The sequence below is a fragment of the Neisseria sp. P0008.S010 genome, assembly GCF_051962715.1.
GTDB classification, from domain to species: Bacteria; Pseudomonadota; Gammaproteobacteria; order Burkholderiales; family Neisseriaceae; genus Neisseria; species Neisseria elongata.
Genome location: NZ_JBQCVA010000016.1, coordinates 1 through 48,696 on the forward strand (window position 1 = coordinate 1; position 48,696 = coordinate 48,696).

Consider the following 48,696-nt stretch of genomic DNA (forward strand, 5'->3'; position numbering starts at 1 on the left):
GTTGCTTCTTTGGATTAGGTTTTCGTATTTCATTTGGAAATTGTAAATCTTCAGGATACTTTCGCAAGAGGTCTATTTAAACTCGCGCCAAGCCATTTTTAAGTAGTAGAACATCGACCAGATGGTTAGGACGGCGGCGAGCGTCATCAATATGTTGCCGATAAAAATAAAATTCAGGCCGTGATAGTCGTTCATGCCTGCCAGCAGCAGCATGATGGCGGCCATTTGGGCGGTGGTTTTCAATTTGCCGATTTGGGCGACGGCCACGCTGCCGCGTTTGCCCATTTGCGCCATCCATTCGCGCAGTGCGGAGATGGTGATTTCGCGGCCGATGATGATCATGGCGAAGATGGCGTGGGTCCGGTGCAGGCTGACCAGCAGGATGAGGGCGACGGCCACCATGAGTTTGTCGGCAACGGGGTCGAGAAAGGCACCGAAGTCGGAAGTCTGTTTCCAGCGGCGGGCGAGAAAGCCGTCAAACCAGTCGGTTACGGCGGCGGCGGCGAAGATGAATACGGCCGTCCAGTTGACGGTTTGGGGGTCTAGCCAGCCTTTTGGCAGGTAGAACAGCAGGGTGAAGACGGGAATCAGCAGAACGCGCATCCAGGTGAGCAAGATTGGTATGTTCCACGGCATGGGTATTTCTTTCCGGCGGGTTTGTTGTTTTTAAAGGAGTGGTTTGCTGTGTGGTTTTCAGACGGCCTTGAGGCCGTCTGAAAAAGGGGAGGGGGCATTATAGCGGATTTGACGGCCGCTTCGGTTTTCATGGGGAAGGCTTTGTTTTAGAATGTTGCGCCGTTTGGACAGGCCGTCTGAAAGGTGCGGTTTGGTTTATTAGGATACACACATGTCTGTCAATCATTATGAAAATTTTCCAGTCGGCTCGATTATGCTGCCGCGCCGCCTCCGCAAGCCGGTTCATGCGGTTTATGCGTTTGCCCGTTATGCGGACGATGTTGCTGACGAGGGCGATGCGGACAATGATGCGCGTTTGGCGGCTTTGGCGGCTTTGCGTGCGGAGCTTGACCTTATCGGAACGGGTAGGGTGCCGCAGACGGCCTTGATGCGCCGTTTGTATGAGGAGGCGGTGTTGCCGTTCGGTTTGGATTTGCAGCCGTTTTACGATTTGTTGTCGGCTTTTGCCCAGGATGTGGTGAAAACGCGTTATCAGAATTTTGCCGAGTTGGCGGATTATTGCCGCCGTTCGGCCAATCCGGTGGGGCGGATTTTGTTGCAGCTTTACGGTGAAACGGATACCCGCAGCCTGGCGCGGAGCGATGGTATTTGTACGGCATTGCAGCTGATTAATTTTTGGCAGGATGTGGCGGTGGATTGGCGCAAGGGCAGGGTCTATATCCCGCAGGACGATTTGGCCAAATTCGGCGTTACCGAAGCGCAGATTGCGGAGGGTAGGGCGGATTTTGCCTTTCAGCGGCTGATGGCGTATCAATGCGGGCGGGCGTTTAAGATGCTTAAGGCCGGTGCGTCTTTGGGCCGGACGTTGAAAGGGCGGATCGGTTTCGAGTTGCGGATGATTGTGGTCGGCGGGCAGATTATTTTGCAGAAGCTCGACGGCTGCCGTTACAACGTTTTCGAGCAGCGGCCGGTGTTGGGTAAGAAAGACTGGTGGCTGATTGTGAAACGCGCCTTCCTTAAAAAGTAGGCCGTCTGAAAACGAATCCTGTAAAAATTAAGGCGAGATTTTGAACCGAATATGGAAAATACCGGCGCGGCGTTTGCCGTCCGGATGCTTGGCGGCTGCCGCGGCGTTGCTGCTGTCGGCCTGTGCGGGTTTGCCGGATTTGGCCGACCGCAGCGTTTCCGGCTATATCGATACGGACAGCGCGCCGCGCTTGGAAGCCGCGCTGCCGTCCGAGAGGCCGTCTGAAAAACAGGCGGGGCAGAGCGGTGTTTATTTGCTGGCCGACCCGCGTGATGCTTTTGTCGCCCGCGCCATGTTGATTGAACATGCCGACCGTTCGCTCGATATTGCCTATTACATCTGGCATGACGATGTATCGGGCAAAATGCTGTTCCAAATGCTGCAACGCGCCGCCCAAAGGGGCGTCCGCGTGCGCCTGCTGCTCGACGACAATAATACGCGCGGTATGGATGACGTGCTGGCGGCATTGGATGCCGAAGACAACATCGAAATCCGCCTGTTCAATCCGTTTCCCCACCGCAAAGTCCGCGCATTGGGCTATCTGACCGATTTCCCCCGCCTCAACCGCAGGATGCACAATAAATCGCTGACGGCCGACAATCAATACACCATTGTCGGCGGCCGCAATATCGGCGACGAATATTTCAATGTAACCACCGACATCGGTTTTGCCGATTTGGACGTGCTGGCCAAAGGCGAGGTGGCGGAAGACGTTTCGCGCGATTTCGACCGTTATTGGGCCAGCGGCTCCAGCTATCCGTTTTTCAGTATCGCGCCGCGTGCCGATGCCGAAAAAGGCCGTCTGAAACTGCACCGCTCCCGCCGCGACGATGCGGAAATCCGTGCCAGCTACCTCGACGAGCTTGCCGCTTCGCCGTTGGCCGCCGCCATATCGGAAGGCAATGTGCCGTGGCAGTACGCCGATGCGCGCCTCATCAGCGACGATCCCGCCAAAGGGCTGGCGCGCGATAAGGAGCTTCCCGCGATTGCCGACAGCCTGCTCGAGGCTTTGGGCAAGCCGGAAAAAAATGTCTTTATCGTGTCGCCTTATTTTGTACCCAGCAAATGGGGGATGGCGGCCTTGCGCGATTTGACGGCCAATAATGTGAAGGTAACGGTTTTAACCAACTCCCTGCGCGCCACCGACGTGGCCGCCGTGCATTCGGGCTATGCGCGTTACCGCAAAGACCTGCTGAATGCGGGCGTCGAACTGTATGAAGTCAAACCGGATTTCGCCCCGCCCAAGATTAGGGACAAAGGCCTGACCGGCAGTTCGACCACCAGCCTGCACGCCAAAACCTTTGTGGTGGACGGCAAGCGGGTGTTTATCGGTTCGCTCAACTTCGACCCCCGCTCCGCCCGTTTGAATACTGAAATGGGCATGGTTATCGACCATGCCGAGATTGCCGGCGACATGCGGCAGGAGTTGGAAAAAATCACGCCGCAATACGCCTACAAGGTGGTGATGGACAAACAGCGCAAACGCCTACGCTGGCAAGACCCGGACCGGCCCGACGTGTTGTTGAAAAACGAGCCCGACGCTGGGATTTGGAAGCGGATTATTTCCAATATTTTTTCGATATTGCCGATTGAAAAATTGTTGTAAGGATGAGGGGAATAAAGGCCGTTTGAAAGTTTGCCGCTTTCAGACGGCCTTCAAATCACGGGGCGGATGCACGGCATCAGTCATGCCGGACGGCTATGCGTTCGATGCAAATCGGCATGAGTGGTTTTTATGTCGTTGAAAAAATAAAATAATTATGTTTCAGACGACCTCACACGCCCAAATATCCTTCCCTGCTGGCAAGCCACCTTGCCAGATGCGCTTCGACGATTTCGGGGTTTTGTTCAATCAGCAAGGGGGCGATTTCGCGCGCCTGTTCCAAGAGGTGCAGGTCTTCTTCGAGGTTGGCGAAACGCAGCATGGGGACGCCGCTTTGGCGCGCACCGAGAAATTCGCCAGGGCCGCGGATGTTGAGGTCTTGACGGGCGATTTCGAAGCCGTCGGTGTGTTCGTAGATGACTTTCAGCCGCGCTTTGGCGAGTTCGCTCAAGGGTTCGGCAAACAGGAGGACGCACACGCTTTCTGCCGCGCCGCGCCCTACCCGCCCGCGTAATTGGTGCAGCTGCGCCAAGCCCATGCGCTCGGCGTGTTCGATTACCATCAGGGCGGCATTGGGCACATCTACGCCGACTTCGATGACGGTGGTAGCGACCAAGACATTCAGACGGCCTGCGGCAAACTCCGCCATGACTTCGGCTTTTTCGGCGGCCTTCATGCGCCCGTGTACCAAGCCGATGTTGAGTTCGGGCAAAGCTGCCTGAAGCTGCTCGAGGGTTTCAGTGGCGGTTTGCAGTTGCAGGGTTTCGCTTTCTTCAATCAGCGGGCAGACCCAGTATGCCTGCTGCCCTTTGCGGCAGATGTTGAGGACGAAGCCTTCGACTTCGGCGCGGCGGATATTGTTGACGAGGCGGGTTTTAATCGGGGTGCGCCCGGGCGGCAATTCGTCGATGACGGACACGTCCAAGTCGGCGAAAAAACTCATGGCGAGCGTGCGCGGGATGGGCGTGGCGGACATCATCAGCTGGTGTACGTCGCGCCCTTTGTTTTTGAGGGCGAGGCGTTGGGCGACGCCGAAGCGGTGTTGTTCGTCCACAATCACCAAGCCGAGATTTTGGAACTCGACGTCGTCTGAAAACAGGGCGTGCGTGCCGACGGCGATTTTGACGGTGCCTTCGGCGAGTTTGGCTTTGGCTTCGTCTTTGGCTTTTTTGCGCTGGCTGCCGGAGAGCCAGACAACTTCGAGTCCTAAAGGTTCGAGCCATTGTTTGAACTTGATGAAATGCTGTTCGGCAAGGATTTCGGTCGGCGCCATCACGGCCGCCTGCGCGCCGGATTCGATGGCGGTCAGCGCGGACAAGGCGGCGACGATGGTTTTGCCGCTGCCGACATCGCCTTGAAGCAGGCGGTGCATGGGGTGGGTTTGCGCCATGTCGCGGCGGATTTCGGACACGACTCTTTCTTGCGCATCGGTCAGGGCAAACGGCAAGGCGTGGCGCAGGGCTTGGGTCAATGTGCCGTCGCCGCCCAATGCCGCCGCCGTACCGCTGACGCGCTTCTGCCGCGCCAGCCGCATGGAAAGCTGTTGCGCCAAAAGTTCGTCGAATTTGAGCCGCTGCCATGCGGGCAACGCGCCGTCGGAAAGCTGGTGGATGGTGAAACTCGGCGGCGGCGAATGCAAAAGGCGCAGGCTTTCGGCGAGGTGCGGCAGTTTCAGACGACCCAATAAAGCATCGGGCAGCGTGTCGTGCAGCGGCGTAACGTCCAACGCCGTCTGAATGATGCGGCGTAAAGTGGGCTGATTCAAACCGTTTACGGTCGGATAGACAGGCGTGAGGCTTTCCGCCAAACCGCTGCTCTCGGCATCACGGATTTTGGGATGAATCATCTCGTCGCCGTGAAACCCGTGTTTGATTTCGCCCACGGCGCGGATGCGTTTGCCGACCGCCATCTGTTTCTGATTACTGGCATAAAAGTGGATGAAACGCAAAAAAAGGACGCTGCCGGAACCGTCGGCAATTTGGACAATCAACTGCTTGCGCGGTTTGAACGTTACTTCCTGATGGATGACCTCGCCCTCGACCTGACACGGTACGCCAATCGGCGCGTCTTTAATCGGCATGATGTGCGTCTCGTCCTCGTAACGCAGCGGCAAATGCAAAACCAAATCCCATGCGGTGTTGAGGTTGAGTTTGTCGAGCTTCTTGGCGGAAACGTCGGTGATTTTGAGCTGTTTCTGGGTTTCGGGCGTCATCATGGCTTTGTCCTTTAATGGCGCGTATTTTAGCTGAAAGGCCGTCTGAAAATGTTTTTTCAGACGGCCTCAATGCACGAACCCGCAGTTTCGGGCTGCGGGTTCGTGCGTTGGTTCGGTTTTTGAGTATCGATGAAAAGGCCTATATCGTATATGAAGTCTCCATGAAACAGATTGATTGGGATAACTGAAATGCAGGTGTTTAATGACCCGACCGCTTAGTCGGTATGGGTATTATAGAGTAATGATAATAATTATCAAGACTTATTTTAAGAATATTTTTGATATATGCATAATAATATGATTTTTAAAAGAATAAAATTTAATAAAATACAACGGGAGCAGTATCCGCGTATCGGAAAAAAGCCGTTTCGCGTATAATCCGCCCCTTTTGTACCGCAAACCGTTATCAAAAAATGCACAACGATATTTCACAAACCGTCCGCCGCGACCTGCTCGCCGCCAACGGCCTGTCGCCCGAAGACCTTTCCCGCAGCCTGTCCACCATCGGCACGCACCACGTCGATTATGCCGACATCTACTGCCAGCGCACCGCCTTCGAAAGCTGGCACTTGGAAGAAGGCATGGTCAAATCGGGCAGTTTCCAAATCGACCAGGGCGTGGGCGTGCGCGCGGTGTCGGGCGAGAAAACCGCCTTTGCCTACGCCGACAGCCTGAACGCCGACAGCATCCGCCGTTCCGCCGAAACCGTGCGCGTCATCGGCGCGGCCGGACGTGAGGCGCACATCAGAACGCCGTCTGAAAAATACGGCAAAGCGGTGCATCAAACCGCCAATCCGATATACAGCCTGGATTCCGCCGCCAAAGTCGCCCTGCTTCACCGTGTGGAAGAGTTGGCCAAGGAGGCCGATCCGCGCATCGTGCAGGTGATGGCTGGGCTGACCTGCGAATACGACCTGATTTACATCGCCCGTTTGGACGGCCGCCACGCCGCCGACATCCGCCCATTGGTGCGCCTGAGCATTACCGTCATCGCCAAACAGGGGGAGCGGCGCGAAATGGGCAGCGTGGGCGGCGGAGGACGTTTCGACCTGTCTTATTTCAGCGACAAATTAGTAACGGAATATGTAAACGCCGCCGTGCAGCAGGCATTGGTCAATCTCGAAGCGCGCCCCGCGCCGGCAGGGCTGATGAAAGTCGTTTTAGGCAGCGGCTGGCCGGGCGTATTGCTGCACGAAGCCGTCGGGCACGGCTTGGAAGGCGATTTCAACCGCAAGCAAACCAGCGCGTTTTCCGGAAAAATCGGACAGCGGGTGGCCGCCAAAGGCGTTACCGTCGTTGACCAGGGCGATATAGCCGACCGTCGCGGTTCGCTCAATATCGACGACGAAGGCAACGAAACCGGCCGTACCGTACTCATCGAAGACGGCATTTTGGTCGGCTATATGCAGGACGAAACCAACGCCCGACTGATGGGCGTGCAATCCACCGGCAACGGCCGCCGCGAAAGCTACGCCTCCGCCCCCATGCCGCGCATGACCAACACCTTTATGGAAAACGGCGGCCACGACCCCGAAGAAATCATCGCCTCGCTCAATAAAGGCATTTACGCCGTCAATTTCGGCGGCGGTCAGGTGGATATTACCAGCGGCAAATTCGTGTTCAGCGCGTCGGAAGCGTGGTGGGTGGAAAACGGCAAACTGCAATATCCCGTCAAAGGCGCGACCATAGTCGGCAACGGCCCGGAAGTGTTGAAACACGTTTCCATGATAGGCAACGACAGCGCGCTGGACAAAGGCGTGGGCGTGTGTGGCAAAGACGGGCAGAGCGTGCCGGTCGGCGTCGGCCAGCCTACTTTGCGGATTGATGCCGGTCTGACTGTGGGCGGCAGCGAGGCTTAGGCTAAGGGTCGGTGAAAATCTAAAGAGGCCGTCTGAAAAACAGTTTTCAGACGGCCTCTTGTTTGTGCCGGTGCAACGGCACGGACTTTAAAACCAAGCGGAAACAGTGGCGAACAGCCAGGAAAGGCCGCTCCAAGTCCATTTGGCCAACGCTATGGTTCCCCAAGTCATCAAAACCAGCATGACGAGGCCGAAGAAATCCGGCAGGTGCAGATAAAGCCAAGTGGCGGCAGGTTTGCGCCAGAAGGCAGACTGTGCCTGTTTCTTTTCCAGCCCCGCGTGCATAAACGGGCGTTCCAAATGCAGGCTGGTGTCGATGCCGTATTCGCTGCGGACATGCTCGTTGACGATTTTCATTGTGCGGAAGGTCGGTTGCAAAAAGATATCGATCAGCGTGCCGACAACCGGAATCATGCCCAGCAGCATATCGGCCAAAGCAAGATAAACCGCCGGCCGCATTTTTTCTTCCGGTACGCCCAGTTCCCTGCCCATGCGGAAGGCTTTGAGCGTCAGCAGCAGGCCGGCGATGTCGCCGACAAATGGGATGAGCGACAAAAGCGCGTCTATGCCGATACCTTGTTTCGTAAACGGGATGCAGAACAGGCTGTCCATGGTGTTGGCGTATTTGGCCAGATGGCGTTCGCGGCGGATGATTTCCTGCCGATCAAACGGGGCGGGGGTGTTGTTCATGATGTATTCCTTATGTGATGCGGTGTTTTTTGTGCGGCAGTAAAGCTGTGCATTTTATTTCATTGTGCGGATTTTGAGGTACAGAGACGTTGGAGATGCGAAACGCCCGTTGCGTGCTTTTCCAGTGCGGCCGCAAGCGGTTTTCAAGATGCCGTCAGTTTGGTGTTGCCGATCCGAAAGGGTAGGGTTGGGTTGGAAGGGCGGATTGAGGCCGTCTGAAAGGTATTTCTATTTTTCAGACGGCCTTTTTTATTCTTTGCCGTGCAGTATGGCGGCAAATTTTTCGGGCAGTCTGCGGACGCGTTGCGCGGTATAGTCGAAAGCGGCCAGATGACATTGGACGGTGGCAATCAGTGTTTGGTCGCGCAGGCGGAGCAGGGAGGCATCGCAGCGGAAACCGCCCGCACTGATTTCGGCCGTGCCGAGGCCGATTTGCAGTTGGTCGCCGTGCATGGCCTGTGCCCGATATTGGATGGAGGCGCCGGTCATGATCAGGCCGCAGCCGCCGATGTCGAATTCGCTGTATCCATGCTCAGCCAACCAGCAGATGCGCGCTTCGTGAACCATGCGTAAGACGGCATCGTTGGACAGATGGTTGCCGTAGTTCAAATCGCCGATTTGCACGCTGAGGCCGGTTTGATAGAGGATCGATTCGGGCGGGGAGATGTTGAGGCGGGGCATGTGGTTTATTGGGAGGGTCGTGAAAGGTTGAGGGCGGTTACTTCCAGATGTCGTTCTGCCGTTTGGTTTCGGATTTTATCGCCAGGCTGTATTTTGTAGAGAGGCCGTCTGAAAGATTCCGCTTTTAAATGGAGCGGAATCTTTCAGACGGCCTTCGGATGCTTAGAACAGGTTGTCGTTGCTTCCGTTATCGTTGGCTGTGTTGCCGTCATATTGCGGCATGTTGCCGACGGAAGATGCGGGAGTGCCGTTCTGCGGGATGTCGGCATCGATTTCGATTTCGCTGCCTTCAGGCAGGATTTGTTCGGCAGGCGGAGGAGTTTGCGGTTTCGGTGCAGCCGCTTTCGGTTTGCTTAGACTGCCTGAGCCGGAAGTCCATGCCAGCGAGGTCAGATTGCCGCTGATTTTGCCTTTTCCTGCGCCGCAGGTCAGACAGTTCAGCGTGCCGGTCCGCGCTTTCAATATGGCATTTATGCGTTTGTCCGATACGGTTTTGCCGTTGGCCTGCGCCCATGCGTTGATGCTTTTGTGCAAGGCGGCCGTATTCAGGTTTTTCTTGTTATAAGGATCGCGGTAGGCGGCCAGCCAGAGGTTGCCGGCACCGTCTACATTGAGGGCGGCCATTTGATAAATGACATCGGCCGGCGAGCCCGTGGTAATGGTTTTGGCAAATTGGAGGGCGTCGGGGGACTTCATCCGCACGCAGCCGTGGCTGCGTACGCCAGGGACGCTTGCCGGGGCGTTTGTACCGTGGATGCCGAGGCCGAGTTTGGGATCGCCCAGGCGGACAAATACAGGGCCGAGCGGATTTTTCGGTCCGGGCGGGATGGAGGTTACGCCGTTGTTCAGTTCTTTTTGAATTGATTTCGGGATGTGCCAGGTGGGGTTGAAGGCTTTGGCGCCGATTTTGTGCGAACCGAGGTTGGTTTGCGTCATCGCTTTACCCACTGCGACAGGATAAATTTTCGCCAATTTGCCGTCTGTGTAGAGGAAAAGGCGTTGCTGAGGGATATTGATAACGACGTGGTGGCCTTGTGAAACAGGCGCGACATCGGGAACGGACGTGTTGGCCAAAGCCGGGACAGCCGCCAGTAGAAATAGACTGAATCCTAATTTTTTCATGATGTTGTTTGCCGACAGTGTTTGTGAGGTGCGGCATCATACCGCAACTGTCGGTAATTTGTGGGAAAATGTCGTTTTTTTGTTCGGTTTTGGTGTGCGAGCGTGGCATTATGGCAATAGTGATGAAAAAGCAGGCTGATTCACAAGGTGAAAAGAGTGAGGTGTTTGAGGCCGATGTGGTTGGTTTGGATCATGAAGGGCGCGGCATTGTCAGGCGGTCGGGGAAGGCTGTGTTCGTTCACAACGCGCTTCCGGGGGAGCGGGTTGCCTGCCGTGTTGTTCGGACAGACAAGCGTTTCGATGTGGCAGATGCTGTGGAAATTTTGCGTCCGTCGGGATATAGGCAGGATGCACCATGTCCGGATTATGGGGAGTGTGGCGGCTGCTCCATGCAGCATATTGAATTTTCGGCGCAGGTGTCGTTTAAGCAGAGGGTGGTGGAAGAGCAATGTGCGCGGCTCGGCAAGATATCACCCGATCAGATTTTGGCACCGATTTACGGTCTGCCGTGGCATTATCGCGAACGCGGCAGGTTGAGCGTTCAAGTAGACGAACAAGGCCGTCTGAAAATAGGATTCCGTTCGAAAAAGAGTAATCGTATTGTTGCTTTGAAACAGTGTGCCGTTTTACCTCAACATCTTTCGGCAGCTTTGCCCAAGCTGCATATGGGCTTGCAGCCATTTTCAGGGAATTTGGAAGGTATAGAGTTCGCGGTGGCGGAAGGGAAAACGGCCCTGTGCCTGATTGTGCTCCGCGGGCCGTCTGAAAAAGAAATGAAATGTTTGCAGGCATTGGTTGAGGCATTCGGGGATGCATGGCTGTGGAGTTGGAGAAGTAAAAACGGGATGCGCCAGGCATTGCGGCCGGAAGGGGGCGGGCTGATTTACAAGCTTCCCGATTTTAATTTGAAAATGTCGTTTGAAGTAGGCGGGTTCACTCAGGTCAATGCGAAATTGAATAATTTGATGGTGAAAAGGGCAATGGATTTGCTTCAGCCGTCGCCGGGAGAGAGGCTTGCCGATTTGTTTTGTGGTTTGGGTAACTTCACTTTGCCGATTGCCCGTAGCGGTGCCCAAGTATTGGGAGTTGAAGGGTTGCCCGATTTAGTGAATCGGGCCAAACAGAATGCCATGGCTAATCATTGTCAAGGATATGTCGATTTCAGAGTGGCGGATTTATTCAAAGTGAATCCCAGTGCATTGGATGATTGGTGTAATGTGGATAAAGTGTTATTGGATCCGCCGCGTGCCGGTGCTCATGCCGTGATTGAAATGCTTACGCAGGCACGGCGGCTGCATCGGATAGTGTATGTTTCATGCAATCCGGCTACTTTTGTAAGGGATGCTGCGCTATTGGTTGGAAAAGGTTATAGATTCAAGTTATTAGGAGTGATGAATTTGTTTTCGCAGACTGCGCATGTTGAGTCAATCGGTTGCTTTGATAGATAAACGGCGTGTTTAATTAAGTAAAACGTTGAAATAAAGGTTCGGTTTTTTGTAAGTCATGCTATTATGACAGGCTAAGGGATTAACAATCCGTAACAAAAATATGTAGTTTGTATTTTTAAGGTTGCAAGGGTTGTTTTCGAATATGCCATATGTTGGGAGATATTCTTGGATTACGCGCTTATATTGGGAGTGCTCGCAGTTGTTGTGCTAATCTTTATTATGCTGAAACAGCGTAGTAAAGAGAAAGCATCAGTCAAAAATAACCAGTCATCAACTAGGCGGGCGAATAATAACGATGATACTGAGGAACAGGCTGATTCAGATGTTTGGGTCAGTCAGGTGAATACCTCAGTTTCCGATGCAGATCAGAGTTGGGAGTGGGATACCAATAACACTGATTTGTCTACTGCTTCAGTATCTGCTCAGGAAGTGGATCCTCTTACCGAATACCAAGTCTATAAGCAGTTCGGTTATGAGGATAAGGCAGCAGCTTCTTTGGCAAGTTATTTGAACAATCTAAAATCCGATGCACCTGAAAAATTGGTTAGCGAGTTGGCTGGCCTTTGTTTAAATATCGGGGATGTTGACTTGTTGTCTTCAACCTTGGAGCGGCATGCTTCAGTTCTGCCGCAAACGGCTTTAGCTGAATATATTAAAGCTGGTTTGGGTCTTGATTCCAACCACTTGGGCTTGCGAGTATTAGCAGAATCCAAGTTGAATTGGAGTATGCAGGAAGTGGCTCGTCAGATAGGCGAGCAGACAGGTCTTGATGTTTCTGATTCGGATAGTAGTTCATACAATTCGTCACCAGCTGTGGAAGTTACAGTCAATAATAATGGCCGTGAAGTTAAACGCATGACTAAGCGGAGTCCGTTAATTATTGGTAAGGCTGAGGTTGGTGATATGACCGAGGAGGAAATGAGTGCGGTTATTGGTTTTGTGAAGCCTGAAAAATCAGCAAAATTGATAAAAGACCAAGTTAATTATGAAACTGCCTTACAGCAATATAATAAAGCAATTCAAAAAGCAGAGAAACCCGCAGGGTTAATTATTGATGCTTTAAAATTAGATTATCAACATTCTAATGTTAATGAATTTGCGGCTCATTTATGGAAACTGTATTACTCCTTGGGTTCTAACGGACGTCAAGTAAAAGAACGTATGCTAGGTTGGGGTTACAGTTTGGGACAGCATGAGGTGTTTGATAATTTAGAGAAAGCACCGACTGAACAACAAATTCGTGAAATTGGATTGAAGCGGGGATATTTACAAGCCGTATCACGTCAGGCAAAAATTAAGTATCGGGAATTGGTCCAGAGGAATGATTCTATTCTAAATGAAAGTACTTCTCCTGCTGAGCTGGCATTGAAAGAAGTTGAATCTTTGTTAATGTATGGCCAGCTTGAGCAAGCAATTTCTACATTGGAGCAGGCCGTTCTGCAATACCCTCAAGAGTCTCAGTTGTACATAATGTTGTTTGATCTATATGAACGATCAGAGGATTGGGTAAGGTTAGGGAAGTTCTTAAGGTTGCTGCGAGAAAGGGAGGCTAATCTGCCAGAGGAAGTTGTTTTGGCTATTAGTCAATTACAGCAGCGCATTCATCGTAATTCAAATAAATAAAAGAGTGCAGAATAATGGATAATTTAATACCGAAAGTAAAGACAGTACGGGTTAGTCTGCAGGAAATGGGTGAGCAACAACATGCTGTTTTTAGAATGGCATTTAAAATGCATAACACAACTAATTATGAAATTGTGGATGCAGGCTCTACTGTTAAACCGGACATGGTATTAGTTGACGTGGATGGTAGTAAGGGGATGCTGGCTTGGCATGAGGCAAAGAAAAATCATCTAGATATACCTGTAGTTGTGTTTTCGGTTAATGAGCCGATTGTAACTGCTCCCTATCTACCTAAACCTGTTAAATTTGACACATTATTTCCGCTCCTGAGAAGTTTGGCTCAGGGTGGTAACGTTGTTGAGCCAAAACAACAGGCAGTGATTAATTCACAGCAGCCAGAAAAAGTGTCAGGCCCCTCTAGACATAATGATAAAAAGACAACAATTCGCCGTTTTAATCCTCAGCGTGGTTTGTTAGGTGCATTAAGGGCATCTAGTGAGCGACAGCAAGATACGGCGGTATTGGTTGATGGTAAGCCAGTCCTCATTGTATTCCCTAGTATTCAACGTGTACTCTTAACTGTTAGCGCAGAAGAGTTGGAAAAAATGTGCCGTGATGATCATCTTGCAGTTATTTGTAAGACAGTTCCTGATAATCCTCAATGGAAAGAAAAGGCTAAAGTTACCATTATGTCTTGTTTATGGCAGATGGCGATATGGACTGCTCAAGGCAGGTTAGTATTTCCGATGACTCCACAAACAGTATTTACTTTAAAACGTTGGCCTAATTTAACTAGGTTAGCTCCAGTTCCTGAGTCTATGCGATTATCTGCATTTTTGACTAAAACATCAGTTAACTTAAATATTTTATATAAAGTAATGCCGTTAGATATGGTAGATATTTTGAATTATTTGGCAGCTACATATGTTACAGGATATTTAGCAACAGATAATGAATTTTCTGTTCAAGGAAATAGAGAATTAACGACTGATACTGTAAATGTTAATACCCATGTTCCTGATAATAAAATGTCTAAAGACGCACTAACTGCTGTAACACCGTCTCAAAATCAGCCTCGTGGATTACTCCAGAGGTTGATGCGGAAATTATCAGGTGGCAAATAAGGATTAAATATAATGAAGGAAAATAAAATCATATTTACTGGGCCTGTGGGCGTTGGTAAGACTACAGCAATCGCTGCTTTGTCTGATGATCCTCCTGTAAAAACAGATGCACGTGCATCCGATATGACTTTGGTTCGTAAGGGACATACGACAGTTGCAATGGATTATGGCGTTATCCGGTTAGATGGAGATACTAAAGTTCATTTATATGGCACTCCCGGACAAGAACGATTTAATTTTATGTGGGAGATTTTAAGTAAAGGAAGCATGGGGTTAATTCTGTTATTGGATAATACTCGGGCTAACCCTTTAAAAGATTTAAATTTTTTTCTAGATGCATTTAAAGATTTATTAAAAATAGCACCATTGGTAGTAGGCGTAACCAAGATGGACGTCCGGTCATTGCCAGGTATTGATGTTTATCAAAAATATTTGGCCCAACATAATTTTAATGTTCCTGTTTTTGAAGTGGATGCGCGCCAAGAAGAAGATGTAAAACAATTGGTTAGTGCGATGTTATTCTCAATTGATCCTGGGTTAGAGGCATAAGATGGATTCAACACTTTCTTTACAATCAAATTTATACCCACATGTGACTCCTGCTGGTGCTTACTATGCTGTGTCTAGCAATATTCCAAGTGCCAGTAGAACGTTGTTACATGGAATATTACGGGCTTCATATAATGAAACAGCCAGTACTGAAAATTTACTTACTTGGGCTCAAACGAACGATGCGGATTCAGCATTAAATTTGTTGTATCGGTTACAAAGATTGGAATTTTTATATGGTGATGAATCTCCATCTGTTAAAGAGTCTAGTATGACAGATGAGCAATTGCCTGAATTACTAGCACAATTGTCAAGTACAGGAAGGGCATTATTGGCTGATGGTAATGGACTGTATTTTGCGAATGCGGGTTTTCACCACGAAACAGCAGAAGAAGTAGGTTTAATGTCTAGTGAAGTTGCTGCGTTAGGTGAAAAACATCAGCTATTAGTGAAGAATAACTTAAATATCCATCACAATGCGTGGGGGATCTGTGATCCTTCAGGTCAAACGGAACTTACTTTCTTTCCATTATACGCAGGAAAAGTTAAGTTAGTATTAGTAGTAGCCGGTGTGCCTGATTTGAATAAAGAGGCTTTTGTTTCATTGATTAAAGTACTTTGTAATCGGTATGCCTAATTTTATAAAACTTGGGATGTATCAAAAATATCAAGCTGGGTAATACGGCGTGAAGAGATGACTGATTGTAACAAGTTTAAATAGCGAATATTTAATAATATATTGATTTTATTGGGTTTAAGATATGCGTGAACAACTTTTAATTTCTGTGTTGAGCGATTTAAATGCGACATCGGCAGATATTATTGCTTCAGCTGTAATATCCAGTGATGGATTACCAATTGCAACTTTAATTCCTCAAGGATTGGATGCTGACCGTGTAGGGGCAATGTCTGCAACTTTATTGGCATTAGGTAGCCATGCTGCACATGAGCTTAATTGTGGCGATTTGGATCAAGTGATGGTTAAGGGTAAAAGTGGTTATATTTTATTGAACCAAGCTGGTGCGGATGCGGTTTTGGCTCTGATTGCTAATGAAAGTGGTAAGTTAGGCTTGATTCTGTTAGATGCTAAACGTGCTGCAAAACATATTGCTGATATCATCTAAAAGATTTTTAAAAGTGGCGAGTTGTACGTTACGTTACTTTAAATGAGGTATTAAGGGTTTGAAAAATATTCTTTTCGAAAGAAGGTTTATTTTCTTGTTGTAGTGCTGGGTAGTAAACTTGAATTAGATGGTTTAGTGATTTAGAATCGCCCACGTATCTCAAATTTTGTATGGCTTTATTAGACGAGCACGCAATATGCTACAACAGTGGCATATGCGTGTTTTTTTGCGGATAAAATGACAGATAGGATGTTTTATGGAAATTCCAGCTCTTCTTGTGCTTGCGGATGGTAGCTTATTTCGAGGGAAATCAATCGGTTATAAGGGTGTTACGTCTGGGGAGGTTGTATTTAATACATCAATGACTGGATATCAGGAGATATTGACGGATCCGTCATATTGCCGACAGATTGTAACTTTAACTTATCCCCACATTGGAAATACAGGAGTTAATCCTGAAGATGTCGAGGGTAAACAAGTGTATGCGGCGGGATTGATTATTCGTGATTTGCCTCTTTTGGAAAGCAGTTTTCGTTCAAAAGAGAGTTTGCAAGAGTATTTAACTCGGAATAAGACGGTTGCGATTGCAGATATTGATACCCGCCGTTTAACTCAAATATTAAGGATCAAAGGTGCGCAAGCTGGTGCGATTTTGACAGGTGAAGATGCTACGGAAGAGAAAGCAAGAGAGTTAATCAATGCTTTCGGTAGCATGGTAGGTAAAGATTTGGCTAAAGAAGTAAGCTGTACGCAACCTTATGAGTGGACGGAAGGTGAGTGGGTGCTTGGTCAGGGTTTTGTAACTCCTGAGTATCAGCCCTATCATGTTGTGGCTTATGATTATGGTGTAAAAACCAATATTTTGCGTATGCTTGCAGCTAGGGGGTGTCGATTGACGGTCGTGCCGGCGCAGACTCCGGCAGAAGAAGTCTTGGCGATGAATCCTGATGGTATTTTCTTATCAAATGGTCCCGGGGATCCGCAAAGCTGCGATTATGCGATTACAGCTGTCCAGAAGCTTTTGGATAGTAAAAAACCGTTATTTGGTATCTGCCTGGGGCATCAGTTACTTGGTTTGGCGTTAGGAGGGAAAACCCGCAAGATGCCGTTCGGGCATCATGGAGCCAATCATCCTGTACAGGATTTATTGACCGGAAAAGTAATGATTACCAGCCAAAATCATGGTTTTGAGGTGGATGCAGAGACTCTTCCTGATACAGTAACAATTACCCACCGTTCCTTATTTGATGGTTCTTTGCAGGGGATTGAGTTGAAGGGGCAGCCGGTATTTAGTTTTCAAGGACACCCTGAAGCAAGTCCCGGACCGCATGATGCCGCCTATCTATTTGATAAGTTTATAAATAGCATGCAGAAGACTGCTTAAAAAGATTTTCAGACGGCCAAGATTGATTTTATTTTTGGCCGTCTGAAAGAATCATGAATAGATGTAATTGTTGTTAAGACGCAGTGCTTCTTCGTTTTCAGCTTATGCTGTCGGCTATTTGGTATTGAAATTAGCCGAATTTTATTACAGTGATGCATCCATCATCCCAAATAGAAAAAAGCAGCTTTTAAAGCTGCTTTTTTCTATTTAGTTTGGTCGGAATGAGAGGATTCGAACCTCCGACCCCTTCGTCCCGAACGAAGTGCGCTACCGGGCTGCGCTACATTCCGAAATGATTAAGACGCAGATTATAGTCTGATATTTTTAGACTGACAAGCGCGTTTAAGCATGTAAAACAAAAATTGTCGGACGTTTTTTTAAATCGGGTAATGGAGATAAAGTGTGCCAGATATCAATGGTTTGGCTGATAATTTGTTGGGTGGGTAGTGTTAAATCACAGGCGATACATAAGCGGGTTCGTGGATGCAGGATGTTGATTGCGTCAGATAGTAATGCATTGTTTCTGTATGGTGTTTCTATGAATAAGATGGTTGAATTTTGCTGTTTCGATTGTTGTTCGAGTAGTTTAAGAGATTGGATGCGTTCGGTTTTGTCGGATGGGAGATACCCTTTGAATGTGAAATTTTGGCCGTTTGCACCAGATGCCATCAGAGCCAGCATAATACTGGATGGTCCGATTAACGGGCGTACTTCAAAACCGGATTGGTGGGCAAGTGCAACCAAGTCGGCCCCTGGGTCTGCTACGGCAGGGCAACCTGCTTCGCTGAGTAGCCCCATACTTCGGCCTTCTTGCAAAGGTCGGAGCAGCTCGGGTAATTTTGTACGGTCGGTGTGCTCATTGAGTGTATGTAGGTTCAGTTCGCGGATGGGGGTGGTGATTCCTAGATGCTTGAGGTGCGCTCGGGCAGTTTTCTCGGCTTCAACCACAAAATTGGTTAGTCCCACGATTTGCTGTTGCTCGTGGGGCAATAGGCAAGGCATGTCGGGTGTACCGAGAGGTGTGGGGATAAGGTAAAGGATTGCAGGCATATTTTGAGATGATAAAAAAATTAGGGTTTAGCTTGATGGGCAGTAATAGGGCTAAAGAATATCTACACCCTCGGCCTGTAAAAAGTCGATTAAACGGAAAATAGGCAGGCCGATCAGTGCATTTGGGTCGCAGGTTTCAACTTTTTCCAGTAAGGCGGCTCCCAAGCTCTCACTTTTGGCTGCTCCGGCACAATATATGGCGTCGGGTTCGCGTCTTAAATATGCTGCAATCTGTTCCGAAGTCAATTCCCGCATGGTAACGACGGTTTTGTCTACATGATGCTGGAGGCCGTCTGAAAATGTGTTGAGCAGACAGACGGCACTGTAAAATGTAATCTGTTTGCCACTTAATTCCTGTAGCATTTGTTGTGCATTTGCTACGCTCATCGGCTTGCCGAGTTGCCGGCCTTCACACCATGCGACTTGGTCGGCACCTATAATCAATGCGGCAGGGAAACGTGTTTTCAGTGACTGTGCTTTACCGATGGCAAGGCGTAAAGCCGTGTCCCCGCCTGTTTCACCGGAATGGGGCGTTTCGTCGAAATCAGGTGAGGCCGTCTGAAAATGCAAACCGAGCCGTGCCAGTTGCTGTTGCCGGAATATCGAACCTGATCCCAAGATAAGGGGGAGTGTGGTTTTCATTTTGTGTAAAAACATTGACGTTCTATTGTTGGAATTATATCATGCACAGTTTATGTTAGAGCCTGATTTGATTACCCCCGGTGAGTTTGCCGGCGAAAAGCAGAGCCTGCGAGGCGAAGTGTTTTTGCATGAGCTGGACGAACGGGTATGGTCGCACGAATATTTTGCGGATAAAGACAGCCCGCTGTATGTAGTTTTGCAGGGCGGGATTGATCGCTTCCAGCGTCCGTTTTTGGATTTGAAAGTGCAGGGATGTTTGCATTTACTTTGTCAACGGTGCATGCAGCCCATGAGTTTTGATTTGGATGAGGGTGCGCGTATTGTTCTGTTTGCCGATGAATCCAAGTTGGATGAAGCCATGCTTTCCGATGAGGGATTGGAAGGTATGCCGATGGATAGCGAATTGTCGGTTCGGACGTTGGTGGAAGATCAAATTTTGATGGCGATGCCATACTCGCCGCGGCATGAGCACTGTGCCGGGGAAAATATGGCGGCAGTCAATCGAGATAAACCCAATCCGTTTGCGGTATTGGCAGGGCTGAAAAGCAGCAAATAACTTTTTGTAAATATTTTATAGGAGTTTGAAATGGCCGTTCAACAAAACAAAAAATCCCCTTCTAAACGCGGTATGCACCGTTCGCACGATGCTTTGACTGCACCTGCCCTGTCTGTGGACAGCGCAACCGGTGAAGTTCATCGTCCGCATCACATTTCGCCCAACGGTATGTACCGTGGCCGCAAAGTGATGAAAGCCAAAGGCGAATAAGCCCGAGGCGGATGTAAAACGGAAATCCGTCTGCGGGTTTCCGTTTTTGTTTCTGTTAAAACAGCGGATGTACGATTATGGTTAAAAAAATTTGGTATACCTATGATGATATACATCGGGTATTAAAAGAATTGGCAGGTAAAATTCAATCGGGCGGTGTGAAATATGATGCAATGATTGCCATTGGCGGCGGGGGATTTATTCCCGCGCGTATTCTGCGCTGCTTTTTGAATATTCCGATTTATGCGGTTACTACAGCCTACTATGCCAATGATTTCGGTTACCAGACCAATGACGAAATCAAGAAAATCCAGTGGCTGGATCCTATTCCGGAAAGCCTGGTTGGCAAAAATATCTTGGTGGTGGACGAGGTAGATGATTCCCGAGTAACCTTGGAATTCGTGCTGAATGAGTTGCAAAAGGAAAAATTTGTCGAAATCGGCGTAGCCGTGCTGCACGAAAAAATCAAAGAGAAAAAAGGCATCCTACCTCAAGGCATTCATTATTACAGCGGTATTACCGTCAAAGATTGGTGGATTAACTATCCGTGGGACGCCGACGATATTACTGCGCATAATATGCTGGCTGCGGAAAGCAGTGCGGAACGATAAGGCCGTCTGAAAAATACGGATCGGCTTTTGCAGGTTGATTCGATTGATGCTTTATCGATTTCAGAATCATAATCTGCCGGATGGCCAACCGATATTTTAGCGAATGGAGCAATTATGATTACCTTGGCTGTAGATGCAATGGGCGGCGATGCCGGTTTGGCGGTTACCATCCCCGGAGCATTGTTGTTTTTACGCCAGCAGGCCGATGTCCGCTTACTGATGGTGGGCGACGAGGTGCAGGTTCGGCAGGCATTGGAAGCTGCCAATGCACCGATGGACCGCATTCAAATCGTCCATGCCGAACAAGTGGTCGAGATGGATGAGCAGCCCCAGTCTGCCCTGAAAAACAAAAAAGATTCCTCCATGCGGATAGCCGTGAATCAAGTGAAGGAAGGTTTGGCGCAGGCAGCGGTGTCTGCGGGCAATACGGGTGCGTTGATGGCAACCGCACGCTTTGTGTTGAAAACCATACAAGGCATCGAGAGGCCGGCAATTGCCAAATTCATCCCCTCTCAAAATGGCCACATGACGCTGGTGCTTGATTTGGGCGCAAACGTGGACTGCACACCCGAGCAATTGGTGCAGTTTGCCGTTATCGGCAGCGAATTGGTGCACGCACTGTATCCGAATGCGGGCGCGCCGCGTGTCGGTTTGCTGAATGTCGGTACCGAAGACATCAAAGGCACGGATACTGTCAAACAAGTTTTCAAACTTCTCAGCGGCAGCAAGCTGAACTTTGTCGGCAATGTAGAGGGCGGTAGCATTTTCAGCGGAGATGTGGATGTCGTAGTTGCCGATGGCTTTGTCGGTAACATCGTGTTGAAAACCATAGAAGGCGCAGTACGTTTTATGGGTTCGGCAATCAAGCAGGAATTTCAAACCAATCTGCTGACCAAATTGGGTGCGCTGGCTGCCATGCCGGCCTTGAAAGGTTTTAAAAACAAACTGGATCCGCGCAAATTCAACGGCGCCATATTCCTCGGCCTGCGAGGTGTGGTGATTAAAAGCCACGGCGGTACCGATGCGGTCGGCTTCAGTTATGCATTGGAAGAAGCCTTTCATGAAGCCAAGGCCGACAGTCTGACCCGCATCCAGCAAGGCGTGGCTGACCAACTGGCTCATTTGGCAGACAAAAAACTGGAAGTCGAACAGGCAGCCATCAACATTGATTAAACCCTTCGGCATAGTCTCGAAATATGTCGTGATACAGGCCGTCTGAAACCGGAAATCCTTTCAGACGGCCTGTTGCCTGATTGAGAAAACGGCAGACATTCCCTACAATGCCGAATCTTTCATCCAGCCATTACAAATAATTTAGAAAGGGACGCGCCATGCAATATGCAAAAATCCTCGGTTCCGGCAGCTATCTGCCTGAAAAGCGTGTCAGTAATGATGATCTTGCCGAGTTTGTCGATACATCGGACGAATGGATTGTCAGCCGTACCGGCATCAAATTCCGCCACTTGGCCGCCGAAAATGAAAGAACCAGCGATTTGGCCGTGATTGCCGCACAGCGTGCATTGGCCGATGCGGGTGTGGCGGCGGAAGAAATCGACCTGATTGTTTTGGCTACGGCAACCCCCGATATGCAGTTTCCGTCTACGGCCACTATTGTGCAGAACAAGCTCGGCATTGCCGGTTGCGCGGCATTTGACGTTCAGGCGGTTTGCGCCGGCTTTATATATGCCATCGTTACCGCCAATGCCTACATCAAAAGCGGTATGGCTAAGAAAGTACTGGTTATCGGTGCGGAAACATTCAGCCATATTTTGGACTGGAAAGACCGTACAACCTGCGTGCTGTTTGGAGACGGTGCGGGTGCGGTCGTTTTGGGCGCATCGGACGAAGAAGGCATCATCCACGGCAAGCTGCAAGCTGACGGCGGTTATTTGGACTTACTAAAAGTGCCTGCTCAGATGGCCAGCGGACAGATTTGCGGCAATCCGTATGTCGAAATGGACGGGCCGGGCGTGTTCAAATTTGCCGTTAAAACCCTTGCCAAAGTGGCGGAAGAAGTATTGGAAGAAGCGGGCTACCACGCAGAACAAATCGACTGGCTCGTACCGCATCAGGCAAATAAGCGCATCATCGACAGCACTGCCAAACATCTGGGCCTGAGCTTGGACAAAGTCATTGTGACCGTGCAAAACCACGGCAATACTTCAGCTGCATCCGTTCCGTTGGCATTGGACGAAGGCATCAAAAGCGGCTGCATCAAGCGCGGCCAGATATTGTTGCTGGAAGGTATAGGCGGCGGTTTTACTTGGGGAGCAGTATTGTTAAGATACTGATTGGGAAAATTTAACACAAATTCGTAAAAAGATTTATTGCAACCGTTCGGTGGATGAGTATAATGCACGCATCTGCCGAGCGGTTGTTTTTTTAGATAAACGGCAAAAGGACAATAATTCACTATTCATTACGGAGTATCATCATGCAAGCAATCCAACATTACGGTATTATCATTTCTTGGTTTCAAGACAAACAGTTAGGCGTTGTCCGCGATAAAGACGACACGACCGCCCGCCTGTTGCTTTTGGCGGCAGACCTGCCGGCCGGTTACCGCGAACCCAAAGTCGGCGACGAAATCACTTATATTGCCGGTATGGACGACAAAAACCGTCCTTGCGCGCTTTCTCCCGCACCAGTGGGGATGCAGGCGGCCGAGCCGTTTGCCGAAAGCGGTGCAACAGTGAAAGAAGGCGACATCGTACGCATCAAAGTCAGTACTTGGGACATCAAGAAAAATGGTGGTTTCGGCATGTTGGCCAGCGAGCCGTCCGTCCCGGTGTTCGCCTTGGGCCAGCACCTCAACCAATTTTACGTACCGCAAGAAGGCGACGTACTGAAAGGCCGTCTGAAACGCCACAGCAACGGCCAATGGCTGCTGACCGACATCGACATCCAGGTTGCCGAATAAAGCCTTCAGGCCGTCTGAAAATGTACCTCTTTGTTTTCAGACGGCCTGCCGCCGAATGCGGCAGCATAGAACGGCGTATCTCTTTCTGTTACACTTTCCGCCATCCCGTTTTTGCCGCAGATGGCGGTTTGTGCATTTTGCGGCGGCAATTTTTTCAACCGACAGACACACAGGCGGCCATAACGGTGTATCCATTGTTATCCCGGCCTGAGCATGAGAAAGGAATCCTATGTCTTTTGCATTTTTCTTCCCCGGCCAAGGCTCGCAGAGCCTGCACATGATGGACGGCTTCGACGGCGTAAGCGTGGTTAAAAATACTTTTGGCGAAGCATCCGCCGCCCTCGGCCAAGACCTGTGGGCGATGATGAACGGCGAAGACAGCGACTTAATCGGCCAAACCGTCAATACCCAGCCCCTGATGTTGGCTGCCGGCGTAGCCACATACCGTGCCTACCTCGAAGCCGGCGGCAAACTGCCGCAAGTCGTGGCCGGACACAGCTTGGGCGAATACAGCGCGCTGGTGGCTGCCGAAGCACTGGCCTTTGCCGATGCGGTCAAACTCGTCCGCCTGCGTGCGGAATTGATGCAGAATGCCGTACCGCAGGGCGTCGGCGCGATGGCGGCGATTTTGGGTTTGGAGGACGGACAGGTCAAAGAACTGTGCGCTGCCGCCGCGCAGGGCGAAGTGGTGGAAGCGGTAAACTTCAATTCGCCGGGGCAGGTCGTGATTGCCGGCCATACCGCCGCCGTCGAACGTGCCATGAACGCCGCCAAAGAAGCAGGTGCGAAACGCGCCCTGCCGTTGCCCGTATCCGTTCCTTCGCATTGCAGCCTGATGAAGCCCGCCGCCGACAAATTGGCTGAGGCACTGCAAAACACCAACATCGCCACACCGAAAATCCGAGTCATCCACAACGCCGACGTCGCCTCCTACGACAACCCCGCGCAAATCAAAGACGCACTGGTCCGCCAGCTTTACAGCCCCGTACGTTGGACGGAAACCGTAAACAGCCTGGTTGATGAAGGCATCACCGAATCCGTCGAATGCGGGCCGGGCAAAGTTTTGGCCGGGCTGGCCAAACGCATCCGCAAAGAAGCAGTGTGCGGCGCGCTGACCGGTCAGGAACAAGTGGCCGCCTTTATTGCCGCCCATCCGTAAGAGAGAATGACAACCGGAGGCCGTCTGAAAGCAAGACGAACTGTTTAGTGTATTTTCAGACGGCCTGTTGTCGGTAAAACTTTCCAAACAACCCGAAAGGACAAACGAAATGAATGCACCTACCGTTTCCATGTTGGTTTTGGCCGCAACGGCCGGTTTGGCCGCCGGCTTCCTGCTGGCGTGGCTGTTCCTGCGCGGCAAACAGTCGCGGCAGGCAAGCGAGCGGGAAGCCTTGAAGCAGGAACTGGACGACTACCGCAGCCGCGTGGACCAACATTTTGCCGACACCGCAGAAGCGGTGGACGCGTTGAACCGCAGCTACCAAAACGTCATCCGCCACCTGAGCAACGGCGCGCAAACCCTGATGGGCAAAGAAGCGCTGCAAGAACAACTGGCCAAGCGCAGCGACAAAGCCGTTACGCTGGGCTATCTGGCCGGTTCGGTGCTGCCCGCCGCAGAGTCGGACGGACGGCAAAGCGCGGCGGAGCAAATCCAAGCCGAAACCGTCGAACCGGCAAGCCAAACCGGTTTGCAAACCGAAGCGGCGGAAGAAGCGGTCAGGCCGTCTGAAAACGCCGCAGGCGAAGCGGCGGCCGAAGATAAGGCCGAAGCCGAAACTGAAATTGCAGAAGTTGCGGATGCGGAAACGCCGGAACAAGAACAGGCCAAGCCGGAAGACAAATAGCGTTTGCCGGGCAGATGCCGCCGCACACAGAAAGGCCGTCTGAAAACATATTCCCGACCGATATGTTTTCAGACGGCCTCAAAACATCGCCGCGCAACCGCAGCCGGCCGAATCCGCGCCGAAGTTTCCACATATCCCGTCAGACTGTCTGTATAATGCACGCCGTCTGAAACATAAGTTTCCCCATTTACCGACAAGAAGGAAAAATACAATGTCCAAAAACCTGATTTTAGTATTGAACTGCGGCAGCTCGTCTTTGAAAGGCGCAGTGCTCGACAACGACAACGGCGAAGTGCTGCTGAGCTGCCTGGGTGAAAAACTGACCACCCCCGATGCCTACATCACCTTCAAAAAAGACGGTCAGAAACACCGCGTGGAACTGGCCGACCGCCACGACCACACCGGTGCAGTCGGCGCACTTTTGGACGAACTGAAAAAATACGGCCTGGATGCCGATGTGAAAGCCGTCGGCCACCGCGTCGTGCACGGCGGCGAAAAATACAGCGCGTCCGTCCTGATTAACGACGAAGTCATCGCCCAACTGGAAGCCTGCATCCCGCTCGCCCCGCTGCACAATCCGGCCAACCTGACCGGCATCCGCGCCGCGCAAGCCATTTTTGCCGGCCTGCCCAACGTTGCCGTGTTCGACACCGCCTTCCACCAAACCATGCCGGAACACGCTTACACCTACGCCGTACCGCGCGCCCTGTATAAAAAATACGCCTTCCGCCGCTACGGTTTCCACGGCACCAGCTTCCGCTTCGTCGCCCCCGAAGCCGCCCGCATCATCGGCAAAGACGTGAAAGACTGCCGCCTGGTCATCGCCCATCTGGGCAACGGCGCATCCATCACCGCCGTGAAAAACGGCGAATCCCAAGATACCAGCATGGGCTTCACCCCGCTGGAAGGCTTGGTGATGGGTACGCGCAGCGGTGACGTTGATGCCGGCATTTACCCGTTCTTGGCCGCCAATGCAGGCATGAGCGTGGAAGAAGTCAGCGACCTCTTGAACAAAAAATCCGGCCTGCTGGGCATTTCCGAACTGTCCAACGACTGCCGCATCGTGGAAGAAGCCGCAGCCGAAGGTCATGAAGGCGCGAAATTGGCCATGGCCGTTACCGCCTACCGCCTGGCCAAATACATTGCCGCCATGGCCGTGGCCGCCGGCGGCATCGACGCGCTGGTGTTCACCGGCGGCATCGGTGAAAACTCCGATGTCGTCCGTGCCCAAACCGTCGCCCATTTGGCCTTCCTGGGCTTGAAACTCGACGAGCAGGCCAATGTGGATGTACGCTTCGGCAAAGAAGGCATCATCAGCCCGAAAGGCCAAACGCCTGCCGTCGTCGTGGTGCCGACCAACGAAGAACTGATGATCGCGCACGACACCGCCGCCCTGTCCGGCCTGTAAACAGCGCACCATGAAAAAGGCCGTCTGAAAGCATCAAAACCGCGCTTTCAGACGGCCTTTCGCACTGAAATCCCATTTCACTACCCGAAAGGAAAAACATGTCATTGCAAAACATCATCGAAACCGCCTTTGAAAACCGCGCCGACATCACGCCGGCCACCGTTACCCCCGAAGTCAAAGAAGCCGTGTTGGAAACCATCCGCCAACTCGATTCCGGCAGCCTGCGCGTGGCCGAACGCCTGGGCGTGGGGCAATGGAAAGTCAACGAATGGGCGAAAAAAGCCGTGCTGCTTTCCTTCCGCATCCAAGACAACGAAGTGCAAAACGACGGCGTAAACAAATACTTCGACAAAGTGCCGACCAAATTTGCCGATTGGAGCGAAGAAAAATTCCGCGCCGCCGGTTTCCGCGCCGTACCCGGTGCCGTGGCGCGCCGCGGCAGCTTCATCGGCAAAAACACCGTTTTGATGCCGTCTTACGTCAATATCGGCGCGTATGTGGACGAAGGCGCGATGGTTGATACCTGGGCGACCGTCGGCTCTTGCGCCCAAATCGGTAAAAACGTCCACCTGAGCGGCGGCGTCGGCATCGGCGGCGTACTCGAACCCCTGCAGGCCAGTCCGACCATCATCGAAGACAACTGCTTCATCGGCGCGCGTTCCGAAATCGTCGAAGGCGTGATTGTCGAAGAAGGCAGTGTGATTTCCATGGGCGTGTACATCGGTCAGTCCACCAAAATCTACGACCGCGAAACCGGCGAAATTCACTACGGCCGCGTCCCTGCCGGTTCGGTGGTCGTGTCCGGCAGCCTGCCCGCGAAAGACGGCAGCCACAGCCTGTATTGCGCGGTTATCGTGAAAAAAGTGGACGCGCAAACCCGCGCCAAAACCAGCGTGAACGAATTGTTGCGCGGCGTGTAAGCCTGGCGAGACAATGAGGCCGTCTGAAAAACCTGTTGCCAAGGTTTTCAGACGGCCTTTTTGTTTGATGACGGATTGCTTGGAGGGTGTCCTGGTATAGTGGATTAAATTTGAATCAGGATAAGGAGACGAAGCCGCAGACAGTACGGATAGTACGACAAGCGAGGCAACGCCGCACCGGTTTAAATTTAATTCACTACGGCGGTGAGGGGCGTTTCCGTTTTCACTTACGATAATCCGCGATATGGCGCGGGAGATGCCGTAGGGCGGGCCGGGTTTGCCTGCGATGCGTTTGGTTAGACGAATGCCGCAACCAAGCCGTAAAGGCAGAAAAACAATACCGCCAAAGCCACCCGTTCGAACGGGTTTTGCCGCAGCAGCACCGTGGCGGCCGTGCCTGCCGCCCAGGCGGACAATACGGCGTACATCCTGCGTTCCAGCCACCATGCGGCGGACAGGCCGTCTGAAGCTTCCGGCGGCAGGTGTGCGGGTTGGGCGGCATGATGGCTGCAATAAACGGCGAATAAGGTCAGCAAGAATGTAATCAGGTAGAGCAGGGTAGATATTTTGCGTTTCATTTTTCAGACGGCCTTTTGCAAGGGCTGCGGTGGGGATGGGCATTATACGGCGGTTGGAGGCGGTTTGCGCCGCCGCCGTTTATGTTTTCATGCCGGGAAAAGCGCGGTTTTTGCAACGTTGATTTTAAAACCGTGCCGCCGTGTGGCAAAATAGCGTGCCTACACACATCAATTAAGGAAAATCCATGCACATCATCAAAGCCGTTTGTTTGGGTCTGGCCGTTTCGGCCTTGGCCGCCTGCGATTCCGAAACCGACAAAATCGGCAATGCCAGCACCGTATTCCGCGTGCTGGGCAAAAACGACCGTATCGAAATAGAAGGTTTCGACGATGCCGATGTGAAAGGCATCACCTGTTATTTGTCGTATGCGAAAAAGGGCGGCTTGAAAGAGGCGGTGAATTTGGAAGAGGATGCCAGCGACGCATCGGTGTCATGCGTGCAGACCGGCAATGCGATCGAATTCAACGAACAGGCGGTGGCCAAGCCGCAGCAGGTGTTTAAGCGCAGCGCGAGCTTTGCCTTTAAGAGCATGCAAATCATGCGGTATTACGATGCCAAGCGCAAAGCCTTCGCCTATATGATTTACAGCGATAAAATCATCGACGGTTCGCCGAAAAATTCGCTCAGCGCGATTTCATGCTATGGCGGTGCGCCTGCGGACGAAAAACAGATAGTCGGCCTGCCCGACAAGCAAATCGCCGGTTCCTGCATCATCGACACGGCGGTGAAGAAATAGCAGGCCGTCTGAACAACGGAAGGATAAAGGACGAAACGGCATGTATGAAGAATTGCTGGGCGCGGTGAAATTCGACGACAAAGGCTTGTTGTGCGCCATCGCGCAAGACAGGCACAGCGGCCGCGTGCTGATGGTGGCATGGATGAATGCCGAGGCGCTGCAAAAAACGGTGGAAACCGGTTTTGCCCATTATTACAGCCGTTCCCGGCAGAAACAGTGGATGAAGGGCGAGGAGTCGGGGCATGTGCAGAAAGTGTACGAACTGCGGCTCGATTGCGACGGCGACGCGCTGGTGATGCAGATTGAACAGCAGGGCGGCATTGCCTGCCATACGGGGCGGGAAAGCTGCTTCTACCGCGTTTGGCAGGCAGACGGCGGCTGGCAGGCGGTTGATGCGGTGCTGAAGGACGAAAAGGCCATCTACGGTGCAAAACCTTAAAGTTGCAGGCCGTCTGAAACGGGAAGGCGGTTTTCAGACGGCCTCAATCTGCGGCAATTCATTGGGAGAAGAATGATGGATGACAGGATATTGTCTGAAATTCAAAATGTGATCGATTCGCGCAAGGGCGGCAATCCGGACGAATCATATGTGGCCGGGTTGCTTGCCAAAGGCGGCGACAAAATCTTGAAAAAAGTAATCGAGGAGGCCGGCGAAGTGCTGATGGCCTCGAAAGACGGCGGCGGCGAACACCTTGTTTACGAAACCGCCGATTTGTGGTTTCACTGCATGGTGCTGCTGGCGCATCACGGCTTGCGGGCGGAAGATGTGATTCGCGAGCTGGCGCGGCGGCAAGGTTTGTCGGGGCTGGTGGAAAAGGCCGCGCGCCCTCAGGGCTGATATTAGGCCGTCTGAAAGGCGCGGACGGTGTTTTTGTATTACAATCCGACCTCTTTGCCCCAAGCGGAAATACCGCAAGGCGGCTTACCGGAGAATTCATGATGACCGACTGCATCTTCTGCAAAATCGCAGACAAACAAATCCCAGCTTCGGTGGTGTACGAAGACGACGAGATGCTCTGCTTCAAAGATATACGCCCCGCCGCGCCCGTCCATCTACTGCTGATTCCGAAAGAACATTTCGATTCGCTGGCACACGCCGGGCCGCAGCACGAGGCCCTGCTGGGCAAAATGATGCTGAAAGTGCCGCAGTTGGCCGCCGAACACGGCCTGCGCAACGGGTTTAAAACCCAAATCAATACCGGCAGCGGCGGCGGTCAGGAAGTGTTCCACCTCCATGTGCATATCATGGGTACGCCGGTTTGAATATCAGGCCGTCTGAAAGCGGGTTTCCGCATTGAATAGATTTAACGTAAGGATTTTAAAATGGGTTTGAGCGGAATTTCTCATTGGCTGATTGTGCTGCTGATTGTAGTGTTGGTATTCGGTACCAAAAAATTACGCAACATCGGCAAAGATTTGGGCGGCGCGGTGCACGACTTCAAAAAAGGCCTGAATGATGGATCGGAAGAGGCAGATGCCCGCCCGGCCGAGAAGCAGACCGAGGCCGACAAAGACGATAAGCAAGCCTAAGCCATGTTCGACCTCGGTTTCAGCGAGATGCTGCTGACCGGCGTTGTTGCGCTCGTGGTGCTGGGGCCGGAGCGGCTGCCGAAGGTGGCGCGTACGGCCGGATTGTGGCTGGGGCGTTTGCAGCGTTTCGTCAGCGGCGTGAAAAACGAACTCAGCCGCCAAATGGATGCCGAAGGGTTGTCGGAAGTCAAAGAGGATTTTCAGGCGGCCGTCCGTGAAGCGCAGGAAGGTTGGCGTGATGCACGCCATGCATTGCAAAGTCAGGCGGAGGGCATAGACCCCGAACTCCCCGCTTGGGAGCGGTTGCCGCCGCAGCGTACGCCGGCCGATTTCGGCATAGGGACGGACGACGGCCTGCACGCCGGCGGGACGCGGTATGATGATGCCGCCCCTTTCCATATGGTTACCCTGCGCCGTCAGGCAATGGGCCGCCGTCGCGATTTGCGCCCGCGTTTTCATCCGAGGCCGCAACTCCGCGTCCGCCGCCAAGGCCGTCTGAAAAGATAGGCGGAGTCGGTCGGCTTCGCTTTCCGATGTTTTTCATATTCCCCATATTTTCGATTTTATAGTGATTAAGCTCTAATCCGGACAGGGCGGCGTAACGCCGTCTTGCTTTAAAGCGGATTCACCGTAATGTCGGCGAGATTGAGATGACAGAGCAAACTCAAACCCTGATTGAACATTTGGTCGAACTGCGCCGGCGTTTGGTGTGGATTATGCTGGTGATGCTGGCCGCTTTTTTTGCCGTCATCCCGTTTGCCCAGCCGCTTTATACGTTTGTCGCCCAGCCGCTGATGGCGTCTCTGCCTCAGGGGACGCAGATGATTGCCACCGATGTGATTGCGCCGTTTTTCGTGCCGATTAAGGTCGCCCTGATGACTGCGTTTTTAGCCACGCTGCCGCATACGCTGTATCAGATTTGGGCTTTCGTCGCTCCCGCGCTGTATCAAAACGAAAAACGCCTGATTGTGCCGCTGGTGTTGTCCAGCCTGATTCTGTTTGCCTGCGGTATGGCCTTTGCCTATTTTGCCGTTTTTCCGATTGTGTTCCGGTTTTTAACAAGCGTTACCCCGCAGGGGGTCAGCATGGCGACCGATATCGACAAATATTTGTCGTTTGTGCTGGGTATGTTTGTGGCCTTCGGTGCGACGTTTGAAGTGCCGATTGTCGTGGTGCTGCTGCACAGGATGGGCGTGGTGTCGTTGGCGCAACTGAAAAGTGCGCGGCCCTATGTGGTTGTGGGCGCGTTTGTCGTGGCGGCGGTTATTACTCCGCCGGATGTGCTGTCGCAAGTTTTGATGGCTGTCCCGTTGGTTATTTTGTACGAACTCGGTTTGCTGGCGGCAAGATTGTTCAAGCCTGTAGCGAGGGATGGAGAAGAAGGGGAATAGTCGCCATTCGTTTCGCTTTTATAGTGGATTAAATTTAAATCAGGACAAGGCGACGAAGCCGCAGACAGTACAGATAGTACGGCAAGGCGAGGCAACGCCGTACTGGTTTAAATTTAATCCACTATACATCATTGAAAAATGTTTGTCGGATATAAAAAGGCCGTCTGAAAAGTTTTCAGACGGCCTTTGGTCTGTGTGTGTTTACAGCGAACGGGCAACTTCGACGATGTCGAAGCATTCCAGTACGTCGCCTTCCATGATGTCGTTGTAGCCTTTGATCATCAGGCCGCATTCGAAGCCCATGCGGACTTCTTTGACGTCGTCTTTATAGCGTTTGAGCGAGGACAGTTCGCCGCTGTGGACAACTACGTTGTTGCGGATGAGGCGGATATGGGAATCGCGTTTGACCACGCCGTCGGTAACCATACAGCCGGCGATGTTGCCGACTTTCGATACGCTGATGACTTGGCGGATTTCCACCGTACCGGTAACTTGCTCTTTTTCTTCAGGAGACAGCATGCCGCTCATGGCCGCTTTCACATCGTCGATGGCATCATAGATGATGTTGTAGTAGCGGATTTCCACGTCTTCATTTTCGGCCAGTTTACGGGCGGATGCATCCGCGCGCACGTTGAAGCCGATGATGAACGCGCCCGAAGCAATCGCCAAATTGACGTCGCTTTCGGTAATGCCGCCCACGCCGCTGTGCAGGACTTGCACGCGTACTTCGTCGGTAGACAATTTTTGCAGGCTGCCCGCGAGTGCTTCGTAGGAACCCTGTACGTCTGCCTTGATGATGACCGATAGGTTCTGCACTTGGCCTTCGCCCATGTTACTGAACATGTTCTCCAGCTTGGCGGCCTGTTGTTTGGCCAGACGCACGTCGCGGAATTTGCCTTGGCGGAAGAGGGCGATTTCGCGTGCTTTTTTCTCGTCGGCCAACACGATGGCGTCTTCGCCGGCATTGGGTACATCCGACAAACCGAGGATTTCCACCGGGATGGACGGGCCGGCTTCGGTAATGGCTTTGCCGTTTTCGTCCATCATGGCGCGGATTTTGCCGAAGGCTGTTCCGGCCAGCAGCATGTCGCCTTTTTTCAATGTGCCGCTTTGTACCAACAAAGTGGCTACCGCGCCGCGCCCTTTGTCCAGACGGGCTTCGACGATGATGCCTTTGGCGGGTGCTTCCACCGGTGCAGTCAGTTCCAATACTTCGGCTTCAAGCAAGACGGCCTCAAGCAATGCGTCGATATTGATGCCTTTTTTGGCCGATACATCGATAAACTGCGTAGTGCCGCCCCAATCGTCGGGAATGACTTCGTGTTGGGTCAGCTCTTGACGGATGCGTTCCGGATTGGCGGCTTCCTTATCGATTTTGTTCACTGCAACCACAATCGGCACACCTGCCGCTTTGGCGTGGGCAATGGCCTCTACGGTTTGCGGCATTACGCCGTCGTCGGCAGCAACCACCAGAATCACGATGTCGGTGGCTTTGGCGCCGCGTGCACGCATGGCTGTAAACGCTTCGTGACCCGGGGTGTCCAAGAAGGTAACTACGCCGCGCGGGGTTTGAACGTGGTATGCGCCGATGTGTTGGGTAATGCCGCCCGCTTCGCCTTGAACCACTTTGGCGCGGCGGATGTAGTCAAGCAGCGAGGTTTTACCGTGGTCGACGTGGCCCATCACGGTAACGACGGGCGGACGGGGCAGGGCTTCCGCTTCGATGAGCTCCTCACCTTCGTCCAAGAAGGCTTCAGGGTCGTCGGCAGCGGCGGGTTTGCCGATGTGACCGAGTTCTTCCACCACAATCAGGGCGGTATCTTGGTCTATGGATTGGTTGATGGTTACCATCATGCCCATTTTCATCAGGGCTTTGACCACTTCCACGCCTTTGACGGCCATTTTGTGTGCCAAATCGGCGACAGTGATGGTTTCCGGAACCAAGACTTCGTGAACGACGGGTTCGGTCGGTGCTTGGAAGGCGTGTTGGTTCGGCTCGAGTTTGAGTTTTTTGCCTTTTTTGCCGCCGCGCACGCGCTCTTCATCACCGCTGCCGCGCGCATTGCGGTCGCGTCCGCCTTTGCCTCCTTTGCCTTTGGCATTTCGGCTTTGACCTTCATCATCGTGATGATTGCGGCGTTCGTCTTTTTTACGGCTGCCGCTGCTCGGATTGGGCTCTGATGCCGCAGCATGTGCGGAAGCCGGTTTGTTTGCCGATGCCGACAGGGGTTTTTTCTCGCTCGGTTTGGCGGTGCGCTGTTCGCCGGCTTTGCTTGCACGCGCTTCTTCCGCCGCCTGTTTTTTGGCGGCTTCACGCCGTTCCTGGCGTTCTTGGCGCTCCTGTTTTTCTCTCAGCAGCGCAGCCTGGTGTTCGCGGAAGGCTTGGGCGCGGCGTTCTTCTTCGGCACGGCGCTCGGCTTCGGCGGCATTGACGACTTCTACCGGTTGCGGTGGGGTTTTGGCTTTTTTCTCCCGGCCTTTTTTGGCCGGTTTGATTTCCTGTTCGGTTTTTTCTTCTTTCGGCTCGGCCGGTTCGGGTGAGGCCGTCTGAAGGTCCGCTGTTGCCGCTTTTTCAGCCTCTTGAGCTTTACGCTGTTCGGCTGCGGCGCGTACTTTGGCAGCTTCGGCTTCCGCCGCCGCTTTGGCCGCCTCGGCTTCGGCTGCGGCAGCGGCTTCTTGCGCCGCTTTTTCCTGCGCGGCTTTGGCGGCAGCGAGTTGTTCGTCGGCGGAAGGGACGACTACTTTCCGGCTGCGTCGGCGTTCGACCGCTACGCCGTCAACCGTGGTTTTTTCGACCTTGGTGCGGTTGATGCGGATGGTGCCGACGGTTTGCGCGCTTAATTGTGCTTTGTCGGCATTGGTCAGCATGTCGCTGCCGCTGTTTTTGTTGATGCCGTGCTTCTTCAGGTGCTCCAGCATCCGCTCCACCGACATTTTCGATTCGGCTGCAAATTGTTCTACTGTGCTGTTACTCATACGACAGCCCCTCCTTATTGTTCGTCTGTTTCAAACCAGTGTGCCCGGGCGGCAAGAATGATTTTTTCTGCTTCGCCGGGTTCTACGCCGGTAATTTCACGCAATTCGTCTATCGACAGTTCTGCCAGACCGTCGCGTGTTGTGATGCCGGCCTGTGCCAGGTCGCGCAGGAGGTCTTCGTCTATACCGTCCAGTGTGCGGAGGTCTTCGGCGATTTCTTCCAGTTTTTCTTCTTGCGCCATCGCCTGGGTAAGGATGGCGTCGCGGGCGCGGTTGCGCAATGTATCGACGGTGGCGGCATCGAAACCGATTTCTTCCAATTCTTCAGACGGCACATAGGCGATTTCCTCCAATGAGGCAAAGCCTTCCTGTACCAAAACATCGGCCGTTTCTTCATCGACATCCAGATGTTCGGTAAACAGGCTGCGCAGCGCGGCATCTTCGGCGGCATGACGCTCTTCGGCTTCAGTAACGGTCATGATGTTGAGCTGCCAGCCGGTGAGGTCGGCGGCCAGGCGGACGTTTTGTCCGCCCCGGCCGATGGCCAATGCCAATTGGTCTTCGGCAACGATGACATCGACTGCATGATGGTCCTCATCAATCACAATGCGGCTGACTTCTGCAGGCGACAGTGCGTTGATGACGAATTGTGCCGTATCCGGTGACCACAGTACTACGTCAATGCGTTCGCCGCCGATTTCGTTGGTAACGGCATTGACGCGGCTGCCGCGTACGCCGATACAGGTTCCCTGGGGATCGATGCGCTGGTCGTTGGCTTTGACGGCGATTTTGGCGCGATGGCCGGGATCGCGTGCGGCTTCGCGGATTTCCAGCAGGCCGTCTGCAATTTCCGGTACTTCCTGTTCAAACAGTTTGGCCAGGAATTCGCGCGAGGTGCGACTGAGGATGACTTGTTTGCGTCCGGATTGGCCGATTTCTTCAACACGCAAAAACAGGGCGCGGATGCGGTCACCGCTGCGGAAATTTTCGCGCGGAATGGATTGGTCGCGCGGGATGAGCGCGTCCAGTTTGCCCGGAACGAGTTCCACGATGATGCCGTGGCGTTCGACCCTTTTCACTGTTCCGATAACGATGTCTTCCCGGGTGGCGAGGAAGTCGTTCAGGACTTTTTCGCGTTCGGCATCGCGGATGCGTTGCAGGATAATCTGCTTGGCCGTCATTGCGGCTTGGCGGCCGAAGCCTTCGTTTTCGATTTGCTCTTCGTAGTATTCACCGATTTGGATGGTGGTGCCGGGGATTTCTTCTTGGATTTCCTCAATGGTTTTTTCCACATCGGGATAGGTGTAATCCTCATCGGCCACAATCAGCCAGCGGCGGAAGGTGCGGTGTTCGCCGGTATTCCGGTCGATTTCGACGCGCACGTCCATGTGTTCCCGGCCGGCTTTTTTCTTTGCAGCCGTGGATAGGGCGAATTCCAGTGCGTCAAACACTACGTCGGTGTCTACATTCTTTTCGCTGGCCAATGCTTCGGCCAGTTGCAGCATTTCGCGACTCATGTTTTATCTCCTAAAAATGTTTCCGATTAATCGTGTTATTAAAATTTAAATTCCGGTTTTAAGCGGGCTTTGTCGATATTGTTGATCTCGATGGAGGCGGTCTTGCCGTCGAAAGAGAGTGTAACGATATCGTTTTCACACGCCTCGATACGGCCGATAAAGTTTTTCTGTCCGTCTATCGGCAGGCGGGTTTTGATTTTTGCCTGCTGTCCGGCAAAGCGGACGAAATCTGCCGCTTTTTTCAGCGGGCGGTCGAGCCCCGGGCTGGAGATTTCGAGGTTTTTGTAGTCTACGTCTTCCACCATAAACAGGCGGCTGAGGTGGTTGCTGACTGTGGCGCAGTCTTCGACGGTAATTCCGCCTTCCTTGTCAATAAAGACCCGCAAGATGCCTTGTGCCGTCAGCTCGAAATCCACCAGTTCGTAACCCAAACCCGGCAGGGTTTTGTCCAATATTTGTTGAATGTCCATTTTTCCTTCCGGAGAAAATAAAAAAATGGCCCGATGGCCATTTCTCAGTTTGACTTGAAAAATTCTGCGGATTATATCGTGTTTGGACAGAAAAGAAAAGCGGTTAAATTTCAGCGGTTTCAGACGGCCTTGATTTTTTGCGCGGTGGTCGGGTTTCTTGCCGAAACTGTTTGCCGGGCATAAAATCAGGCGCTTTACGAGGCCGTCTGAAAGCATAGTTTCAATATGGTTCAAACAGGCGGCGGAAACGCCATCCCGTAAACGGGAAAGTCAGAATAGAGAGTCCGAACATGAATACCGTCTACAATTTTTCCGCCGGTCCCGCCGTGCTGCCGGCTGCCGTATTGCATACCGCGCAACAGGAAATGCTCGATTACAACGGTACCGGCATCCCGGTAATGAGTATGAGCCATCGTTCAGCCGAGTTTCAAAGCATCCTTTATCATGCCGAACAGGATTTGCGCCTGCTTTTAAATGTGCCGGACAATTACAAGATATTGTTCCTGCAAGGGGGGGCGAGTGCGCAATTCAGTCAGGTGGCAATGAACTTCTCCCACGGCTTCAAACGGATAGATTCGGTGGTTACCGGAAATTGGTCGCAAACCGCGCACCGTCAGATGGAAAAATCCACGGCGGCAGAAATCCATTTGGCTGCGCACGGCGGCACGCAATATGATTATTGCGACCTACCGCCCGTAAGCGAGTGGGATATAAGCAGGGATTCGGCTTTTGTCCATTTTGTTGCCAACGAAACCGTACACGGCCTGCAATACAGGCAGATGCCCAATCTTTCAGACGGCTTCCCTCCTTTGATATGCGATATGTCTTCCGAAATTCTGTCCCGGCCGATTGATGTCGCCGATTTCGGCGTGATTTATGCGGGTGCGCAAAAAAATCTCGGCCCGGCAGGCGTAACCATCGTCATCATTCGCGAGGATTTGTTGGACCGCTGTCCGGATTCGGTACCGGCGGTATGGAATTACAAGGCACATGTTGAAAGACAAGGCATGTACAACACGCCGGCGACCTATCCGATTTATATTGCGGGATTGGTGCTGCGCTGGTTGCAGACTCAGGGGGGTGTTGGGCAAATGGCGTTTATCAACCGCCGCAAGGCCGATATGTTGTACCGTGCGATAGACGGCAGCGGCGGTTTTTATCGGAATGCAATACATCCGGACGCACGTTCGCAGATGAACGTTATCTTCAGCACGGGGGATGCGGGATTGGACGAACGTTTCGCACAGGAGGCGGCATTGTGCGGATTGCGCCAACTGAAAGGCTATAAAACGTTGGGCGGTATGCGCGCCAGCATTTATAATGCCATGCCGATAGAAGGCGTGGCCGCGCTGGTGGAATTTATGGCCGATTTCCAAAGAAAGAATGGCTAATCGGTTTTTAGGCGGCATGAGGCCGTCTGAACAGGGACTTTCATAGGAAATAAGGTGAATTTCCGTTTGAAACGATTTTTAGGGTGAAGTTGCAATCGCTTTCTATACTTGATATTGGAGGGCGTGCTTATTTTGGAATACTCTGTTTTGATTATTTGTTGCAAAACGAACAGAAAAGAATATGGCGGAGTGTGGCTAAAAAGAGGCAGATTATTTTTATAGGTGGCAAAAAATTTGACGGCAGATGGTTTTTTGCTCATAATTCGCTTTGTTAAGTCGCTGGTTGCGGCTTAATAAGTTTCTCCTCTATTTCTCCTTTGTAGACTTGGCACACATTTGAAAAAATGTGTGCATTTTTTTGTGTGCAACTCATTTTTGATTGAAATTGAAAAAAATAAAATTCGATTTTGTTTATTTTTCCTTTTTCGTATATTTTTTGATAAGAATAGTGCTGTTATTGCAAAAAAAGAAGAAAGGGCTTGACCGGAAATGGGTTCCGCAAGATAATTACGCCCGTTAAGTGGCTTGCAATAGCAGCTTAACAGTTTCTCCTCTATTTCTCCTTTGTAGACTTGGCACACATTTGAAAAAATGTGTGCATTTTTTTGCCTAAAATCTCAGGGTGCCGTAAAACTGTTGAGGCAAAGTTTTTGTAATGACTATAAAAATACCGGAGCCATCAAGCGGTTCCGGTATTTTTTGTCTGCTTCACTTGAAGGCTTTCTTCATGTGCTTCGTTTGAGCCCGACAGCCAGAAAAACCGCCGCGAATACGGACAATAGGCCGATGAACGGCAAAGAACCGCCCAAACGCATATAAGGTGTTTCTCCCTGATAGCCTTGAATTTCTTCTTTCAATACGGTTGCCGTATTGGCGGGAGCCATGGCAATGATGCGTCCTTTGTTGTCTACGATGGCGGTCGCGCCGGTATTAGTGGCTCTGGCCATGTAGCGGCCCAGTTCCAATGCGCGCGCTTGCGATTGCTGCAGATGTTGGAACATGGCATTGGAATCGCCGTACCAAGCCAGGTTGCTGGCGTTGGCGAGCAGGGTGGATTGTTTGGCGGAGGCGATTAAATCGTCGCCGAAACCGTCTTCATAACAAATATTGAATGCTACCTGTTGGTTTTTCATGGAAAACGGTTTTTGCACCTCTCCGCCGTGCAGAATATCAGACAAGGGCATATCCATCATTTGATAGAGCGGGGCGGTTAAGGACGGCAGGGGTTTGTATTCGCCGAACGGAACCAAGTGGTTTTTGGCGTAAAACGGAATATTGGCCGCTCCTATGCGGTAATCGGTCAGATCGACGACGGCATTTTGATAATTCATACCGTCAGCCGTGTATTGCATGGTGCCGACAGCTAAGGCGCTGCCGTTTTGACGGGCCTGTTCGGCAAATTCTGCAATGATGTGGTCAGGCAGTTCTTGCAGCATCACGGGGAATGCCGTTTCGGGCAGGATGACGATATCGGCGTGCGTGGCGGTAATTTGTCGGAAATAACGATCCAAAGTCGGCAGGACTTGGTCGTTGCGGAATTTTAAGTGTTGTTCGATATTGCCTTGAGCCAGGGCAACAGTGGCGGTTTGCCCTGTGGGTTGGGTGAAATCGGTTTGCTTGGCGATATGGCCGCCGAATAATAATGCCGCAACGGCGCAGGCAAGGGCCAAGCGTTTTTTCAGACGGCCTTTGTTGTCCACCAGTAAAACCAGCCATGCACCGAGTAACGCGGTGGCGAATGTAACCAAATGAATGCCGCCCAAAGGAGCGAAACCGGCCAGTGGGGCGTGGTCGGCAATTTGGGAATAACCCAACGCCCCCCAGCCGAATCCGGTCAGCAAACGTTCGCGGGCAAATTCCGCCAATGTCCAAAAAACCGGCAGTGCAAGGCCGGTATGCAGCCAACGGTTTAAACGGATGCGGTTCCAGAGCCAAACAGCGGTGGCGGGGAACAGTGCCAGATAGGCCGGCAGCAGCATGGTGAGGGGGAGGGCGTAGAGATTGGGCAGGCCGGAAACGTCGTGCAGGGCGGTGTGTATCCAATAAAACTGAACGGTGTAGGCAACCAGGCCAAACAGGTAGGCACTGCGGGTTCGAACGTCGGGACGGAGCTCCAGCAGGCGGATGAAGGCCGCGAACAACAAAGGCATCAGCCAGAAATGGTAGTAAGGGGCGAAAGTGAGCGGCGTGGCGGCGGCCAGCAGGGGAATCAGCAGCCAATATACTGGCGGGCGGCACCAGAAAGCTTCGAGTTTGGAAAAGATACCGGTCATGATGTGTTTAATGGAATTGTTTGGAAAACGGTGCCGCATTGTACAGAAAATTGCCCGGAATGGAGGAGTACGGGGTAACAGCCGATTGCGGGTATCGAACCGTTTTTAGGTAAAGGTAGTAAAGATTCGTATGGTTATGAAAATATTATATCTTTGGCTTGTTGCGCAGGAGTAAATATTATTTATGACAATTAATGCGTTATATGTTTTTAAATATGAACCATTATACTTGTTTGCACAAAATATGCTTAAACGAAATAGACAAGGAATGCAATTAAAGGCAAAATCGAAAAATCTCCTTTCCCACGGCATCTGCCAAGCTGCGAGTGACAGGGAAGACAGATTACACCGCAGCACTCAAATTTTCCGAGACAATAACAATGATGTCGGGAAAGCTGATGGATTACTCATTTTTATTGGATACTTTTAAAGAGGTAAAAATATGCCGCAAATGAAATTGGATGTAACCGGGATGAGCAGCAAGGAAGATTCCCGCAAACTGATTGCACAAGCCGAAGCCGTGCCGAATGTCCGCATGGTGAATGCGAATTTTGAAACCGGCGTGGTAGTGGTTACCCACAGCGAAGGTTTGGATGTGGATGCCGTGAAAAAAGCCATTGCCGATGCGGGCTTTAGCGTAGCCTGAGGCAATAACCGATTGAAGGCCGTCTGAAAACAGTTTTTCAGACGGCCTTTTCCTTCTGTTAGAATCCCGCCGGATTACAACCAGCCATTTTGATGATCATGAATTCCCTGTTGAAACAACTCAAACCCTATCCCTTCGCCCGTTTGCGCGAGGCTTTGCAAGGCATCAATCCGCCCGACGGCTTGGTACCGATTATGTTGCAGATCGGCGAGCCGAAACATCCCACGCCCGCCGTGATCACCGATGCCTTACAGGTGGCGGGCGCGGAGTTTGCCAAATATCCGCTGACCGCGGGCCTGCCCGAATTGCGCCAAGCATGCGCCTGTTGGCTGGCACGCCGCTATGACGGCCTGCAATTGGATGCGGAAACGGAAATCCTGCCCGTGTTGGGCAGCCGCGAGGCATTGTTTTCCTTCGCCCAAGTGGTGCTCGACCCTGTTGCGGACGATACCGGCGTGGTGGTTTGCCCGAATCCGTTTTATCAGATTTACGAAGGTGCCGCCCTGTTGGGTGGCGGCGAAGTCTGCTTTGCCAACAGCAGCCCGCCGCGCCACTTGCCCGACTGGCGTTGCGTTCCCGACAACGTTTGGCCGCGTGTGAAGCTGCTTTTGGTCTGCTCGCCCGACAATCCGAGCGGCAGCGTGATGAATCTTGACGACTGGCGTGAATTGTTTGCGTTGCAAGACCGATTCGGCTTCGTCATCGCTTCAGACGAATGCTATTCCGAAATTTATTTCGACGACCGCAAACCGCTGGGGGCTTTGCAGGCGGCTGAAATGCTGGGGCGCGGCCGCAAAGGGATAGTGATGTTTACCAGCCTGTCGAAGCGTTCCAACGTGCCCGGCCTGCGTTCCGGCTTTGTGGCGGGTGATGCCGAACTGCTGCAATCCTTCCTGCTCTACCGCACTTACCACGGCAGCGCGATGAGTGTTCCGGTGCAGCGCGCCAGCATTGCCGCATGGGACGATGAAGCCCATGTGGCGGAAAACCGCCGCCTTTATCAGGCCAAATTCGAGCAGGTGGTGCCTGTGTTGCAGCAGGTCTTCGACGTGAAAATGCCGGATGCTTCGTTTTATATCTGGCTGAAAGTGCCGGACGGAGACGATTTGGCGTTTGCGCAAAAACTATGGCGCGAGGCGGCGATACAGGTGCTGCCGGGACGCTTTTTGGCGCGGGATACGCCGAACGGCAATCCGGGCAAAGGTTATGTGCGCATCGCCCTGGTGGCGGGCGTGGAAGAATGCGTGGAAGGTGCGCGGCGGATGGTTGCGCTATTCCAGCACGATTGAATATAAGGGTTTGAGGCCGTCTGAAAATCGCCCGGAGCTTCGGGTTGCGTGTTTTCAGACGGCCTTTGCAATCCTTCCTCGAACATTAGCCTGCCGCGTTCCCCTTCCTGCGGATATCATATTGCGGGCGGCATCGGCGTTTCCGATGTTTCCGTTGCACGGCGGCAAGGCATTCATCCCGGCGTTTGCCCCTCAGGGAGGCATCGGTCGGGAGGCCGATATAGGCCCGTTACTTCTTGCAATGAAAAACTTGAAAAATCATACGGTTTTTTTCATATTGTCTGAACGGCGGATGATGCGGCATCCGACAGTCATCAATATAACGGGGGTTATCTCATCAAAAAGCTGACCCGCGCCGATAGGCAAATAAAGAAAAGCACCAACTCATCGGTGCTTTTTATCGTCATTTATTCCGATGTCCGCCACGTTTTTTAGCTGCATCCGGATTGATGATTTTAGGAATAGCCTCATGGTTTCTATTTTCAGGACTTAATGTGTTTTTTTGCATTATTGCCGCGTTTGGCACGAATTTTTCAGTACATACTACATCATTATCTTTCAATAAAGTTTCTGATTTGGCGTATTCGCACATCGCGATACGTCCGTTTTTGCTGTCCGGATAACGCTTGATAAAATCATTCCACACCTCGTTATACCGTATATTACGCATAAGGTTATACATACGGATGGCATTAATGGGTTGCCTTTCAATTGTGGCAATAGCTTCATCAGTGACTACCCAGCGTTCGAATGCGGCATCAACAGTCGGACGAAACACTTGATCAATTTCCTGTTTCCATTCGGCAACCGATAAATCATCGGCATTTGCCAATTGCACCGTCATCAACAAAGACGCAACCGCCAACCCTTTAACTATTTTGTTCATAATTTTATTCCTTATGGTCATTGTTTCACCTTCAACATCAAGATTGTCGCTTATCCTCATGGGGAGGATTCCGGCTTGAATGGAATTTCCCCCGCTATCCGGGATTCCCCCTGATAAATCGTCCGGCTTCCCGGGCAGGCAGGCCGTTAGGGCCGGCCGGCCGTCCGATCGGCAATCATACGGCCGCCGATAAAAAGTCCCTCACGATATTTGCTTTCAGGAAATAGTGTTAGGAAGTGTTATTTTATGTTTTGCTGGTGGAAGGTCAAGCGTTTCTTGTATGTTTTGGTTATTTGTTGTCAGCCATAGTGTGTCGGGAGTTTGGGTGAAGAAAGTTAAGGCCGTCTGAAAACATTTTCAGACGGCCTGTCCGCATTGAAATCGTTATCCGGGTTTGCCGTCCAGGCGCGGACGCGTCAGCCACGGGATGTAACGCCATGCGTACAGCAGCAGCGAGGCGGCGAACAATACGCCCGAACAGCGCAGGCTGTGCAGGTAGGCGGTCGGGTGCACGGTCAGCATAACTGCGGCCAGCGTGCGGAAAAACAGTGCGCCAACCATCAGGCAGAAGGCGGTGGGCATCAGTTTCGGCGCGGGATAGAGCTGGCGGCCGGTGTGGCCGAGGGCGGTTCGGGTCATCATGCTGACGGTCAGCAGGCCGATGCCGCCGACGGCGATGAAGTGCACGCCGGGGCTCATCAGTTTCGGTATCCATTGGCCGAAACCCATGATAATCAAGCCCATGGCTGTGGCGGCGTAGCCGATGTGCAGCGTCCACAGCAGCGGCTCTTTGGCCGTGCCTTTCGCCCACCAGCGCACGGTTTGAACCAGTCCGAGCAGGCCGCAGGCGATGCCGCACAATGCCGCCAACGGCAGGGCGAGGCGCAGCGTCATCAAAGCTGCCATCAGCATCGGCAAGGCCAGCGGCGCCATCAACGCCCATTGCGGCGAGGCCGGTTGCGGCGTGCCCAAACGGCGGGATGTGAAGAAGCCGATGATGCGCGAACCGATCAGGCCGATAAAGCCGGCCACCATGACCAATCCGGAAAACAGGTTGTCTTGCAGCGAGGCGGTGTTGCCGACCGATAGGCGCGTGTGGAAGACGGCCAGTGTGATGCCCATCAGGATGAGGGCGTATACGGCGATATAGTTGCGTTTGCTTTCGGCGGCAAAGACCGACTGGCCCATATAAAAGGCCGCCAGCCAGTAGAAGGCCGTTCCGGCCACGCCGGAGAGCAGGGCCGCATTCGGAATGAAGGCGAACAGGCGCGCCAGCAGCCAGAGGCCGACCAGCAGGGCCAGCCTTTGTCCGCTTACGGGCGGCTTGCCCGTCCAAGTGGCGACGGCGGTCAGCAGGAAGGCGACGACCACGCCGCCCGCGTAGCCCCAAATCATTTCATGGGCGTGCCAAAGGAATCCGGGCAGCTGCGGCGTGCCTTGATAGCCGAAGCTCCAGAGTAGGACGGAAAGTGCGCCGTAAACGGCGGTCAGTGAATAGAGCGGGCGGAAGGCCATCGCCCAAACGGGATGTTGGAAGAATTTCATTTTTTTAATGGATTGGGTAGTGGTGGAAAGATGTTTGTGCGGCTGCGGTTTGGTTTTCAGACGGCCTGTTGATGATGGAGGCCGTCTGAAAGTCAGCGGTAACGGACGTTTTCCGCCGCATCGATTTTAATCAGGTTTTGCTCCAGCAGTGCGTCCAAATACTGTTGGGCTTCACTGCCGTGTTGCTGTGTCAGCAGGTGCAGCAGCGCGTTTTTCTTCTTCGGCCGGTTTCTCCTGATTTGCCGCAGAGTGTCAGACAATCCGGGCAGTGCAGTTTCTTCCGTGTGCGGCGGCAGGGTGAGACCGGCGGTGATTTCTATTTCTTCGGCCATGCGTTTGATCAATTCGTTTTCTTCTTCTGCGGAAAGCGGCTGCGACGGGTTTTCAGACGGCCTCTCGTCGTGATACAGGAAACTGCGGACTTTTTTGCCCAGTTTGGAGCTGCTCATAATCTGCGACGCCGGATATTTTTGCTGCAAACGCTCCAGTTTTTTTTGTAGTTTTCCGCGCGGGCTGATAACAGCGATTTTGGCTTCGGGATGGCCGGACAAAATAACTTTGACCGTTTTCAGTATGGTACGGGTGAATTTGTCTTTGGGCGGGATGACCAAGTGCAATGCGGCGTTGCCCCCGCACTCAGGGCAGGTTCCGTCGGCAGAGGCGGCCAGCTTGCGGAACGGACGGGCGGTTTTCTTGTCGGCAAACAACCGGACATCATGCCTGCCGAAGGGCAGGTATTTTTTTCCGGCATCGGTTTTTACGGTATCAATCAGCAGATGTGCCATATTGCTTCCTTTCTAAAGGATGCGGCGCGGGAAGTGCCGCCTATTGTCCGATTGCGGCGGCAAATGCTTCGATAATCGGTTGCAGCCGCGCGTGTTTCACTTTCAATGCCGCCTTGTTGACCACCAGGCGGCTGGAAATGTCGCAAATATGTTCCACCGCTTCGAGACGGTTGGCTTTTAGCGTGTTGCCGGTGGAGACCAAATCGACAATGGCATCTGACAGGCCGACCAGCGGTGCAAGTTCCATCGAGCCGTACAGCTTGATAATATCCACATGAACGCCTTTGGCGGCAAAGTGCTCCGCCGCAATATCGGGGTATTTGGTGGCGATGCGCAGGCGGCAGCCGGGCTGTGATGCGGCAGCGTAATCGAAGCCTTGGGGAACGGCCACCATCATGTGGCATTTGGCGATTTGCAAATCCAAAGGCTGGTACAGCCCCTCGCCGCCGTTTTCAATCAACACGTCGCGGCCGGCAATGCCGAAATCGGCAGCACCGTATCGGACATACGTCGGAACGTCGCTGGCGCGAACGATGACCAAACGGATGTCGGCATGGTTGGTGCCGATAATCAGCTTGCGCGATTGTTCGGGGTCTTCAACCGGTTCAATGCCCGCCGCCGCGAGCAGCGGCAGGGTTTCATCGAAAATGCGCCCTTTTGACAAGGCGATGGTCAGATTTTGCTCGGACATGGTGTGTTCCTGTGGATAAGGCCGTCTGAAAATGCTATGCCTGCAACAATACGGCAGGCGTTTCAGACGGCCTGGCGCAAATGGTTAGGATTGCAGCAGTTTTTTGACGTCGGCGGCAATCTCGGTTGAAGTGCGGCCGTAATTCTCCATCAAAACGGTATTGCCTTCTTTATCCAAAACATAAGTGCCGGCAGTATGGTCGATCAAATAAATATCGGCCGACTGCTCCTGCGATTTGGACGACACCACGCGGTATTGCTGTTTGACGACCGGAATGCTTTGATCACCGGTCGCAGTCAGACCGATAAAGTTTTTGTTGAAAGTTTTTACATATTTGTCAATTACTTCAGGCGTATCGCGTTCAGGGTCGACGCTGACAAATACGACGGCCACATCCTTGGCTTGCTCACCCAGCTGATCGATCACCTCGCTGTAAGTCAGCAGGCTGGCAGGGCAGACATCCGGACAGTTGGTATAACCGAAAGTCAGCAGAACGACTTTTCCTTTCAGGCTGCTGATGGCAAACGGCTTGCCGTCGCCCGAAGTCAGCGTGAAATCACCGCCGATATCGTCTTTCCTCATGTCGGTGCCGAAAAATTCACCGTGCTTGGGCGCGATTGCAGATGTGCTTGAAGCGGCAGATGCGGCAGGTTCGCCGGTGGAATACGTAGTCGGCGAAGCAGGCTGCTGCCCGCCGTTATTCTGAGCGGCTTCCTGCGAACAGGCGGCGAGCGCAAGGGCCATTAACAGGGCTAAAGGACGGTATTTCATGATAACTCCTTTGTTCGATTAAGAAGAAAACAGATATCGAACATATTACTCTGTTTTAACAGTCAGTGGAATGAAGATGCAGGGAAAAAGGCATTAAATTTGACGTGGGGAAAAGTTTCTATGTTCTTTTACTTAATTTCTTTTATTTTCAATGGAATAAATATTATTGGTAAAATTCGCTTTACAAGTATGATTTTCACGCTATAATGGCGGCTTTCCTACCTGCCCAGGTGGTGAAATTGGTAGACACAGGAGACTCAAAATCTCCCGCCGCAAGGTGTGTCGGTTCGAGTCCGACCCTGGGCACCACACTGTAAAAATCAACCGCTTTCGAGCGGTTGTTTTTTGTCTAATACCGTCTAACGCCGTAAACCAAACACAATAAAAACAACACCATACAGCGTTTCCAGCCCCTGTTTACCGTCTAATCCCGCCTATTCCTGTCTAATTGAATAAAGCGGCGGGCGGGGGTATATTTGGGGGCATCTGAAAATACCCCCGAAAACATACCCCCAAAATGCCTCTAAACGACCGCCAAATCAGGAACGCCAAGCCGACCGAAGCAGGAAAGAAAGCCAAACTGTTTGACGGCGGCGGCCTGTATCTCGAAATTACCCCCGCAGGCGGCAAAATCTTCCGCCTGAAATACCGCATAGACGGCAAAGAAAAAACGCTGACCATCGGCAAATATCCCGCCGTTTCCCTTTCCGAAGCCCGCCAAGCCGCCGAAAACGCCCGCCGCCTGCTTTCAGACGGCCAAGACCCCGGCGCGGCCAAGCAACAGGAAAAGGAAGAACGCAAAGTCGCCGCCCTAAACACCTTTGAATATGTGGCTGACGTAGATTAGCCCTAAATTCCACACCAATCCCGCAAGATTTTTAGCTGCCGGGACGGTGTGCCGATGTTAAATCGAAACTCGCATTCTTTCAAGAACAGCGGGAAAGATTTGCGGTCGATTCCGTTGTATTTGCGCAAGACGCGTTTTGCCTGATTCCAAAAATTCTCAATGCCGTTGATGTGGTTCTGGCGGTCTGCAAATTCCTTGGAATGGTTGATGCGGTAATGGATAAAACCGCTCACGTCCAACTTGTCATAGCTGCTCAGATTATCCGTGTAAACAATACTGTTCGGCATGATTTTCTTTTTGATAACAGGCATCAAAGTATCAGACTTGGCATTATCTACGACAACGGTATAGACCCGTCCGTTGCGTTTCAGAATGCCAAAGACAGCCACTTTCCCTGCTGCACCGCGACCACGTCTGCCTTTACGCCGTCCGCCGAAATAGCTTTCGTCCAACTCGACAGAGCCCTCGAAAACCTCATCGGCAGCCAAGGCTAGATAATGGCCGATGACCATACGGATTTTGCGGTAGAACAGGACTGCGGAGTCAAGCAGTTCTTTTGATTTCTCTTGCTTAATTTATAATTGGTTATCTTCAATTTCGTAGCCTAGCGTAACTGCTAATCTACATCAGTCCCTATCATAACGAAAGGATTGTCATGAATAAAGGCTATCAGGATTGCATATCTTCCATTATAAAATTAGGGGATACTGAATTTTTCAACTACAAAGGTTCTATGGTGAACAAAAAAGCACTAGAGTCATTATTAGGAGCCCCGATACACTCAATTGAGGCAGTTGCCATTGCCAGACTTGCAATGAGTATAAGCCAATGTTGGCATAAGCGAAGCATGCAATCAATGCAAAGTAGCAATACACCGGAGGAAATCAGGAAACATAAAGTATTGGCTCAAAGCCAATCGGACAACGGTTTCATCCATCTGCAAGCAGCAACTGAACGCTGCTTGGTATTACTCTGGCTGACAGAGCAATCTGCCTTATTGTTAACCACACAAGACGTGGCATTGTTGTTTGGTTTGAGTTATGACTATACGAGACCTTTGCAAAATCCCCCCAAAATCCCCTAAATTCCCACCAGAACATTTAGGGGATTTCTCATGAGCACCTTCT

Annotated in this window: 53 protein-coding genes, 2 tRNA genes and 2 pseudogenes; 37 read left to right on the top strand and 20 right to left on the bottom strand. The window is 52.0% G+C overall.

Features of this window, described 5'->3' with window-relative positions; genetic code table 11:
- Positions 1-72: 72 nt before the first annotated feature.
- A complete protein-coding gene (pgsA, locus tag ACTHSL_RS05820) occupies positions 73-636 on the bottom strand; it encodes a CDP-diacylglycerol--glycerol-3-phosphate 3-phosphatidyltransferase (protein WP_049248789.1) in 564 nt (187 codons plus the stop codon).
- 211 nt (positions 637-847) lie between these two features.
- Here pgsA and hpnC point away from each other — a divergent pair, with 211 nt between their 5' ends.
- Together hpnC and ACTHSL_RS05830 are read left to right on the top strand one after the other, a co-directional pair.
- Positions 848-1,663 carry a squalene synthase HpnC gene (hpnC, locus tag ACTHSL_RS05825; RefSeq protein WP_440380696.1) on the top strand — a complete coding sequence of 272 codons (816 nt, stop codon included), beginning with the start codon at positions 848-850 and terminating at the stop codon, positions 1,661-1,663.
- A 73-nt stretch (positions 1,664-1,736) separates the two neighbouring features.
- Positions 1,737-3,269, top strand: a complete 1,533-nt coding sequence (locus ACTHSL_RS05830; protein WP_440380697.1) for a phospholipase D family protein — start codon at positions 1,737-1,739, stop codon at positions 3,267-3,269.
- A gap of 169 nt (positions 3,270-3,438) precedes the next feature.
- Here the strand turns inward: ACTHSL_RS05830 and recG are convergent, their stop codons facing one another.
- Complete coding sequence (recG, locus tag ACTHSL_RS05835) at positions 3,439-5,481, bottom strand: ATP-dependent DNA helicase RecG (RefSeq protein ID WP_440380698.1); 2,043 nt, start codon at positions 5,479-5,481, stop codon at positions 3,439-3,441.
- A 14-nt stretch (positions 5,482-5,495) separates the two neighbouring features.
- Here recG and ACTHSL_RS05840 point away from each other — a divergent pair, with 14 nt between their 5' ends.
- The gene (locus tag ACTHSL_RS05840; protein WP_204813381.1) at positions 5,496-5,669 is read left to right on the top strand and encodes a hypothetical protein; all 174 of its coding nucleotides are present in this window, start codon (positions 5,496-5,498) and stop codon (positions 5,667-5,669) included.
- 225 nt (positions 5,670-5,894) lie between these two features.
- A complete protein-coding gene (gene tldD / locus ACTHSL_RS05845) occupies positions 5,895-7,340 on the top strand; it encodes a metalloprotease TldD (protein ID WP_440380699.1) in 1,446 nt (481 codons plus the stop codon).
- A gap of 87 nt (positions 7,341-7,427) precedes the next feature.
- Here tldD and ACTHSL_RS05850 read toward each other — a convergent pair whose 3' ends face one another.
- From ACTHSL_RS05850 to ACTHSL_RS05860, 3 genes are all read right to left on the bottom strand, one after another.
- Positions 7,428-8,030, bottom strand: a complete 603-nt coding sequence (locus tag ACTHSL_RS05850; RefSeq protein WP_440380700.1) for a DUF4112 domain-containing protein — start codon at positions 8,028-8,030, stop codon at positions 7,428-7,430.
- Positions 8,031-8,279: 249 nt separating this feature from the next.
- Positions 8,280-8,711, bottom strand: coding sequence for an acyl-CoA thioesterase (locus ACTHSL_RS05855; RefSeq protein WP_440380701.1), 432 nt, complete (start codon positions 8,709-8,711; stop codon positions 8,280-8,282).
- 162 nt (positions 8,712-8,873) lie between these two features.
- Positions 8,874-9,833: a L,D-transpeptidase gene (locus ACTHSL_RS05860; protein WP_440380702.1), complete on the bottom strand. Its 960-nt coding sequence runs from the start codon at positions 9,831-9,833 to the stop codon at positions 8,874-8,876.
- 122 nt (positions 9,834-9,955) lie between these two features.
- Here ACTHSL_RS05860 and rlmD point away from each other — a divergent pair, with 122 nt between their 5' ends.
- From rlmD to carA, 7 genes are all read left to right on the top strand, one after another.
- Positions 9,956-11,281, top strand: a complete 1,326-nt coding sequence (rlmD, locus tag ACTHSL_RS05865) for a 23S rRNA (uracil(1939)-C(5))-methyltransferase RlmD (RefSeq protein ID WP_440380703.1) — start codon at positions 9,956-9,958, stop codon at positions 11,279-11,281.
- A gap of 219 nt (positions 11,282-11,500) precedes the next feature.
- On the top strand, positions 11,501-12,904 hold the full coding sequence (locus tag ACTHSL_RS05870; RefSeq protein WP_440380732.1) for a 23S rRNA methyltransferase: 1,404 nt from the start codon (positions 11,501-11,503) through the stop codon (positions 12,902-12,904).
- Positions 12,905-12,918: 14 nt separating this feature from the next.
- Positions 12,919-14,028 (top strand): response regulator, encoded by a 1,110-nt coding sequence (locus ACTHSL_RS05875; protein ID WP_440380704.1) that lies wholly within the window; start codon positions 12,919-12,921, stop codon positions 14,026-14,028.
- A 12-nt stretch (positions 14,029-14,040) separates the two neighbouring features.
- The gene (locus ACTHSL_RS05880) at positions 14,041-14,577 is read left to right on the top strand and encodes a GTP-binding protein (RefSeq protein ID WP_440380705.1); all 537 of its coding nucleotides are present in this window, start codon (positions 14,041-14,043) and stop codon (positions 14,575-14,577) included.
- Between the two features lies 1 nt (position 14,578).
- Entirely contained in the window at positions 14,579-15,214 is a 636-nt protein-coding gene (locus ACTHSL_RS05885; protein ID WP_440380706.1) for a peptidase M23, read from the top strand.
- 124 nt (positions 15,215-15,338) lie between these two features.
- On the top strand, positions 15,339-15,701 hold the full coding sequence (locus ACTHSL_RS05890) for a roadblock/LC7 domain-containing protein (RefSeq protein WP_003769955.1): 363 nt from the start codon (positions 15,339-15,341) through the stop codon (positions 15,699-15,701).
- A gap of 256 nt (positions 15,702-15,957) precedes the next feature.
- Entirely contained in the window at positions 15,958-17,085 is a 1,128-nt protein-coding gene (gene carA / locus ACTHSL_RS05895; protein WP_440380707.1) for a glutamine-hydrolyzing carbamoyl-phosphate synthase small subunit, read from the top strand.
- A gap of 213 nt (positions 17,086-17,298) precedes the next feature.
- Here carA and ACTHSL_RS05900 read toward each other — a convergent pair.
- The 3 genes from ACTHSL_RS05900 to ACTHSL_RS05910 form a co-directional block, all read right to left on the bottom strand.
- Positions 17,299-17,375 (bottom strand) — tRNA-Pro (locus ACTHSL_RS05900).
- A 52-nt stretch (positions 17,376-17,427) separates the two neighbouring features.
- Positions 17,428-18,135, bottom strand: coding sequence for an SAM-dependent methyltransferase (locus ACTHSL_RS05905; protein WP_107885084.1), 708 nt, complete (start codon positions 18,133-18,135; stop codon positions 17,428-17,430).
- A gap of 51 nt (positions 18,136-18,186) precedes the next feature.
- Positions 18,187-18,792: a Maf family protein gene (locus ACTHSL_RS05910; protein ID WP_107885086.1), complete on the bottom strand. Its 606-nt coding sequence runs from the start codon at positions 18,790-18,792 to the stop codon at positions 18,187-18,189.
- A gap of 37 nt (positions 18,793-18,829) precedes the next feature.
- Between ACTHSL_RS05910 and ACTHSL_RS05915 the strand changes: the two genes are divergently transcribed.
- The 6 genes from ACTHSL_RS05915 (at position 18,830) to ACTHSL_RS05940 (ending at position 23,074) form a co-directional block, all read left to right on the top strand.
- Complete coding sequence (locus ACTHSL_RS05915; protein ID WP_107885088.1) at positions 18,830-19,333, top strand: YceD family protein; 504 nt, start codon at positions 18,830-18,832, stop codon at positions 19,331-19,333.
- A 30-nt stretch (positions 19,334-19,363) separates the two neighbouring features.
- Complete coding sequence (gene rpmF / locus ACTHSL_RS05920; RefSeq protein ID WP_003773931.1) at positions 19,364-19,543, top strand: 50S ribosomal protein L32; 180 nt, start codon at positions 19,364-19,366, stop codon at positions 19,541-19,543.
- 77 nt (positions 19,544-19,620) lie between these two features.
- Positions 19,621-20,154 carry a phosphoribosyltransferase gene (locus tag ACTHSL_RS05925; RefSeq protein WP_440380708.1) on the top strand — a complete coding sequence of 178 codons (534 nt, stop codon included), beginning with the start codon at positions 19,621-19,623 and terminating at the stop codon, positions 20,152-20,154.
- A gap of 114 nt (positions 20,155-20,268) precedes the next feature.
- Positions 20,269-21,327: a phosphate acyltransferase PlsX gene (plsX, locus tag ACTHSL_RS05930; RefSeq protein WP_440380709.1), complete on the top strand. Its 1,059-nt coding sequence runs from the start codon at positions 20,269-20,271 to the stop codon at positions 21,325-21,327.
- Positions 21,328-21,485: 158 nt separating this feature from the next.
- Entirely contained in the window at positions 21,486-22,445 is a 960-nt protein-coding gene (locus tag ACTHSL_RS05935) for a beta-ketoacyl-ACP synthase III (RefSeq protein WP_107971249.1), read from the top strand.
- A gap of 143 nt (positions 22,446-22,588) precedes the next feature.
- Positions 22,589-23,074, top strand: coding sequence for a hypothetical protein (locus tag ACTHSL_RS05940; protein WP_440380710.1), 486 nt, complete (start codon positions 22,589-22,591; stop codon positions 23,072-23,074).
- A 5-nt stretch (positions 23,075-23,079) separates the two neighbouring features.
- On the opposite strand, the gene ACTHSL_RS05945 is transcribed toward ACTHSL_RS05940, so the two are convergent.
- The gene (locus ACTHSL_RS05945; RefSeq protein ID WP_440380711.1) at positions 23,080-23,223 is read right to left on the bottom strand and encodes a hypothetical protein; all 144 of its coding nucleotides are present in this window, start codon (positions 23,221-23,223) and stop codon (positions 23,080-23,082) included.
- An 80-nt stretch (positions 23,224-23,303) separates the two neighbouring features.
- Here ACTHSL_RS05945 and fabD point away from each other — a divergent pair, with 80 nt between their 5' ends.
- From fabD to dapD, 5 genes are all read left to right on the top strand, one after another.
- Positions 23,304-24,233 (top strand): ACP S-malonyltransferase, encoded by a 930-nt coding sequence (gene fabD, locus ACTHSL_RS05950; protein WP_440380712.1) that lies wholly within the window; start codon positions 23,304-23,306, stop codon positions 24,231-24,233.
- 109 nt (positions 24,234-24,342) lie between these two features.
- A complete protein-coding gene (locus ACTHSL_RS05955; RefSeq protein ID WP_440380713.1) occupies positions 24,343-24,918 on the top strand; it encodes a ZapG family protein in 576 nt (191 codons plus the stop codon).
- Positions 24,919-24,932: 14 nt separating this feature from the next.
- The gene (locus ACTHSL_RS05960) at positions 24,933-25,088 is read left to right on the top strand and encodes a hypothetical protein (RefSeq protein WP_440380714.1); all 156 of its coding nucleotides are present in this window, start codon (positions 24,933-24,935) and stop codon (positions 25,086-25,088) included.
- Positions 25,089-25,129: 41 nt separating this feature from the next.
- Positions 25,130-26,326 (top strand): acetate kinase, encoded by a 1,197-nt coding sequence (locus tag ACTHSL_RS05965; protein WP_440380715.1) that lies wholly within the window; start codon positions 25,130-25,132, stop codon positions 26,324-26,326.
- Positions 26,327-26,424: 98 nt separating this feature from the next.
- On the top strand, positions 26,425-27,246 hold the full coding sequence (gene dapD, locus ACTHSL_RS05970; protein ID WP_440380716.1) for a 2,3,4,5-tetrahydropyridine-2,6-dicarboxylate N-succinyltransferase: 822 nt from the start codon (positions 26,425-26,427) through the stop codon (positions 27,244-27,246).
- A gap of 296 nt (positions 27,247-27,542) precedes the next feature.
- On the opposite strand, the gene ACTHSL_RS05975 is transcribed toward dapD, so the two are convergent.
- Positions 27,543-27,824 carry a hypothetical protein gene (locus ACTHSL_RS05975; protein ID WP_440380717.1) on the bottom strand — a complete coding sequence of 94 codons (282 nt, stop codon included), beginning with the start codon at positions 27,822-27,824 and terminating at the stop codon, positions 27,543-27,545.
- A gap of 185 nt (positions 27,825-28,009) precedes the next feature.
- Between ACTHSL_RS05975 and ACTHSL_RS05980 the strand changes: the two genes are divergently transcribed.
- The 8 genes and pseudogenes from ACTHSL_RS05980 to ACTHSL_RS06015 all read left to right on the top strand — a co-directional run.
- The gene (locus ACTHSL_RS05980; protein ID WP_440380718.1) at positions 28,010-28,561 is read left to right on the top strand and encodes a CreA family protein; all 552 of its coding nucleotides are present in this window, start codon (positions 28,010-28,012) and stop codon (positions 28,559-28,561) included.
- 40 nt (positions 28,562-28,601) lie between these two features.
- The gene (gene hisI, locus ACTHSL_RS05985; RefSeq protein WP_049253710.1) at positions 28,602-29,000 is read left to right on the top strand and encodes a phosphoribosyl-AMP cyclohydrolase; all 399 of its coding nucleotides are present in this window, start codon (positions 28,602-28,604) and stop codon (positions 28,998-29,000) included.
- A 75-nt stretch (positions 29,001-29,075) separates the two neighbouring features.
- Positions 29,076-29,399 carry a phosphoribosyl-ATP diphosphatase gene (locus ACTHSL_RS05990; protein WP_440380733.1) on the top strand — a complete coding sequence of 108 codons (324 nt, stop codon included), beginning with the start codon at positions 29,076-29,078 and terminating at the stop codon, positions 29,397-29,399.
- A 101-nt stretch (positions 29,400-29,500) separates the two neighbouring features.
- The gene (locus ACTHSL_RS05995; protein WP_049253746.1) at positions 29,501-29,824 is read left to right on the top strand and encodes a histidine triad nucleotide-binding protein; all 324 of its coding nucleotides are present in this window, start codon (positions 29,501-29,503) and stop codon (positions 29,822-29,824) included.
- A gap of 60 nt (positions 29,825-29,884) precedes the next feature.
- On the top strand, positions 29,885-30,091 hold the full coding sequence (tatA, locus tag ACTHSL_RS06000) for a Sec-independent protein translocase subunit TatA (protein WP_440380719.1): 207 nt from the start codon (positions 29,885-29,887) through the stop codon (positions 30,089-30,091).
- A 3-nt stretch (positions 30,092-30,094) separates the two neighbouring features.
- Positions 30,095-30,598: a Sec-independent protein translocase protein TatB gene (gene tatB / locus ACTHSL_RS06005; protein WP_440380720.1), complete on the top strand. Its 504-nt coding sequence runs from the start codon at positions 30,095-30,097 to the stop codon at positions 30,596-30,598.
- A gap of 143 nt (positions 30,599-30,741) precedes the next feature.
- Complete coding sequence (tatC, locus tag ACTHSL_RS06010; RefSeq protein WP_440380721.1) at positions 30,742-31,482, top strand: twin-arginine translocase subunit TatC; 741 nt, start codon at positions 30,742-30,744, stop codon at positions 31,480-31,482.
- Positions 31,466-31,642, top strand: a pseudogene (locus ACTHSL_RS06015) (IS5/IS1182 family transposase); the annotation flags it as partial. The gene tatC and the pseudogene ACTHSL_RS06015, both read left to right, overlap by 17 nt.
- Positions 31,643-31,683: 41 nt before the next feature.
- On the opposite strand, the gene infB reads toward ACTHSL_RS06015, so the two are convergent.
- Genes infB through rimP form a run of 3 tightly spaced genes read right to left on the bottom strand, consistent with a single transcriptional unit; the run spans position 31,684 to position 36,445 of the window.
- Positions 31,684-34,458 (bottom strand): translation initiation factor IF-2, encoded by a 2,775-nt coding sequence (gene infB / locus ACTHSL_RS06020; protein ID WP_440380722.1) that lies wholly within the window; start codon positions 34,456-34,458, stop codon positions 31,684-31,686.
- A gap of 14 nt (positions 34,459-34,472) precedes the next feature.
- Positions 34,473-35,975 (bottom strand): transcription termination factor NusA, encoded by a 1,503-nt coding sequence (gene nusA, locus ACTHSL_RS06025; protein ID WP_107971241.1) that lies wholly within the window; start codon positions 35,973-35,975, stop codon positions 34,473-34,475.
- 38 nt (positions 35,976-36,013) lie between these two features.
- Positions 36,014-36,445 carry a ribosome maturation factor RimP gene (rimP, locus tag ACTHSL_RS06030; protein WP_107971278.1) on the bottom strand — a complete coding sequence of 144 codons (432 nt, stop codon included), beginning with the start codon at positions 36,443-36,445 and terminating at the stop codon, positions 36,014-36,016.
- A 290-nt stretch (positions 36,446-36,735) separates the two neighbouring features.
- Here rimP and serC point away from each other — a divergent pair, with 290 nt between their 5' ends.
- Complete coding sequence (serC, locus tag ACTHSL_RS06035; RefSeq protein ID WP_440380723.1) at positions 36,736-37,836, top strand: 3-phosphoserine/phosphohydroxythreonine transaminase; 1,101 nt, start codon at positions 36,736-36,738, stop codon at positions 37,834-37,836.
- 725 nt (positions 37,837-38,561) lie between these two features.
- Here serC and lnt read toward each other — a convergent pair.
- Positions 38,562-40,109 (bottom strand): apolipoprotein N-acyltransferase, encoded by a 1,548-nt coding sequence (gene lnt, locus ACTHSL_RS06040; RefSeq protein ID WP_440380724.1) that lies wholly within the window; start codon positions 40,107-40,109, stop codon positions 38,562-38,564.
- 442 nt (positions 40,110-40,551) lie between these two features.
- On the opposite strand from lnt, the gene ACTHSL_RS06045 reads away from it, so the two are divergent.
- The 3 genes from ACTHSL_RS06045 to ACTHSL_RS06055 all read left to right on the top strand — a co-directional run bounded on the left by ACTHSL_RS06045 (position 40,552) and on the right by ACTHSL_RS06055 (position 42,393).
- Positions 40,552-40,755, top strand: a complete 204-nt coding sequence (locus tag ACTHSL_RS06045; protein ID WP_440380725.1) for a heavy-metal-associated domain-containing protein — start codon at positions 40,552-40,554, stop codon at positions 40,753-40,755.
- 98 nt (positions 40,756-40,853) lie between these two features.
- Positions 40,854-42,044: a succinyldiaminopimelate transaminase gene (dapC, locus tag ACTHSL_RS06050; protein ID WP_440380734.1), complete on the top strand. Its 1,191-nt coding sequence runs from the start codon at positions 40,854-40,856 to the stop codon at positions 42,042-42,044.
- A complete protein-coding gene (locus ACTHSL_RS06055; protein ID WP_440380726.1) occupies positions 42,022-42,393 on the top strand; it encodes a hypothetical protein in 372 nt (123 codons plus the stop codon). The genes dapC and ACTHSL_RS06055 overlap by 23 nt, the downstream gene beginning before the upstream one ends.
- 54 nt (positions 42,394-42,447) lie before the next feature.
- On the opposite strand, the gene ACTHSL_RS06060 is transcribed toward ACTHSL_RS06055, so the two are convergent.
- From ACTHSL_RS06060 to ACTHSL_RS06080, 5 genes are all read right to left on the bottom strand, one after another.
- Entirely contained in the window at positions 42,448-42,930 is a 483-nt protein-coding gene (locus tag ACTHSL_RS06060) for a hypothetical protein (RefSeq protein WP_440380727.1), read from the bottom strand.
- A gap of 384 nt (positions 42,931-43,314) precedes the next feature.
- Entirely contained in the window at positions 43,315-44,475 is a 1,161-nt protein-coding gene (locus tag ACTHSL_RS06065; RefSeq protein WP_440380728.1) for an NnrS family protein, read from the bottom strand.
- Between the two features lie 92 nt (positions 44,476-44,567).
- On the bottom strand, positions 44,568-45,260 hold the full coding sequence (locus ACTHSL_RS06070) for a hypothetical protein (protein ID WP_377079058.1): 693 nt from the start codon (positions 45,258-45,260) through the stop codon (positions 44,568-44,570).
- A gap of 40 nt (positions 45,261-45,300) precedes the next feature.
- Positions 45,301-45,951 (bottom strand): ATP phosphoribosyltransferase, encoded by a 651-nt coding sequence (hisG, locus tag ACTHSL_RS06075; RefSeq protein ID WP_314934951.1) that lies wholly within the window; start codon positions 45,949-45,951, stop codon positions 45,301-45,303.
- An 84-nt stretch (positions 45,952-46,035) separates the two neighbouring features.
- On the bottom strand, positions 46,036-46,722 hold the full coding sequence (locus ACTHSL_RS06080; protein ID WP_440380729.1) for an SCO family protein: 687 nt from the start codon (positions 46,720-46,722) through the stop codon (positions 46,036-46,038).
- 224 nt (positions 46,723-46,946) lie between these two features.
- On the opposite strand from ACTHSL_RS06080, the gene ACTHSL_RS06085 reads away from it, so the two are divergent.
- Both ACTHSL_RS06085 and ACTHSL_RS06090 read left to right on the top strand, forming a co-directional pair.
- Positions 46,947-47,031 (top strand) — tRNA-Leu (locus ACTHSL_RS06085).
- Positions 47,032-47,239: 208 nt separating this feature from the next.
- Positions 47,240-47,569: an Arm DNA-binding domain-containing protein gene (locus ACTHSL_RS06090; protein ID WP_440380730.1), complete on the top strand. Its 330-nt coding sequence runs from the start codon at positions 47,240-47,242 to the stop codon at positions 47,567-47,569.
- A gap of 2 nt (positions 47,570-47,571) precedes the next feature.
- Here the strand turns inward: ACTHSL_RS06090 and ACTHSL_RS06095 are convergent.
- Positions 47,572-48,164 (bottom strand): annotated as a pseudogene (locus ACTHSL_RS06095) (IS1595 family transposase).
- A 60-nt stretch (positions 48,165-48,224) separates the two neighbouring features.
- Between ACTHSL_RS06095 and ACTHSL_RS06100 the strand changes: the two are divergent.
- Entirely contained in the window at positions 48,225-48,653 is a 429-nt protein-coding gene (locus ACTHSL_RS06100) for a hypothetical protein (RefSeq protein ID WP_440380731.1), read from the top strand.
- The last annotated feature ends 43 nt before the right edge of the window (positions 48,654-48,696 follow it).

What these genes read in the sequence shown, in the direction of transcription:
- recG (WP_440380698.1), bottom strand. Translation starts at nt 5,481, where the DNA reads ATGATGACGCCCGAAACCCAGAAACAGCTCAAAATCACCGACGTTTCC.
- hisG (WP_314934951.1), bottom strand. Translation starts at nt 45,951, where the DNA reads ATGTCCGAGCAAAATCTGACCATCGCCTTGTCAAAAGGGCGCATTTTC.
- hpnC (WP_440380696.1), top strand. Translation starts at nt 848, where the DNA reads ATGTCTGTCAATCATTATGAAAATTTTCCAGTCGGCTCGATTATGCTG.
- infB (WP_440380722.1), bottom strand. Translation starts at nt 34,458, where the DNA reads ATGAGTAACAGCACAGTAGAACAATTTGCAGCCGAATCGAAAATGTCG.
- ACTHSL_RS05925 (WP_440380708.1), top strand. Translation starts at nt 19,621, where the DNA reads ATGGTTAAAAAAATTTGGTATACCTATGATGATATACATCGGGTATTA.
- ACTHSL_RS06070 (WP_377079058.1), bottom strand. Translation starts at nt 45,260, where the DNA reads ATGGCACATCTGCTGATTGATACCGTAAAAACCGATGCCGGAAAAAAA.
- dapD (WP_440380716.1), top strand. Translation starts at nt 26,425, where the DNA reads ATGTCATTGCAAAACATCATCGAAACCGCCTTTGAAAACCGCGCCGAC.
- ACTHSL_RS05980 (WP_440380718.1), top strand. Translation starts at nt 28,010, where the DNA reads ATGCACATCATCAAAGCCGTTTGTTTGGGTCTGGCCGTTTCGGCCTTG.
- tatC (WP_440380721.1), top strand. Translation starts at nt 30,742, where the DNA reads ATGACAGAGCAAACTCAAACCCTGATTGAACATTTGGTCGAACTGCGC.
- rpmF (WP_003773931.1), top strand. Translation starts at nt 19,364, where the DNA reads ATGGCCGTTCAACAAAACAAAAAATCCCCTTCTAAACGCGGTATGCAC.
- tatA (WP_440380719.1), top strand. Translation starts at nt 29,885, where the DNA reads ATGGGTTTGAGCGGAATTTCTCATTGGCTGATTGTGCTGCTGATTGTA.
- carA (WP_440380707.1), top strand. Translation starts at nt 15,958, where the DNA reads ATGGAAATTCCAGCTCTTCTTGTGCTTGCGGATGGTAGCTTATTTCGA.
- ACTHSL_RS05850 (WP_440380700.1), bottom strand. Translation starts at nt 8,030, where the DNA reads ATGAACAACACCCCCGCCCCGTTTGATCGGCAGGAAATCATCCGCCGC.
- ACTHSL_RS05855 (WP_440380701.1), bottom strand. Translation starts at nt 8,711, where the DNA reads ATGCCCCGCCTCAACATCTCCCCGCCCGAATCGATCCTCTATCAAACC.
- ACTHSL_RS05860 (WP_440380702.1), bottom strand. Translation starts at nt 9,833, where the DNA reads ATGAAAAAATTAGGATTCAGTCTATTTCTACTGGCGGCTGTCCCGGCT.
- lnt (WP_440380724.1), bottom strand. Translation starts at nt 40,109, where the DNA reads ATGACCGGTATCTTTTCCAAACTCGAAGCTTTCTGGTGCCGCCCGCCA.
- tatB (WP_440380720.1), top strand. Translation starts at nt 30,095, where the DNA reads ATGTTCGACCTCGGTTTCAGCGAGATGCTGCTGACCGGCGTTGTTGCG.
- ACTHSL_RS05870 (WP_440380732.1), top strand. Translation starts at nt 11,501, where the DNA reads ATGCTGAAACAGCGTAGTAAAGAGAAAGCATCAGTCAAAAATAACCAG.
- ACTHSL_RS05990 (WP_440380733.1), top strand. Translation starts at nt 29,076, where the DNA reads ATGGATGACAGGATATTGTCTGAAATTCAAAATGTGATCGATTCGCGC.
- ACTHSL_RS05975 (WP_440380717.1), bottom strand. Translation starts at nt 27,824, where the DNA reads ATGAAACGCAAAATATCTACCCTGCTCTACCTGATTACATTCTTGCTG.
- dapC (WP_440380734.1), top strand. Translation starts at nt 40,854, where the DNA reads ATGAATTCCCTGTTGAAACAACTCAAACCCTATCCCTTCGCCCGTTTG.
- ACTHSL_RS06060 (WP_440380727.1), bottom strand. Translation starts at nt 42,930, where the DNA reads ATGAACAAAATAGTTAAAGGGTTGGCGGTTGCGTCTTTGTTGATGACG.
- ACTHSL_RS05840 (WP_204813381.1), top strand. Translation starts at nt 5,496, where the DNA reads ATGGCGCGTATTTTAGCTGAAAGGCCGTCTGAAAATGTTTTTTCAGAC.
- ACTHSL_RS05880 (WP_440380705.1), top strand. Translation starts at nt 14,041, where the DNA reads ATGAAGGAAAATAAAATCATATTTACTGGGCCTGTGGGCGTTGGTAAG.
- ACTHSL_RS05910 (WP_107885086.1), bottom strand. Translation starts at nt 18,792, where the DNA reads ATGTTTTTACACAAAATGAAAACCACACTCCCCCTTATCTTGGGATCA.
- ACTHSL_RS06045 (WP_440380725.1), top strand. Translation starts at nt 40,552, where the DNA reads ATGCCGCAAATGAAATTGGATGTAACCGGGATGAGCAGCAAGGAAGAT.
- rimP (WP_107971278.1), bottom strand. Translation starts at nt 36,445, where the DNA reads ATGGACATTCAACAAATATTGGACAAAACCCTGCCGGGTTTGGGTTAC.
- pgsA (WP_049248789.1), bottom strand. Translation starts at nt 636, where the DNA reads ATGCCGTGGAACATACCAATCTTGCTCACCTGGATGCGCGTTCTGCTG.
- rlmD (WP_440380703.1), top strand. Translation starts at nt 9,956, where the DNA reads ATGAAAAAGCAGGCTGATTCACAAGGTGAAAAGAGTGAGGTGTTTGAG.
- ACTHSL_RS05955 (WP_440380713.1), top strand. Translation starts at nt 24,343, where the DNA reads ATGAATGCACCTACCGTTTCCATGTTGGTTTTGGCCGCAACGGCCGGT.
- ACTHSL_RS05940 (WP_440380710.1), top strand. Translation starts at nt 22,589, where the DNA reads ATGCAAGCAATCCAACATTACGGTATTATCATTTCTTGGTTTCAAGAC.
- ACTHSL_RS06100 (WP_440380731.1), top strand. Translation starts at nt 48,225, where the DNA reads ATGAATAAAGGCTATCAGGATTGCATATCTTCCATTATAAAATTAGGG.
- ACTHSL_RS05965 (WP_440380715.1), top strand. Translation starts at nt 25,130, where the DNA reads ATGTCCAAAAACCTGATTTTAGTATTGAACTGCGGCAGCTCGTCTTTG.
- ACTHSL_RS05995 (WP_049253746.1), top strand. Translation starts at nt 29,501, where the DNA reads ATGACCGACTGCATCTTCTGCAAAATCGCAGACAAACAAATCCCAGCT.
- ACTHSL_RS05935 (WP_107971249.1), top strand. Translation starts at nt 21,486, where the DNA reads ATGCAATATGCAAAAATCCTCGGTTCCGGCAGCTATCTGCCTGAAAAG.
- ACTHSL_RS05960 (WP_440380714.1), top strand. Translation starts at nt 24,933, where the DNA reads ATGCCGCCGCACACAGAAAGGCCGTCTGAAAACATATTCCCGACCGAT.
- ACTHSL_RS05885 (WP_440380706.1), top strand. Translation starts at nt 14,579, where the DNA reads ATGGATTCAACACTTTCTTTACAATCAAATTTATACCCACATGTGACT.
- hisI (WP_049253710.1), top strand. Translation starts at nt 28,602, where the DNA reads ATGTATGAAGAATTGCTGGGCGCGGTGAAATTCGACGACAAAGGCTTG.
- ACTHSL_RS06065 (WP_440380728.1), bottom strand. Translation starts at nt 44,475, where the DNA reads ATGAAATTCTTCCAACATCCCGTTTGGGCGATGGCCTTCCGCCCGCTC.
- tldD (WP_440380699.1), top strand. Translation starts at nt 5,895, where the DNA reads ATGCACAACGATATTTCACAAACCGTCCGCCGCGACCTGCTCGCCGCC.
- plsX (WP_440380709.1), top strand. Translation starts at nt 20,269, where the DNA reads ATGATTACCTTGGCTGTAGATGCAATGGGCGGCGATGCCGGTTTGGCG.
- nusA (WP_107971241.1), bottom strand. Translation starts at nt 35,975, where the DNA reads ATGAGTCGCGAAATGCTGCAACTGGCCGAAGCATTGGCCAGCGAAAAG.
- ACTHSL_RS05915 (WP_107885088.1), top strand. Translation starts at nt 18,830, where the DNA reads ATGTTAGAGCCTGATTTGATTACCCCCGGTGAGTTTGCCGGCGAAAAG.
- ACTHSL_RS06090 (WP_440380730.1), top strand. Translation starts at nt 47,240, where the DNA reads ATGCCTCTAAACGACCGCCAAATCAGGAACGCCAAGCCGACCGAAGCA.
- ACTHSL_RS06080 (WP_440380729.1), bottom strand. Translation starts at nt 46,722, where the DNA reads ATGAAATACCGTCCTTTAGCCCTGTTAATGGCCCTTGCGCTCGCCGCC.
- ACTHSL_RS05905 (WP_107885084.1), bottom strand. Translation starts at nt 18,135, where the DNA reads ATGCCTGCAATCCTTTACCTTATCCCCACACCTCTCGGTACACCCGAC.
- ACTHSL_RS05875 (WP_440380704.1), top strand. Translation starts at nt 12,919, where the DNA reads ATGGATAATTTAATACCGAAAGTAAAGACAGTACGGGTTAGTCTGCAG.
- serC (WP_440380723.1), top strand. Translation starts at nt 36,736, where the DNA reads ATGAATACCGTCTACAATTTTTCCGCCGGTCCCGCCGTGCTGCCGGCT.
- ACTHSL_RS05890 (WP_003769955.1), top strand. Translation starts at nt 15,339, where the DNA reads ATGCGTGAACAACTTTTAATTTCTGTGTTGAGCGATTTAAATGCGACA.
- fabD (WP_440380712.1), top strand. Translation starts at nt 23,304, where the DNA reads ATGTCTTTTGCATTTTTCTTCCCCGGCCAAGGCTCGCAGAGCCTGCAC.